At 55.2% G+C, this 57,248-nt stretch carries 50 protein-coding genes, 1 tRNA gene and 1 pseudogene; 29 read left to right on the top strand and 23 right to left on the bottom strand.

All coding sequences use genetic code 11. The features are described 5' to 3' along the window. The first annotated feature begins 158 nt into the window (after positions 1-158). Positions 159-3,302 carry a glycosyltransferase gene (locus tag HMPREF1144_RS04440; protein WP_009651928.1) on the top strand — a complete coding sequence of 1,048 codons (3,144 nt, stop codon included), beginning with the start codon at positions 159-161 and terminating at the stop codon, positions 3,300-3,302. 42 nt (positions 3,303-3,344) lie between these two features. Continuing rightward, positions 3,345-4,283 (top strand): peptidase, encoded by a 939-nt coding sequence (locus HMPREF1144_RS04435; protein ID WP_009651919.1) that lies wholly within the window; start codon positions 3,345-3,347, stop codon positions 4,281-4,283. Between the two features lie 13 nt (positions 4,284-4,296). Here the strand turns inward: HMPREF1144_RS04435 and HMPREF1144_RS04430 are convergent, their stop codons facing one another. The 3 genes from HMPREF1144_RS04430 to rlmI all read right to left on the bottom strand — a co-directional run bounded on the left by HMPREF1144_RS04430 (position 4,297) and on the right by rlmI (position 7,034). Beyond that, positions 4,297-4,998 carry a helix-turn-helix domain-containing protein gene (locus HMPREF1144_RS04430; protein ID WP_009651930.1) on the bottom strand — a complete coding sequence of 234 codons (702 nt, stop codon included), beginning with the start codon at positions 4,996-4,998 and terminating at the stop codon, positions 4,297-4,299. Between the two features lie 455 nt (positions 4,999-5,453). Next, positions 5,454-5,771, bottom strand: a complete 318-nt coding sequence (hspQ, locus tag HMPREF1144_RS04425; RefSeq protein ID WP_009651933.1) for a heat shock protein HspQ — start codon at positions 5,769-5,771, stop codon at positions 5,454-5,456. Between the two features lie 60 nt (positions 5,772-5,831). Next, positions 5,832-7,034 carry a 23S rRNA (cytosine(1962)-C(5))-methyltransferase RlmI gene (rlmI, locus tag HMPREF1144_RS04420; RefSeq protein ID WP_009651924.1) on the bottom strand — a complete coding sequence of 401 codons (1,203 nt, stop codon included), beginning with the start codon at positions 7,032-7,034 and terminating at the stop codon, positions 5,832-5,834. Between the two features lie 191 nt (positions 7,035-7,225). Here rlmI and HMPREF1144_RS04415 point away from each other — a divergent pair, with 191 nt between their 5' ends. The 3 genes from HMPREF1144_RS04415 to yccX are packed head-to-tail and all read left to right on the top strand — an operon-like array spanning position 7,226 to position 8,916. Continuing rightward, positions 7,226-7,780 (top strand): YbhB/YbcL family Raf kinase inhibitor-like protein, encoded by a 555-nt coding sequence (locus HMPREF1144_RS04415; RefSeq protein WP_009651934.1) that lies wholly within the window; start codon positions 7,226-7,228, stop codon positions 7,778-7,780. 16 nt (positions 7,781-7,796) lie between these two features. Then, a complete protein-coding gene (locus tag HMPREF1144_RS04410) occupies positions 7,797-8,585 on the top strand; it encodes a helix-turn-helix transcriptional regulator (RefSeq protein ID WP_009651931.1) in 789 nt (262 codons plus the stop codon). A 49-nt stretch (positions 8,586-8,634) separates the two neighbouring features. After that, on the top strand, positions 8,635-8,916 hold the full coding sequence (gene yccX / locus HMPREF1144_RS04405) for an acylphosphatase (protein ID WP_004849561.1): 282 nt from the start codon (positions 8,635-8,637) through the stop codon (positions 8,914-8,916). Here yccX and tusE read toward each other — a convergent pair. Continuing rightward, positions 8,913-9,242 (bottom strand): sulfurtransferase TusE, encoded by a 330-nt coding sequence (tusE, locus tag HMPREF1144_RS04400; RefSeq protein ID WP_004849563.1) that lies wholly within the window; start codon positions 9,240-9,242, stop codon positions 8,913-8,915. The genes yccX and tusE overlap by 4 nt on opposite strands. 88 nt (positions 9,243-9,330) lie before the next feature. Then, positions 9,331-9,990: an FtsH protease modulator YccA gene (gene yccA / locus HMPREF1144_RS04395; RefSeq protein WP_004100829.1), complete on the bottom strand. Its 660-nt coding sequence runs from the start codon at positions 9,988-9,990 to the stop codon at positions 9,331-9,333. 267 nt (positions 9,991-10,257) lie between these two features. On the opposite strand from yccA, the gene HMPREF1144_RS04390 reads away from it, so the two are divergent. Together HMPREF1144_RS04390 and HMPREF1144_RS04385 are read left to right on the top strand one after the other, a co-directional pair. Beyond that, positions 10,258-11,886: an ABC transporter substrate-binding protein gene (locus HMPREF1144_RS04390; protein WP_004849566.1), complete on the top strand. Its 1,629-nt coding sequence runs from the start codon at positions 10,258-10,260 to the stop codon at positions 11,884-11,886. 141 nt (positions 11,887-12,027) lie between these two features. After that, positions 12,028-12,115: transfer RNA gene (locus HMPREF1144_RS04385), tRNA-Ser, on the top strand. Between the two features lie 123 nt (positions 12,116-12,238). Here the strand turns inward: HMPREF1144_RS04385 and HMPREF1144_RS04380 are convergent. After that, positions 12,239-13,447, bottom strand: a complete 1,209-nt coding sequence (locus tag HMPREF1144_RS04380; RefSeq protein ID WP_009651949.1) for a pyridoxal phosphate-dependent aminotransferase — start codon at positions 13,445-13,447, stop codon at positions 12,239-12,241. 68 nt (positions 13,448-13,515) lie between these two features. Between HMPREF1144_RS04380 and HMPREF1144_RS04375 the strand changes: the two genes are divergently transcribed. After that, positions 13,516-14,613, top strand: a complete 1,098-nt coding sequence (locus tag HMPREF1144_RS04375; RefSeq protein WP_009651926.1) for a glutamine amidotransferase-related protein — start codon at positions 13,516-13,518, stop codon at positions 14,611-14,613. Here the strand turns inward: HMPREF1144_RS04375 and HMPREF1144_RS04370 are convergent. The 7 genes from HMPREF1144_RS04370 to HMPREF1144_RS04340 are packed head-to-tail and all read right to left on the bottom strand — an operon-like array spanning position 14,597 to position 21,276. After that, positions 14,597-15,520 (bottom strand): dihydrodipicolinate synthase family protein, encoded by a 924-nt coding sequence (locus HMPREF1144_RS04370; RefSeq protein ID WP_004849574.1) that lies wholly within the window; start codon positions 15,518-15,520, stop codon positions 14,597-14,599. The genes HMPREF1144_RS04375 and HMPREF1144_RS04370 overlap by 17 nt on opposite strands. Positions 15,521-15,530: 10 nt before the next feature. Beyond that, the gene (locus HMPREF1144_RS04365) at positions 15,531-16,700 is read right to left on the bottom strand and encodes a M24 family metallopeptidase (RefSeq protein WP_009651953.1); all 1,170 of its coding nucleotides are present in this window, start codon (positions 16,698-16,700) and stop codon (positions 15,531-15,533) included. Continuing rightward, entirely contained in the window at positions 16,687-17,787 is a 1,101-nt protein-coding gene (locus HMPREF1144_RS04360; RefSeq protein WP_009651929.1) for a mandelate racemase/muconate lactonizing enzyme family protein, read from the bottom strand. Before HMPREF1144_RS04360 ends, HMPREF1144_RS04365 begins: the two co-directional genes overlap by 14 nt. Further along, the gene (locus HMPREF1144_RS04355) at positions 17,784-18,959 is read right to left on the bottom strand and encodes a M20 family metallopeptidase (RefSeq protein WP_004849579.1); all 1,176 of its coding nucleotides are present in this window, start codon (positions 18,957-18,959) and stop codon (positions 17,784-17,786) included. Before HMPREF1144_RS04355 ends, HMPREF1144_RS04360 begins: the two co-directional genes overlap by 4 nt. Before the next feature lie 13 nt (positions 18,960-18,972). Continuing rightward, a complete protein-coding gene (locus HMPREF1144_RS04350) occupies positions 18,973-19,713 on the bottom strand; it encodes an amino acid ABC transporter ATP-binding protein (RefSeq protein ID WP_004849580.1) in 741 nt (246 codons plus the stop codon). Next, positions 19,710-20,435 (bottom strand): amino acid ABC transporter permease, encoded by a 726-nt coding sequence (locus tag HMPREF1144_RS04345; protein WP_004849582.1) that lies wholly within the window; start codon positions 20,433-20,435, stop codon positions 19,710-19,712. The genes HMPREF1144_RS04350 and HMPREF1144_RS04345 overlap by 4 nt, the downstream gene beginning before the upstream one ends. 28 nt (positions 20,436-20,463) lie before the next feature. Then, positions 20,464-21,276, bottom strand: coding sequence for an ABC transporter substrate-binding protein (locus tag HMPREF1144_RS04340; RefSeq protein ID WP_009651954.1), 813 nt, complete (start codon positions 21,274-21,276; stop codon positions 20,464-20,466). A gap of 190 nt (positions 21,277-21,466) precedes the next feature. Between HMPREF1144_RS04340 and HMPREF1144_RS04335 the strand changes: the two genes are divergently transcribed. Together HMPREF1144_RS04335 and HMPREF1144_RS04330 are read left to right on the top strand one after the other, a co-directional pair. Beyond that, positions 21,467-22,363, top strand: a complete 897-nt coding sequence (locus HMPREF1144_RS04335; RefSeq protein ID WP_004849586.1) for a GntR family transcriptional regulator — start codon at positions 21,467-21,469, stop codon at positions 22,361-22,363. A gap of 51 nt (positions 22,364-22,414) precedes the next feature. Next, positions 22,415-23,200 carry an SDR family oxidoreductase gene (locus HMPREF1144_RS04330; RefSeq protein ID WP_004849587.1) on the top strand — a complete coding sequence of 262 codons (786 nt, stop codon included), beginning with the start codon at positions 22,415-22,417 and terminating at the stop codon, positions 23,198-23,200. 69 nt (positions 23,201-23,269) lie between these two features. Here the strand turns inward: HMPREF1144_RS04330 and HMPREF1144_RS04325 are convergent, their stop codons facing one another. Further along, complete coding sequence (locus tag HMPREF1144_RS04325) at positions 23,270-24,394, bottom strand: FAD-dependent oxidoreductase (RefSeq protein ID WP_009651918.1); 1,125 nt, start codon at positions 24,392-24,394, stop codon at positions 23,270-23,272. Positions 24,395-24,687: 293 nt separating this feature from the next. Continuing rightward, positions 24,688-26,124: a DHA2 family efflux MFS transporter permease subunit gene (locus HMPREF1144_RS04320; protein ID WP_032743281.1), complete on the bottom strand. Its 1,437-nt coding sequence runs from the start codon at positions 26,122-26,124 to the stop codon at positions 24,688-24,690. 164 nt (positions 26,125-26,288) lie between these two features. On the opposite strand from HMPREF1144_RS04320, the gene HMPREF1144_RS04315 reads away from it, so the two are divergent. Together HMPREF1144_RS04315 and HMPREF1144_RS04310 are read left to right on the top strand one after the other, a co-directional pair. Next, entirely contained in the window at positions 26,289-26,879 is a 591-nt protein-coding gene (locus HMPREF1144_RS04315; protein WP_004849593.1) for a TetR/AcrR family transcriptional regulator C-terminal domain-containing protein, read from the top strand. Positions 26,880-26,965: 86 nt separating this feature from the next. Further along, complete coding sequence (locus tag HMPREF1144_RS04310; protein WP_004849595.1) at positions 26,966-27,328, top strand: RamA family antibiotic efflux transcriptional regulator; 363 nt, start codon at positions 26,966-26,968, stop codon at positions 27,326-27,328. Between the two features lie 183 nt (positions 27,329-27,511). Here HMPREF1144_RS04310 and HMPREF1144_RS04305 read toward each other — a convergent pair whose 3' ends face one another. Beyond that, positions 27,512-28,819, bottom strand: a complete 1,308-nt coding sequence (locus tag HMPREF1144_RS04305; RefSeq protein ID WP_004849597.1) for an alpha-glucosidase/alpha-galactosidase — start codon at positions 28,817-28,819, stop codon at positions 27,512-27,514. Positions 28,820-29,019: 200 nt separating this feature from the next. Here HMPREF1144_RS04305 and HMPREF1144_RS04300 point away from each other — a divergent pair, with 200 nt between their 5' ends. From HMPREF1144_RS04300 to HMPREF1144_RS04285, 4 genes are all read left to right on the top strand, one after another. Continuing rightward, on the top strand, positions 29,020-29,859 hold the full coding sequence (locus tag HMPREF1144_RS04300) for an AraC family transcriptional regulator (protein WP_042927013.1): 840 nt from the start codon (positions 29,020-29,022) through the stop codon (positions 29,857-29,859). A 275-nt stretch (positions 29,860-30,134) separates the two neighbouring features. Then, positions 30,135-30,749 (top strand): TetR/AcrR family transcriptional regulator, encoded by a 615-nt coding sequence (locus tag HMPREF1144_RS04295; RefSeq protein ID WP_004849600.1) that lies wholly within the window; start codon positions 30,135-30,137, stop codon positions 30,747-30,749. A 75-nt stretch (positions 30,750-30,824) separates the two neighbouring features. Then, on the top strand, positions 30,825-31,934 hold the full coding sequence (locus HMPREF1144_RS04290) for an efflux RND transporter periplasmic adaptor subunit (protein ID WP_009651935.1): 1,110 nt from the start codon (positions 30,825-30,827) through the stop codon (positions 31,932-31,934). After that, the gene (locus HMPREF1144_RS04285; protein WP_009651920.1) at positions 31,931-35,011 is read left to right on the top strand and encodes an efflux RND transporter permease subunit; all 3,081 of its coding nucleotides are present in this window, start codon (positions 31,931-31,933) and stop codon (positions 35,009-35,011) included. Before HMPREF1144_RS04290 ends, HMPREF1144_RS04285 begins: the two co-directional genes overlap by 4 nt. Positions 35,012-35,202: 191 nt before the next feature. On the opposite strand, the gene HMPREF1144_RS04280 is transcribed toward HMPREF1144_RS04285, so the two are convergent. Genes HMPREF1144_RS04280 through HMPREF1144_RS04265 form a run of 4 tightly spaced genes read right to left on the bottom strand, consistent with a single transcriptional unit; the run spans position 35,203 to position 39,741 of the window. Then, positions 35,203-36,402: an aromatic amino acid transport family protein gene (locus HMPREF1144_RS04280; protein ID WP_071532236.1), complete on the bottom strand. Its 1,200-nt coding sequence runs from the start codon at positions 36,400-36,402 to the stop codon at positions 35,203-35,205. 50 nt (positions 36,403-36,452) lie between these two features. Next, complete coding sequence (locus HMPREF1144_RS04275) at positions 36,453-37,682, bottom strand: aminotransferase class I/II-fold pyridoxal phosphate-dependent enzyme (RefSeq protein ID WP_009651927.1); 1,230 nt, start codon at positions 37,680-37,682, stop codon at positions 36,453-36,455. Next, complete coding sequence (locus tag HMPREF1144_RS04270; protein ID WP_009651925.1) at positions 37,655-38,794, bottom strand: MFS transporter; 1,140 nt, start codon at positions 38,792-38,794, stop codon at positions 37,655-37,657. The genes HMPREF1144_RS04275 and HMPREF1144_RS04270 overlap by 28 nt, the downstream gene beginning before the upstream one ends. 44 nt (positions 38,795-38,838) lie before the next feature. Further along, entirely contained in the window at positions 38,839-39,741 is a 903-nt protein-coding gene (locus HMPREF1144_RS04265) for a DMT family transporter (protein WP_004849613.1), read from the bottom strand. 211 nt (positions 39,742-39,952) lie between these two features. Here HMPREF1144_RS04265 and HMPREF1144_RS04260 point away from each other — a divergent pair, with 211 nt between their 5' ends. Next, entirely contained in the window at positions 39,953-41,044 is a 1,092-nt protein-coding gene (locus tag HMPREF1144_RS04260) for an iron-containing redox enzyme family protein (protein WP_042927004.1), read from the top strand. On the opposite strand, the gene HMPREF1144_RS04255 is transcribed toward HMPREF1144_RS04260, so the two are convergent. Next, entirely contained in the window at positions 41,024-41,602 is a 579-nt protein-coding gene (locus HMPREF1144_RS04255; RefSeq protein ID WP_004849617.1) for a TetR/AcrR family transcriptional regulator, read from the bottom strand. The two genes, HMPREF1144_RS04260 and HMPREF1144_RS04255, sit on opposite strands and share 21 nt — an antisense overlap. Before the next feature lie 638 nt (positions 41,603-42,240). Then, on the bottom strand, positions 42,241-43,167 hold the full coding sequence (locus tag HMPREF1144_RS04250) for a LysR family transcriptional regulator (protein WP_004131117.1): 927 nt from the start codon (positions 43,165-43,167) through the stop codon (positions 42,241-42,243). A gap of 158 nt (positions 43,168-43,325) precedes the next feature. On the opposite strand from HMPREF1144_RS04250, the gene HMPREF1144_RS04245 reads away from it, so the two are divergent. The 12 genes from HMPREF1144_RS04245 (at position 43,326) to HMPREF1144_RS04190 (ending at position 56,836) form a co-directional block, all read left to right on the top strand. After that, entirely contained in the window at positions 43,326-44,414 is a 1,089-nt protein-coding gene (locus HMPREF1144_RS04245) for a 4-oxalomesaconate tautomerase (RefSeq protein WP_004849620.1), read from the top strand. 94 nt (positions 44,415-44,508) lie between these two features. Continuing rightward, complete coding sequence (locus HMPREF1144_RS04240) at positions 44,509-45,747, top strand: MFS transporter (protein WP_004849622.1); 1,239 nt, start codon at positions 44,509-44,511, stop codon at positions 45,745-45,747. A gap of 79 nt (positions 45,748-45,826) precedes the next feature. Next, the gene (locus HMPREF1144_RS04235) at positions 45,827-46,729 is read left to right on the top strand and encodes a fumarylacetoacetate hydrolase family protein (RefSeq protein WP_004849623.1); all 903 of its coding nucleotides are present in this window, start codon (positions 45,827-45,829) and stop codon (positions 46,727-46,729) included. 21 nt (positions 46,730-46,750) lie between these two features. Then, a complete protein-coding gene (gene citC / locus HMPREF1144_RS04230) occupies positions 46,751-47,824 on the top strand; it encodes a [citrate (pro-3S)-lyase] ligase (protein WP_009651932.1) in 1,074 nt (357 codons plus the stop codon). Positions 47,825-47,848: 24 nt separating this feature from the next. Next, the gene (gene citD, locus HMPREF1144_RS04225; RefSeq protein WP_004849626.1) at positions 47,849-48,139 is read left to right on the top strand and encodes a citrate lyase acyl carrier protein; all 291 of its coding nucleotides are present in this window, start codon (positions 47,849-47,851) and stop codon (positions 48,137-48,139) included. Then, positions 48,139-49,014: a citrate (pro-3S)-lyase subunit beta gene (gene citE, locus HMPREF1144_RS04220; protein WP_014228729.1), complete on the top strand. Its 876-nt coding sequence runs from the start codon at positions 48,139-48,141 to the stop codon at positions 49,012-49,014. Before citD ends, citE begins: the two co-directional genes overlap by 1 nt. Positions 49,015-49,047: 33 nt before the next feature. Then, complete coding sequence (gene citF, locus HMPREF1144_RS04215; protein ID WP_009651936.1) at positions 49,048-50,568, top strand: citrate lyase subunit alpha; 1,521 nt, start codon at positions 49,048-49,050, stop codon at positions 50,566-50,568. Next, positions 50,565-51,113, top strand: a complete 549-nt coding sequence (gene citX, locus HMPREF1144_RS04210) for a citrate lyase holo-[acyl-carrier protein] synthase (RefSeq protein ID WP_004849632.1) — start codon at positions 50,565-50,567, stop codon at positions 51,111-51,113. The genes citF and citX overlap by 4 nt, the downstream gene beginning before the upstream one ends. Next, positions 51,088-51,960 carry a triphosphoribosyl-dephospho-CoA synthase CitG gene (citG, locus tag HMPREF1144_RS04205; protein WP_009651923.1) on the top strand — a complete coding sequence of 291 codons (873 nt, stop codon included), beginning with the start codon at positions 51,088-51,090 and terminating at the stop codon, positions 51,958-51,960. The genes citX and citG overlap by 26 nt, the downstream gene beginning before the upstream one ends. Positions 51,961-51,992: 32 nt before the next feature. Further along, a complete protein-coding gene (locus HMPREF1144_RS04200) occupies positions 51,993-52,559 on the top strand; it encodes an RBBP9/YdeN family alpha/beta hydrolase (RefSeq protein ID WP_009651946.1) in 567 nt (188 codons plus the stop codon). A gap of 68 nt (positions 52,560-52,627) precedes the next feature. Further along, on the top strand, positions 52,628-55,228 hold the full coding sequence (acnB, locus tag HMPREF1144_RS04195) for a bifunctional aconitate hydratase 2/2-methylisocitrate dehydratase (RefSeq protein ID WP_009651938.1): 2,601 nt from the start codon (positions 52,628-52,630) through the stop codon (positions 55,226-55,228). A gap of 108 nt (positions 55,229-55,336) precedes the next feature. After that, positions 55,337-56,836, top strand: a complete 1,500-nt coding sequence (locus tag HMPREF1144_RS04190) for an anion permease (protein ID WP_009651951.1) — start codon at positions 55,337-55,339, stop codon at positions 56,834-56,836. Here the strand turns inward: HMPREF1144_RS04190 and HMPREF1144_RS30995 are convergent. Then, a pseudogene (locus tag HMPREF1144_RS30995) lies at positions 56,771-57,248 on the bottom strand (IS1 family transposase); the annotation flags it as partial. The gene HMPREF1144_RS04190 and the pseudogene HMPREF1144_RS30995 overlap by 66 nt on opposite strands.

Below are 57,248 nucleotides of genomic sequence, written 5' to 3'. Positions count from 1 at the left end.
TTTACGGTCCGCCAGCCCGGACAAGGCGCGTTGAGCGCCGCCGCCGGGGAGTGTGCCGGGACGAGACATCGGCGCAATATCTAAAATGGGTTTGTTTGCAGTCTCTGATAATAATTTTTAAACATTCAACGCATTCTTGAATAAACGGAGAGGGGAAGATGGCGCTAAGTGATTTACTGCAACAAGCCTGCTTTCAGGCGAAAAAATTAAAATCCACCGTATTGCCTTCTGACTATCCGGCATGGGTAATCTTCTTTAGCGTCAGCGATGGCCAATCACGCGCGCATATGCATATTTCTCGCGGTACCAGCTTCGATCTCGCGTGGCTGGCGGGGGCCAGAGCGCTGCAGGAGTGGCGTAAAAAACAGGACCGCGAACCGCAGTGGCTGCGGGTTGACGTCGTGGACAGCGTGGAAAAGCTCAGCTGGCAATCCCTCAATGAAAAATTCATGGTCACCAAGCGTAACTATTTTCGCTTTGGCCTCGCATTTGACCCGCAGTTTAATTGCGCAATGCTCGAGCAGGAAATTGCCGGCAACGCGCTGCTCTACGATGGCGATAACGGCGTTGTGGCGCCGAATAGCGTCAATCTGGAAAACTATGCCCAGCGGCGGTTTAAGCAGACGCTGAGCTGGCCGCAGGATCCGCAGCTGCCGCTCTGGCGCTTTAAAACGCAGGGGATCTTCTGCGATCGTTTTGGGTCAAAAGTGATGGAACAGAGCGGTCGAGGTTCCGGCTATCGCGTTATCGGGGAAAACTGGCAGGACGAGTGCCTCGCCGAGGTGATTAAAAAAGGCACCGATTATCTGGCCCGTCAGGTAAAGCAAGACGGCCTCTATCATTACGGCTGGTTTCCCTGTTTCGACCGCCCGGTCCGATCCTATAACGCGCTGCGCCACGCCAGCTCCACCTATTCGCTGATTGAGGGCTGGGAAGCGACCCGTCAGCCGTCGGTTCGTCAGGCGATAGACCGCGCGATTGCGTACCTGGTTAATACGCTGATCGAAGTACGGACGCTGGACGATGGCCGCGAGGCGGCGTTTCTCTGCGACGTGGGCGATGAGATCAAGCTCGGCGGTAACGCGGTAAGTATCCTGGCGCTGGTGAAATATACCGAGACGACCGGAGACCGGCAATATCTGCCGCTGATGGCGCAGCTGGCGACCGGCATCGCCTTTATGCAGGATCCGCTCAGCGGCCAGTTTGTTCACGTATTGAATAGCCACGATCTGTCGCTGAAAGGCAAATTCCGCATCATTTATTACGATGGCGAAGCGGCTTTTGCCCTTATGCGCCTGTACGGCCTGACCAAAGCGCCGCAGTGGCTGGAGATGGTGGAAAAAGCCTTCGCCTATTTCATTAAAAATAAGCACTGGCAGCACCATGACCACTGGCTGAGCTACTGCGTTAATGAGTTAACCCGCTTTCGCCCGGAAGAGAAGTACTTTCGCTTTGGCCTGAACAACGTGCGCGATCATCTTGATTTTGTGCTGCATCGCGTCACCACCTATCCCACGCTGCTGGAATTAATGATGGCGGCATCTGAGATGGTGACCCGTCTGGACGCCTCGCCCGAGCATCGCCATCTGCTGGCGGATTTTGACCAGCAGAAGTTCTGGCAGGCGCTGGAAGTTCGGGCGCGCTATTTGCTGAACGGCTTCTTCTGGCCTGAGCTGGCGATGTTTTTTAAAAATCCCGCACGGATCGTCAACAGCTTCTTTATTCGCCACCACAGCTACCGCGTGCGTATCGATGACGTCGAGCACTACCTTTCCGGCTTTATCGCCTATCAGAAATACCATTTAGCGGCAAAAAAGCCGCTGCTCCCGCAGGACGACGCGCCGCCGTCGAATAACGCGATCCCCGTTTTTCTGCTGGAGACGCTGCGCGACGTCTGCAACGGTATTGAGGTGGCGGCCATGCGGCGGGCGAAGCTCTTTACCGAACATTTGCGCACCGTGCCCTGGATAGTTACCGCGACGTGGAATCCCGAATTGTCCAGAGCGGTGCGGGCGCTGAAAGCACGCGGCGCGCTGCCCGAAGAGGTGCCGGTTTATAACCTCTATGAGTGGCTCAGCGATTGCTTTGAGATGAACGCGATCGCTGCGCTGGCGCCGCTGGTGGGCAATATCGAGCTCAGGCATGCCGTCAATCCCGGCGCGGATGTCGCGGTGGGTAAACACAACTTCCTGCTGCGTCCGCAGGGGAGAATCATCGAAGACTATATTGATAGCGCCGGCAATATTCTGCTGCGCAAAAGCTTTGACGAGAAAAAGGGCAACGTGCAGCTAAGCCAGCTTGAAATTGCCCTGGCGGGTGGTGAAGTCAAACGCTTTGCTCAGGAAGAGGCGTTTTATGCGTGGATGCTGGAAACCCGGCTGGCGGAAAAAGGGCGCTGGCATTTTATCGTCGATAAAAATAAAACGTGGAAAAGCTTCGTCTGCTCGCAGCCCGCACAGCGCATGGCGTGTACGCTGAGCGCGATTATTCACTCCCATCATCAGCTGTCTAACGGCGCGCTGAAAAGCTCCTACCGGCATATCCTCGAACAGCCGGAGCTTGTCGATCGGCTGATTGTCCTCACCGATGAGCAGTGGCAGGACCTGCAGCTGGAGAGCTTCCCGGCCGCGCGGATGGCGGTGATCCCCAATCATCTCGATAACGGCAATATTCCGGCGAACCCGCAGAAAGCGCCGTCGCAGACGGTCATTTATCTGGCGCGCTATTCGGAAGAGAAGCAGCATGCCTTGCTGCTGAACGCCTTTCGTAAAGTGTTGACGGCGATCCCCGATGCGCAGCTGCACACCTACGGGGTCGGGCCGCTGCGGCGCAGCTTAAGCGCGCGGGTGGCGGAGTGGGGGCTGGAGAAGGCGATCCATATCAACGGCTTCACCTCCGACATCGCGCTGGTGCATAAAACGGCCTGCTGCACGGTGCTTTGTTCGACCCAGGAGGGGCAGTCTCTCTCCGCCGTGGAGGCGATGGCCTACGGTACGCCGCTGATTAGCTTTGCCATTAAGTACGGTCCGCGCGACATCCTGCAGGACAGGGAGGCGGGGATTCTGGTGCCCTGCGGCGATGAGGAGGCACTGGCGGCGGCGCTGATCGCCGTTATCTCCGACAAGTCGCTGCAGCAAAGTATGCAGCAGGCCGCGCTGCGCAACGCCCAGCGCTACTACGGCAGCGCTATCGCCGGACGCTGGGCGGCATGGCTGCAGACAAGCGAGCGACAGCTGGATGCCGGTGCGGAGCGCGGAAACGGGCTGGAAAAAAAGCGCCCTCGGGCAGTTAACGTTGGCTAACCGTCAGCGCCTTTTTTATTCCCGCGGCTCTCAGGCGTGGCGATGAGGCGAGTCATCGCGCTCCTGCTGGCATCCTGCTGCTGTTGGCCGCTGCTGGCGCGCGATGTTGTGCAGGTTTCCCGCTGCGTTCCCGGCTCTTTGCTTCATGCGCATCGCCTGGAAAAAGCGCACGTCGTGGATGACGTTCATATTTACTACAGCCTGCAGGGTAAGGACGCCCTGCAATATCCGCAGGATAGTACCGGCGACGGCGTGCCGGATGTCGTGAAGGACATTGCGAGCCAGCTCCAGGCGGCGCAATATCTTTATACGTCGCTGCTGGGCCTGCGCTCGCCGCTGCAGCAGAAAATTTATCGCCAGGCCCGACAGATCAACATCTACCTGCTGACGCTCCCCAAAGGTCACGGCCTGGCCTTCGATCGGGTGGCGGCAGAAACCATGGGTGACGGAACGGCGCTGCCCTGCGGCTTAAAAATTGTCCTTAACGCCGCGCTGCGGCCGGCGCGCAACATTACGCCAGCGCATGAATTATTTCATTTGTATCAATACGGCTACGGGGTTTTTAAACAGAAATGGTACCTGGAAGGTATGGCGCGCTGGATGGAAAATGCCTTCAGACCCGCGCAGGAAAGAGTCGTGCCTTCACCCGGGGAGATTGCCTGCGAGAGCAACGTTTCTCGCGGCTATAGCGCGGCCACCTTTTGGGCCAGCTATGCGCAGCAGGCGTTTGCCGCCACGCTAGTGCCGGATAACGCGCTGGCGTATCGCTATGCCGACGGCAGCCCGGTGTTTCAAACCCGGACGGTGCCCGGCGGCGCGATGCTGGCGCCTTTTTTTCAGCAGCTTGCGCTCAGCAGCCGGCGCATTTCTCGTGAAATGAAGCTGCCCAATATCCGCTGGAGTGAACAGCAGCAGCGTGACGGGCGGTACAGTCGCCTGATTTGCCAGGCGTTAGCCGCGACGGCGCAGAATAAAAAGTAAGCGGTATGCACACTCATTCTGCTGGCTGCGCGGGCCCGGATTTTGAATAAAGCCTGTTCATCTTTTCCGGCAGGTCAATAATATCCGTCAGGATGCCGCGCGATAAATGGATATAGCCGTCACTCTTCAGCTTCGATAATACCCGCATGATGCCGCTGCGGGACAAAAAAGAGTGGTCCATAATATAATTCACAGCAGTGATGTTGTTTTTAATTGCATTTGGTTCATCAATAAGTTCGAGTAGATGGCTACGTATAATTTCGTATGCGGAGAGTTGTGATATCGTCATGCAATGGGCATAGACTTTGGCTGAACTATAATCCTGCAGCATCGCCAGCGATTGCCAGAGATGATATTTGACGACCTGCTCATGAAAAAAACGTTGTGGAATCAAAAGTAAGCGCGATGTTTCTTTCGTTTTAACATACAGATGGCGGGTATATGCCAGCTGGCAGCTGGCACCAAAAATAAACGGTGCGCTTTCAGCATTAAGGATCATCCCATCGCTTATGCGGTTTAACGCCACGCTCCCGTCGAATAAAATGAGGCACTGTTTTTCACCATTCCGCGTCAGGCTGATGTTGCGTTTTTTGCTAATGGTGCAGGGCGTATGCTCTTTAGCGATTATCTCAATCAATTTTTCAATATGATCGGTGGGTTTCACGACTTTGCTTAAAATTTCATCGCGGAGCAGCGAGTGATTATTTCTCTTCATTGTTACCCTTTTAAAACAATGAGTTAAAAATATTATTGAGTGGATATTGTACGCATCAAATAATCAATAATATTCTTTCAGTTGGCAACTTATCGAACATTGCCAGGATTATTTTCCTGCTATAAATTACGATTTGTAATCTAAAGCCTGTAATTCATATTAGTCAATATAAATTGATTTTTTATTGTTTTTTAAGCCAGGTAGGTCTTTTTTTGTGGCTGGTCTTTTTGCGCAAGAAGGCATGTTGTTGCGCGTGAGGAATTTCTCGCTTCGCTTTTTATTTTTTAACGCGCGATAAGCGGAGTGAGTCAGGTAGGTATATGTGTTTATTAAATAAAAAAAGCGCGGCGTTTATTATTTATCCTATTTGCCGCGTACGCGGCGGCAAGGAGGAGATGAAAATAGCCAACGGGGTTTTAAACCTGGCGGTATCCAGGCGTAAAACCCACAAATGACTAGTTGCGCAATCGAGGCGCCTGCAGCTGCTGGCGAATGGTTCGGGCCAGTTCGTCCAGCGACGGCTGTTCAGGATGTTCATCGCTGGGCTCGCTGCTCAGCTGCGCTTCTGCGAGATAAGTGTGAATCGGCTGGCCATCATCGTCTTCCATCACCACATGATACCAGGGCGCAAGGCGCAGTTCGTCGTTAGCGGCGATTTCATCCTCTTCCGGCTCCGTGAGCGAGTACTCGGGATCGACATCGACGATCACGCCCAGGTAGCCCAAAAGCGTGTGGCGAACTTGTTGGCCGATACCGAATTTGCTGGCTATCATAAGCACCTCCTGGGAGACATGATTACCTGCTATATGCGGGCCGATTCTCCACTTTTCAAGTTACATGATGCGGCAAGCAAACCCTTTCAGATACAGCCCTTCGGGGTAGGTTGCTATCACCGGGTGGTCGGCAGCCTGGCGGAACTGTTCTATAAATTGTACATCACGTCCGGCATCCAGGGCGGCATCGGCAATGATTTTCTGAAATAAATCGGTGGTCATCAGGCCGGAGCAGGAGAAGGTCAGCAGGACGCCGCCGGGATTCAGGAGCTGAATCGCCAGCATGTTGATGTCCTTATAGCCGCGGCAGGCGCCCATCAGCTGGCTTTTGTTTTCAACAAACTTCGGTGGATCCATCACAATCACGTCAAACTTTTCGCCGGCGTCGCGATATTTCCGCAGCAGCTTGAAGACGTCGTCGCGGATGAACTCCGCTTTAGACAGATCCAGCTTGTTCAGCTCAACGTTCTGCTTTGCGACGTCCAGCGCCTCCTGCGAGGTGTCAACGCTGACAACCTGACGGCAGCCGCCCATCAGCGCGGAGATGGCAAAACCGCCGGTATAGGAGAAGCAGTTCAGCACGCGCTTATCAGCGACGTAGCGACGGGTCGCCAGGCGGCTGTCGCGCTGGTCAAGGTAATAGCCGGTTTTGTGGCCGCCCTGAATGTCTACCAGCAGCTGCATACCGTGCTCGGTAATCGGCAGCAGGGCAGGCGGCAGTTCGCCGACAACCGGCCCCTGCGCCAGCTCCAGCCCCTCTTTTTTACGCACCGCGACGTCGCTACGATCGTAGATAGCGCAGTTCGGAAACAGGGTTTGCAGCGCGCTGACAATCGACGCCCGCTGGTATTCGGCACCGGCGCTCAGCAGCTGCAGTACAAAAAAGTCGCCAAAACGATCGATGGTCACGCCCGGCAGGCCGTCGGACTCACCGGCTATCAGGCGATAGCTATCGAGCCCGTCGCGGGCCGCCAGCCACTCGCGCCAGGTTTGCGCCTGCTGCAGGCGACGTTCGAAAAAGGCGTTATCAATGGCTTCATTGCGATCGAAGCTCCAGACGCGGGCGCGGATCTGTGAAGACGGCGAATAGGCGCCGCGGGCCAGCCATTTTCCCTGCGAATCAACGATATCGATGGTCTCACCTGAACGGGCTTTACCTTCCATCCGGGCGACGGCGCCGGAGAAGATCCACGGATGGCGACGCAGCAGGGATTTCTCGCGTCCTTTGGTTAACACTAAGCGGGGGAAAATGGAGTCTGTCATGGGGCTACCTTTAAGCAACGGGAATGTCGGCACCGAAAAAATGGCGCGTAGGTTAGCACAAGTGGCTGAGGCAAGCACCATTCCACCGGTATCGACAAGTGAGCGTTTCGGCACAAAACGCAGGCGCTTTGGCACAATAAAAAACTTGCCGGGATCTTACAGTATTTCCTCACCTGACGGAGGAAAATACGATGAAAACAGGATTGAAGGTCGCAGCCGCGATGATGGTCATTATGAGCGGGACGGTGATTGCCGCGCCGTTTAGCGTCAGCAGCGCGGATATGCGCGACGGCAAGACGCTGGCGCAGACGCACTGGTTTGGCGGTTTTGGCTGCACCGGCGGCAATATCTCACCGGAGATCGCCTGGAAAAATGCTCCGGCGGGTACCCGCAGTTTCGCGGTGACCGCTTACGATCCGGATGCGCCGACCGGGAGCGGCTGGTGGCACTGGACGGTGGTGAATATAGCCCAACAGGTGACTGGCTTAGCCGCTGGCGCCGGAGACAAAAATAACGCTAAACTGCCCGCCGGGGCGATACAGGGGCGCAATGACTTTGGCTATGCGGGCTTTGGCGGCGCGTGTCCGCCCGCCGGAGATAAACCGCATCGCTACCGCTTTACGGTATGGGCGCTTGATACCCCGACGCTGCCCATTGATGGCGAGGCCAGCGGGGCGTTAGTCGGATTTATGTTACACAGCCACGCTATCGCCAGCGCGCAGTTAACGGCGCTGGCCGGAAGATAATAAAAAGGGCGGCATGATGCGGAACATCCATTTTCACCATAACGCGTTAACGGCGGCGGAAATCACTACCCGTCGTTTATGCAAACTGCACCGCGTCACGCTGTTCTCGCCCGCGATCTGCCGGGTAAACCGCGGCAGTAAGGTCATTGTGCAGGGTGCCAGCGAGATGCTGGCAACGCCGCAGCAGCTGATTATTTTGCCCGCCGAGGTTGAGCTCGAGGTGATTAATCAGCCGGAAAACGGGCTGTTTTGCTCCGACCTGCTCTCGCTTACGCCGGAACTGCTGGCGGATTTTAAGCACCGCTATATGAGCGAGGCGCAGACCGGTCGTCTGACGTCGCTTTGCGCGCCGCTGGCGCCGGAAATGTCGTTTATGTGGCAAAGCGTCCTGCGGGCGGTACGGGAGGGGCTAAGCGCCGAACTGCAGCACCATCAGGCGATGGGATTGCTGCTGGCGCTGTATCAGGCTGGCTACGCAGGGCCGCTGCTCAACGAGCGGCGCGAGGACATAACCGGTCAGGTCAGGCAAATTATTATGCTGTCGCCTGCCGAAGCGTGGAGCGTGGCGAAAGTGGCTAAAATGCTCTTTCTTGGCGAATCGACGCTGCGCCGTCGTTTGCAGCAGGAGTCCCGGAGCTTCCGCCAGATCGTGGAAGAGGTCCGTATGGCCTACGCGCTGGGGCAATTACAGTCTACGTCGCGACCCATTGGCGACATTGCGCAAAGCAGCGGCTACCTGTCAGGCTCGCGCTTTAGCGCCCGTTTTCGTCAGCACTATGGATTATTACCTAAGCATGTACGCTGACGGAATTTGCTATCCTCTGTATTGAGTCATTGGCCGAAAAGGGGGGAACATGGCAACGGTTTGCACGATGGCGTGGGTATACGGCTCTGTTCAGGGCGTCGGGTTTCGCTATTCGACCCAGCGCGAGGCGCTGCAGCTGGGATTAACGGGATACGCGCGCAATCTCGACGACGGCGGCGTGGAGGTTCTGGCCTGCGGAGAACCAGACCAGGTGGAGAAACTTATTGCCTGGCTGAAGGCCGGTGGGCCGCGCAGCGCGCGGGTGGACAGGGTTCTGACCGAGCCCCATCAGCCCACCAGAGAGTGGCAGAAATTCGCCATTTTGTATTAGATGCATTTAACCGGTTTAGGCAGTCCGGCGATTTTTGTCGCCTGCTTAGCCGGGCCTTTCGGGAACAGGCGGTAGAGATAGCGGCTGTTGCCTTTCTCTTCGCCAAACTTGTTCGCCATGGCCTTCACCAGCATACGAATCGCCGGTGAGGTGTTAAATTCCAGATAAAAGTCGCGCACAAAGCGCACCACTTCCCAGTGCTCAACGGACAGGCTGATGCCCTCCTGCTCGGCGATAACGGCCGCCATCGCTTCGTTCCACAGGGTTGTGTCCTTCAGATAGCCTTCGCTATCGGTCTCTATTTCATTGCCTTCAAAGATAAACATGATTCTTCACATACCGCTGAAAATGGCGGCAGTGTAGCAAAAAATAAGGCCCCGCATAAGCGGGGCCTGAGTACAGACGGGGAGAGGATTAGTCTCTGCTGGCGAAGCCAAGGATGCTCAGCAGGCTGACGAAGATGTTGTACAGCGAGACGTACAGGCTAACGGTCGCGCGGATGTAGTTGGTTTCACCGCCGCGGATGATGTTGCTGGTCTCAAACAGAATGGCGCCTGAAGAGATCAGGATAAACACCGCGCTAATCGCCAGATGCAGAGCCGGCAGCTGCAGGAAAATGTTGGCAACCATACCGATGAGCACGACCACCACGCCCGCCATCAGCATTCCGCCGAGGAAGGACATATCTTTACGGGTGGTCAGCACGTAGGCCGAGCAGCAGAAGAACACCAGTGCGGTACCGCCCAGCGCCAGGCCAATCAGATCGCCCATACCCGCAGACAGGTAGGCGTTAAGCATTGGCCCCAGGATGTAGCCCAGAAAACCGGTAAAGGCGAACGCGGAAATGATACCCGTTGGCTTATTCGCGGTTTTATAGGTCAGGAACATCAGGCCGTACATACCGACCAGCGTCAGAATCAGGCCCGGAGAAGGCAGCATCAGCACCGTGCTGGCCGTCGCCGTAATAGCGGAAAATGCCAGCGTCAGGCTAAGCAGGAAATAGGTGTTCCGCAGAACTTTGTGCGTGCTAAGTAGCGATGAACGGTCTCGCGACGATGTAATTATACGATCCATGAGTCACTCTCTTATGACAGATGTAATTAATAACGAAGCATAAAAAAAACAGGGCCTAAGCCCTAATGCTTTTACCCATCTTTACTCAAAGCCAGCGGGCTGAATGCAGCATATTATTCCAGGATAAACAGAATAAGTGGCATTTTTATTTGTTCGCCTTCCGGAGTCAGATCGAAATCTGATAACTCACTGAAAAATATTGCGTTATAGCCATTCTGCGACTAACTCTGGAGAGGGTACTCACGAAGCGTAACTAAGGCAAGGGATATGAAAACACAAAAATATAATCACATCACACGCGTACTGGTGGCCGTCGGTCTGTTCTCCATGGTCATCCCGGCGCTGGCCGCTCAGGTACCGCCGGGAACGGCGTTGGCCGAAAAGCAAGAACTGGTCAGAAATAACGGTAGCGAACCGTCGTCGCTGGATCCGCATAAAGTGGAAAGCGACGTTGAAAACAACATTATCAGCGATCTTTTTGAAGGTCTGGTCAGCGTATCGCCAACAGGAGAGATTGAGCCCCGGCTGGCGGATAAGTGGGAGAATAAGGACAACACCGTCTGGACGTTCCACCTGCGTCCCGGTGTGACCTGGTCCGACGGTACGGCGATCGCGGCGCAGGATATTGTCTGGAGCTGGCAGCGTCTGGTGTCGCCGCTCACGGCGTCGCCTTACGCGAGCTATCCCGGCAATATGCATATCGTCAACGGTGCGGAAATCGCGCAGGGGAAAAAAGCGCCCGAGACGCTGGGCGTCAAAGCGGTAGATGATGCCACCCTTGAGGTCACCTTAACTCAGCCGAATGCGGCGTTTTTGGCGATGCTGGCGCACCCATCTTTAGTTCCGCTCGATAAAGTGCTGATATCGCGCTACGGCGACAAATGGACCAAACCGGAGCATATCGTAACCAGCGGGCCCTATAAGCTGTCGCAGTGGGTGGTGAATGAGCGCATTGTGGCCGAGCGCAATCCGCGCTACTGGGATAACGCGCATACGGTCATCAATAAGGTGACGTACCTGCCGATAAGCTCTGAAACCGCCGACGTCAACCGCTATAAGGCGGGAGAGATCGATATTGTGTATACGGTACCGATTAATCAGTTTGCCCAGCTCAAAAAAACCATGGGCGATCAGCTGGATGTTTCGCCCCAGCTGGCCACCTATTATTACGAATTCAACACCACCCGGCCGCCGTTTAACGACCCGCGCGTACGGCGGGCGCTGAATATGGCCCTCGATAAAGACATTATCGCGGAGAAGGTGCTGGGGCAGGGGCAGCGTCCGGCCTGGCTTATCAGCCAGCCTGACATCGGCGGGGTGAATCTGCACAATCCCGAGTACGCCAGCTGGCCGCGCGAGAAGCGCATCGCCGAGGCGAAAAAGCTATTGAGCGAGGCCGGGTATAATGAGACCCATCCGCTGGTCTTTAATCTGCTCTATAACACGTCCGAATCTCACCAGCGAATTGCCATCGCCGCCAGCTCAATGTGGAAAAAGAATCTTGGCGTTGAGGCGAAGCTGCAAAACCAGGAGTGGAAGACCATGCTCGACGCCATGCATACGCACAATTTTGACGCCGTCCGCTACGCGTGGATAGCCGACTATGACGACGCCGCGACGTTTCTCAATAACTTCCGCACCGGCGACAGTGAAAATACCAGCCAGTACAGCAACCCGGCCTACGATGAGGCGCTGCGCAATGCGGCAAAAGCCTCTGACACGACGGCACGGGGCAAGTTCTACCAGCAGGCGGAGGATCTGTTAGGTCAGGATGTCCCGGCCATTCCGGTCTATCACTACGTGCGCACCCATCTGGTCAAGCCATGGGTAGGGGGATTTACGCCGGATAAGCTGGGGTATTACTACACCAAAGATATGTACATCAAAAAACATTAACGCGAAGAGGGTGGTTTGCGCTGAAAATCTGCGCAAACTGCCTGAATTTCAGACGAATAACGCGTTTTTGTTTAATTTTAAGGCAGTTGAATAAATTGGTGCTTTACAGCCTGAACAGAGGTGTTTATAGTGCGCCTCATTGGAAGCGTGGCCGAGCGGTTGAAGGCACCGGTCTTGAAAACCGGCGACCCGAAAGGGTTCTAGAGTTCGAATCTCTACGCTTCCGCCAAATATAAACCCCGAGCTATTTAATAGCTCGGGGTTTTTCGTTTTATATGCTTTCTGTTGCACCATTATCCAGATTAAGCGTTGATGCAGCTTCCGCGTAGGTAAACGCTGCCTCAACCTGTACCTAACGCAGCTGCGCGCAGGCTTCGGCAATCCGCTGACAGGCCTGCGTCAGCAGCCCATCTTCTACCGCGTAGGCAATACGTAAATACCCCGGCATGCCGAACGCGGACCCGTGTAACACGGCCACCTGAGTATGTTCTAACAGCCAGTTCGCCAGCCCGCTGTCGTCGCGGAGGGGTTCGCCGGTGGGCGTCACTCGCCCAATGAGCTGCTGGCAGTTGGCAAACACATAGAATGCGCCCTGGGGGATGCCAGCGCTCAGGCCTTCGGTAGCGGCAATCATCCCCAGCACCTGCAGACGGCGCTTATCCAGCGTGTGCAGCCAGTCCTCTAAGAAGTCCGCCGAATGGTTAAGGGCAGCGACCGCCGCAGCCTGCGAAATCGCGCTGGGGTTGGAGGTGCTTTGTGATTGCAGGATCTGCATGGCGGCAATGAGCCACTGCGGCCCGCCCGCATAGCCCAGACGCCAGCCGGTCATGGCGTGGCTTTTGGACACGCCGTTCACCGTCAGCGTACGCGAAACCAGCTGCGGCGCGGCCTGAGCAAACGTGGTGAACGGGGTATTGTCGTAACGCAGCGGTTCGTAAATGTCGTCGGCCATCACCAGCACCTGCGGGTAGTCCGCCAGCACGTCTGCCAGCGCGCGCAGCTCCTGTTCGCTGTAAATCGCCCCGGTCGGGTTGCCCGGCGAATTGAGGATCAACCAGCGCGTTGACGGGGTGAGGGCGGCGGCCAGTTGTTCCGGCGTCAGCTTCCAGCCGTGTTGTTCATCGCAGGGCACAATCACCGGTTCGCCGTCGGCCAGAGAGACCATATCCGGGTATGAGACCCAGTAGGGCGCGGGAATAATCACCTGCTGCCCGGCGTCCAGGGTTGCCAGAAAGGCGTTGAAAATAAGCTGCTTGGCGCCGCTCCCGGCGATGATCTCTTCCGGACGGTAGCGCAGCTGATTGTCGCGAGCGAACTTGGCGGCAATGGCCGCCTTGAGCGCTGCGGTGCCGGAAACGGCGGTATACTTAGTCTGGTGATGCACGATAGCTTCAATGCCCGCATAGCTAATATGGGGCGGGGTTGCAAAATCCAGTTCCCCTTCGCCCAGGTTGATAACCTGCTTGCCTGCGGCTTCCAGTACCCGTACCTGGTCAGAAATGGCCGCGGTCGGTGAAGGCCGTACGGATTGCATACGACGGGCGATTTGACTGTTATTCATAAATCCTCTTTTGTATCTAATGATTCAATTAATACAATTAGGTACCCAACATCAGCAGGAAACTCGCCGTGTCACCGATCTTTATTCTCGATAACAGCTCCGCGCCCGCCCGCTACGGTATCACCGCCAGCCTGTGGGCCAATCGTCTTGGGTTGCCCCTCTGGAGCCTTCGCCCCGACTTCGCCGGGGATGTACCCGATAGCCACCAGCACGTCATTCGTGCAGGGTACTGCGTGACCAGCGGCCTCTGGCGCAGCGATACGCTGCGTGAAGAGGTGCGCGATATCGCCCGCCTGCCGTCATCAGACGCCGTCATTGTGCTGGCGTCCTCGCAGGCGCCGCTTATCGCCGACCTGCCGGGCCAGCGGCTTTGCAGCGACGACCGCCGCCACAGCCTGACGCTCAGCGATGGGCAACACACGCTGTTAGATCTCACCGCCGACCGCTATGGCCGCTGGGATAGCGGCGTGTCGTCGTCTGCCGGCGGGTCCTTGCGCATCGCGCTGATTGGCCGCGAGGCGGACCACCGTCTGGTCTATCCCGCCACGCTCGGCTCGCTGGGCGATGCCGCGGCGTCGCTAGGGCTGAACCTGGAGGTCCATTTCTTTGCGCCGGTCAGCCTGTCCACGGGATTACACGAGCTTCAGGCCTTCCAGGGCGTGGTGCTGCCAGGCGGTTCCTCGATGGCGGCGGTCAACGGACAAATCCGCGTGGCGGAAGAGACCCTGGCCCGCGGGCAGCCAACGCTGGGGCTGTGCCTGGGAATGCAGAGCATGATGACCGCAGCCGTGCGCCGTAGCCCGGGTTTCGAATCGGCCATTCCCGCGGAAGTCGCCCCCGATGAAGCCCTGCACAGCTTTGTTCCCTTTGCCGATGGTCGTCATCGCTGCGGCGTATTCCCTTTTTCCTCCGGGCTTATCCCCGGCGATATCCGCGAAATGCACTACAACCATCGCTACTGTTTTAACCCCGAGTTATTGCCGGCGCTGTCTCCCGGCGGGGTCAGCGTGAGCGTGCAAAGCGACGGTATCGTGGAAGCCGTTTCCCAGCCTGAGCTGCCGTTCTGGCACGGGGTTCAGGGGCATCCGGAACTGATGTCCCGCCCGGATGCGCCCCATCCGCTGTTCGTCGCGTTCCTACAGGCGGCGCTTAACGCGCCAGCGTAACCCCGCTGCGATGGTCGCTGGCAAGCTCCTGCATTACGCGGGTCAGCTCTGCCAGCGCCGCGTCGCCGATCGGTTTTAACGGTGCGCGTACGGTGCCGCCGTTAAAGCCGCGCAGCGCCATCGCCGCTTTCACCAGCTGCGGCTGACCGTGTTTGCGCGCCAGCGCCCGATACGCGTACCACAGCTGATGCAAATCGCGGGCGGTGGCGGCGTCGCCCCGTTCTACGGCGCGGAAGGTATTGACGATCAGCTCCGGCAGCGCGCCGCTGTTGGTCGTGCTGATGCCGTCAAATCCGGCCATCATCGGCCCGAGGAAAGCCAGATCGGAGGCACAGAACAAACGCAGCCGCCCGCGCAGGCGGTTGGCGATCTGGTCGATGGCGGTAGGGTTGAGATCGCCCTGTTTGATGCCGACCACGTTCGGGATCTCTGCCAGCCGTTCCAGCAGCGCCGGGGAGAGGGTGATGCCGATGCCCGGCGCGTTGTACACCAGAATGCCGGTTTTGGATAACGGCGCCATCTCATTGAAGTAGCTGACGATCTGTTCGTCAGTGATTTCGCTAACAAAGGGGGCTGTGACCATCGGCAGCCCGCCCAGCTCGCTTGCCAGCAGGGTCAGCTCGCGGGCGTCGCGCGGGTCGGAACTGGCGCTGCACAGCATCACCGCCACGCGGTCGTCCACGCAGCCCATCACCTCATGAAACAGCTCGCGGCGTTCTTCGACGGTCATTACCGGAAACTCACCGTAGGTGCCGCCAATCAGCAGGCCGTCATAGCCCAGATCAATCACGCGTTCGATATTTTCACGCAGCGCCGGGAAGTCGATCGCGCCGCTGGCGGTGAACGGGGTGACGGTGATGTTGAAAATGCCGCGCAGGCGTTCACGGCACTCGTTGATATCTTTCATCTTTCTTTCCTTACAGCAGCGTTAATGGGCGAGCCAGGGAACCCAGCTGGCGATATCCGGTTTCAGTCACCACCACGGTTTCGCTGACGCCGACGGTGAATTGACCGTAGATACGCAGGGCCGGCGGGATGTGGAAGGTCATGCCAGGCTGCAGCTCGGTGGTGACGCCGCTGTACAGGCTGAGAATGCCGCCTTCGCCCCAGTCCGGCGCGAAGGCGATACCGATGGAGTAACCGGTGCGTTTTTTGAAGTTTTCGGTGAATCCGGCGCGGTCGATCACCTTCTGGCAGGCCAGGTGCGGCGCTTCGCAGGTGGCGCCCGGACGAATGGCGTCGAGGGCGGCCTGCAGGGCTTCCTGACAAACTTTTTCCATTTCGATGGCGATAGCGGGCGGGCGGCCCAGCCAGGCGGAGCGCATCATCGCGGCGTGGTAGCGATCGTGGGCGGCGGACATCTCCAGAAAGACCGGGTCGTTATCCTGCATTACCCGACGTCGCCACGTGCCGTGCGGCACGCCGCTGCGTGGGCCGGTAGAAACCAGCGGTTCCATGCCGACATACTCGGAACCGGCGGCAATAGCGGCCCCCATCATCGCGGAGACCAGCGCGTTTTCGTCCGCGCCGCTGCCAATCGCCGCTATCCCGGCGCGCATGCCCGCATCCACATAGCGCGCCGCGAGGGCGATTTTTTCCACCTCCGCCGCCGATTTCACCGCGCGCAGCGGTTCGATGACGCCCGCGGTATCGGCGATGGTGCCGAGCTTCGCCTGCAGGGCTTCATAGACGGCAATCGGCAGGAACCAGCCGCGTTTGTCCAGCCCAATGCGTTTGTTGAGCCATCCGCGCTGTTGCAGCATGCCCACCAGGAAATCCACCGGGTTATCGCCATCCTGGTAGATGGCGGCGTCTGAAATAAAGGTGTTGGCGATAAAGTTAAAGTATTCGAGCTGGCGAATCACAAAGACCGGATCCCCTTCTACCGGCAGCAGCAGCGCCTGAAAGGTGTAATAGCCCGGCGTTTGCTGACCGGTAAGCCAGAAAATGTTTTCCGGGCCGGTCACGATCATCACGTCCACGCCCGCGCGGCTTAAGCGTTCGCGGGTACGCTGAATGCGCTGCGCATATTCGTCGGCGCGAAAGGCGGACTCGCTGCCCTGAATCACATTGTTAACATCTTGCATCATTAAACTCCTGGAGTAAGTTGGCCCGCGCGGCATCGAACTGCACGCCCAGACCGGGAGAGTCGTTAACGGCGACCATGCCATTGCGGTATTCCAGCCCGCTGACGGGATCGTCGGTTAATCCATCGGCGCCATACAGTTCGGCGAATGCCGGTTGCACCACGCGGCACAGCTGGAGCGCGGCGGCGGTGGCGGCATGGCCTTCATTCATCTGGCCAATCATGAACGGCACGTCGGCGAGTCGCAGACGGCCGGCGGCGGCAAGCGTCGGAGCAACCCCCCCCAGTTTCACCAGCTTGAGATGCCCCCACAGCGCACCTTTTGCGGCGATAAGCCGGGTGATAGCCGCCTCGCTGGTGAGGCTTTCGTCGAGCATGATCGGGATGCCGTAGCCGTACAGTTCAGCAAGCTGGCTATCGTTTGCCGGGCTTAACGGCTGTTCGATATAGCTGAGATTCAGCTCGCGCAGATAAGGGAACGCCGCGTGGGCCTGCGCCAGCGACCACTGGCCGTTCACGTCAATCGCCAGCGAAATCTGCTGACCAAACCGCAGCCTCAGCTTTTGCAGGCGGGCCAGGTCGGTGGCGAAATCCGCTACCCCCGTGCGTAACTTCAGCTGGGTAAAACCGCGATCGACATAGCGCTGCGCCTGCGCCAGCATCGCTGCTTCGCTGCCCCAGAACAGCGTCTGATTGGTGTGCCAGGCGGGCAGGCCAGCTGGCGCTCCCAGCCAGGCGGCGACGCTGACCCCGTTCTGACGCGCCATCAAATCGTGCAACGCCATATCCAGCGCCATGCGCGACGGCGGCAGCAGCGTGCGGTCCTCCTCGTGCAGCGCGGCAAGTTGCGCCGCGGGCGCCTGCCACCAGTCCCAACCGTTGAGGTGCTGAAGCAGGTTGTTCAGCACCTGCTCTTCGCGGTAGCCGTGCAGGTAGCGAATGTTGAGACGCACTTCGCCAATCCCCGTCACGCCACGGTCCTCCAGGCGCAACCAGAGGGTGTCGAGCGCCGTCACCGGGCCGGAGGCGGCGGTATGCAGCGTCACGCCGGCGTAATGCAGGTCTCCCCGAAAGAGCTGCGCTTTCATAAATCGGATGCCGGCGGCAGCATGGCGAGCGCAATATCGAGATAGATATCTGCCGCGGCGATAAATTCATCGACGGGGACGAATTCATCGGGCTTGTGGGCCACGGCCAGCGAGCCGGGGCCAATCACCACGCCCTTTGCGCCCAGCGAACGGAAATGCACCAGGTCGCAGCCGCCCTGAAAACCAAACGGGCCGGGTTCGCGCTGTCCGTGACGGCGGCAGGCGGCAAGGCTTTGCTCGACAATGGCTTCGCTGCTGTCGGTTTGCGTCGCGCCGCCGGTGGTGGGCTGCCAGGCGATAATTTCCGCTTCCACGTTTGCCTGCGCGTACGCGTGGTCGAGAAGCTGTTGCAGTTCGGCTTTGACAACCTCTTCGTCTTCCCCCGGTACCATGCGGCGATCGAGCAGCAGCTCGCAGCTGTCTGGCACCACGTTGTCCGCATGGCCGCCGTGGATGCGGGTCACCGTCAGGCTGGCATTGCCGACCAGATCGTGGCAGCGGCAACGCACCTGCTGGTGGTGGGCCTCTTCGATCAGCCCTAAAAGGCGCGCGGACTGGTAAATGGCGTTAACCCCCAGCTCCGGCGTTCCGGAGTGCGCGGTGACGCCTTTTACCCGCACGCGAGGACGCAAGCTGCCTTTGTGAGCCGAGAAGGTCGCATTCGATGTCGGCTCGCCAATCACCGCGAAATCAATCGCCGGCGGGGTGTCGCGTACGTAGAATTTCGCCCCTTCGCTGGCGACCTCTTCATCGGCGGTGAACACGCCCATCAATGTGCCGGACCAGCGCTGACGGTTGGCGGCCAGCAGACGCAGGGCTTCAATCATCGCCACCAGCGGGCCTTTGGCATCGCAGGCGCCGCGCCCGTACAGGCGGCCATCGCGTTCGCAGAGCGTGAAGGGATCGCTGGCCCAGCCGCTGCCCGCCGGAACGGTGTCGATATGGGTGTTGAAGGCGAAGCACGGCCCCGGTCCATTGTGCAGGACGGCGATAACGTTGGTCCGCCCCGGCGCGTATTCGCTAAAGGAGAGATCGAACCCGGCGGTCAGCAGCCAGCCTTCCAGACATTCGGCGGCTTCACGCTCATGGCCCGGTGGATTTTCCGTATTGATGGCAACCAGCGTCGCTAAATCCTTTTTCATTCGTGCGCTGTCAACCTGGTAACTGGACATAGGAACTCCGTGATTAATGTAATATTTGCGTCAGGAAGCGTTGGGCGCGCTCGCTGACGTGGCCGGCGAAGAAATCACCGGTGCTGGCGCGATCGATAATTTCGCCGTCTTCCATAAAAAGAATGTTGTTGGCGGCCCGCCGGGCGAAGCCCATCTCGTGGGTCACCACCATACTGGTCATCCCTTCCGCGCTGAGCTCTGCCATCACTTCCAGCACTTCGCGGATCATCTCCGGGTCGAGAGCCGAGGTGGGTTCGTCGTAGAGCATCAGCTCGGGCTTCATCGCCAGGGCACGGGCAATCGCCACGCGCTGCTGCTGGCCGCCGGAGAGCTCGTCCGGAAAGTGGTCCGCGCGTTCGTTGATGCGCACCTTGGCCAGCAGGTTGTCCGCCAGCGTGCGGGCATCAATGCGGTTCATCCCCAGCACCGTCATTGGGGCCAGCATGATGTTTTCCGCCGCCGTCAGGTGCGAGAACAGTTCGTAGTTCTGGAACACCATGCCAATACGCTGGCGCAGTTTGTGCACCGGCACTTCGCCCCGGCTGATGTGCTGGCTGGCGAAAAAGACGTCGCCGCTGTCGGCAGGTGAGAGCATGTTGACGCAGCGTAGCAGGGTGGATTTCCCCGAGCCCGATGGCCCAATCAGCACCACGGTTTCCCCGCGCTGCACCTCAAGTGAGCAGTTCTTGAGCACGGTCTGGCGACCAAAAGTCTTATCAATGCCGATCATCTCCAGCAGCGGTTTCTCGCTCATGGTTCCTCCCGGGCGATTTTCGGTAATTTAAACAGGCGGGTCAGCCGCTTCTGGCTCTTGCTGCGCCGCTGTTTGGGATCCAGTACGCTTTCAAGCCACGACTGGAAGATCATGAACAGGCTGGTGAGCAGCAGGTAATAGAGACCGGCGGCGCACAGCGCTTCGAAGTAGCGGAAGCTGGCGCTGGCGGTCTGGTTGGCGACCAGCAGCAGCTCCTGAACGGCGATAACCGACACCAGCGCGCTCGATTTCAGCATGCTGATCATCTGGTTACCCATCGGCGGCAGAACGATGCGTGCGGCCTGAGGCAGCACAATTTTTCGCATGATCTGCCCGTGGGTCATCCCGAGCGCCATGCCGGCGGTGCGCTGGCCGCTTTTTACGGCCTGCAGGCCAGAGCGCAGAATTTCCGCCATGTAGGCGCCTTCATTAAGCGAAAGCGCCAGCACTGCACAGGTAAACGCGGAGAAGCGTAAGCCGAAGCCTGGCAGCACGTTGTAGACAAAGATTATCTGGAACAGCACTGGCGTCCCGCGAAACAGCCACAGGTAGAAAAAGGCCAGCCCTTTCCCGGCGCGAAACGGCGCTTCCTGCAACAGCGCCAACACCAGGCCCAGCACCACGCCACACAACAGTGAGCAGAGGGTAATCAGTAGCGTCATCCACGCACCCTGAACAAACTCGGGTGAGAGGAAGTACTGCCACATTAGTTCGATCGACATAGCTTTCTCCGGTTAATGGCAAAACGGCTTAGAAAAGGGCAACGGAGTCAGGGAAGTTCCATTTCTCAATCAATTGCTTATAGGTGCCATTTTTGACGAGACCCTGGAGACCTTTCTCCAGCAGGGCCCGGGTTTCGGTGTCGCCTTTACGCACGGCAAACGCGATATGGGTATCCGCTTCGAATTCGTCGCCAACCGCGGCAAACATGCCCGCTTTTTCGGTTAACAGGGCGACGGTCCCCGGCGTGGAGAGGAACTCGGCATCGGCGCGGCCCTGGGCGACGGCGACGGCGGAGTCGGTGGCGGCGGGGAAGGTCATGACGTTAATGGCCGGTTTTTTGGCGTCCAGGCAGCGCTGGTTGTCTGCCCGGGCCTGGCTCTCTTCAATCCCGCCGAGCGTCACGGCGATGTTTTTGCCGCAGAGGCTGAGGTCGCGTCCGGTGATTTTTGCCGGGTTACCTTTGCTCACCACCACGCGGCTGCCGATTTTCAGATATGGCACGAAGTCTACCTGCGCGGCACGGGTAGGATTGACGTACATGGCGGAGTTGATGATATCGAGACGTTTCCCCTGCAGCGCTGGGATAAGCCCTTTGAATTCCATCGGCATCGGCGCAGGCGTCAGCTGGATCTCTTTGCTTAGCGCGTTAATCAGGTCGATATCGAAGCCGGTGAGCTTGCCCTCTTTCACGAACTCAAAAGGCATAAACGTCGCCGCCGTGCCGTAGGTCAGCTTGCCCGGGGCGATGGTTTCCACCGCAGCATGGCTTACCAGCGGAAGTGCGGTCAGCGCGAACATCAAGGTACGCACGCGGCGAAACAGTAAAGAATTGCTGGACATAGTCGTCTCCTGGTTAAGATTTAAATTGAATTTATTGAGTCAATAAATACAATCAAACGTGTGAAAAAATGTCTCATCCTGGTGCGTATTGCACGCTAATCGTGCAGTCCTTGCTTTGTTTTGCTGCGTTTTGTTGCCCGTGATATTGTATATATCGATCACAACAATGCATTTCAGGGAACCGTTCTCCATGCAGCCTGACTCCACTGCGAGCAGTCGCCGGATCGCCCGGCAAATACTCGACCTGATATCCGAAGCAAAATTCGATCCAGGTCATCATTTACGGGAGCAACATCTTGCCGATGCGCTTGGCGTGTCGCGTACGCCGGTGCGCGCCGGGCTAAAAGAGTTGACCCGAATGGGGGCGGTTGAAGCGCGTCCGAATCAGGGCTTTTTCCTGCTTAAACGCAGCAATGAGCTGGAGCTGCTGGAGATTGAGCAGTCCAAGAGCAATGACCAGAAACTGTACGAGCAGCTGGTACACGATCGTATTGCGGGTGCGCTGCCGGAATCGTTTACCCAGACCGAAATCAGCCAGCGCTATGATGTCGATCGCGGCGTGCTGACCCGTACGCTGGTGAAGCTATCGGAGGACGGCCTGATTGCCCGTAACGCGGGGCACGGCTGGCGCTTCCTGCAAACCCTCAACTCCGATGTCGCCCTGCGCAACAGCTACGGTTTTCGCCTGATGATTGAACCGACGGCGCTGCTGACGCCCGGCCTGCATGTGGACAGGCAGATGCTTAAACGCCTGCGCGCCCGGCATCTGCGGCTCATCACCCACCCGGATATTACGCAGGTGCCGGCAAAAGAGATTTTCGAAACCGACGCTGAGTTTCACGAGTTGCTGGCAGAAGCCAGCGGCAACCTGTTCGTGTTACAGGCCATTCAGCAACAAAACCGGCTGCGCCGTCTGCTGGAGTTTGGCAGCTATCACAATAAGCGCCGCGTAAAAGCGTGGTGTGAAGAGCATGTTGCCATCATCGATGCTCTGCGAGAGAACAAGCAGGAACAGGCGGCAGAGTTGATGAGAACGCATCTGCAATACGCCTTTGACCAGGTCAATGTTAAAAACGCCCGCGCATAACTGGCATCGCTCTTGCACATATTGCTTCTGAAAATACAATCAGGAGCACTTATGGATTTTCAGATACAACAACGTGTGGCGCTGGTCTGCGGTGCCGGAAGTGGTCTGGGACAGGCTATTGCCCTGTCGCTGGCGCAGGAAGGGGTGAAGGTGGCGGTCACCGGCCGCAGCGCGGACAAACTGGCGCAAACGGTGGAACGTATCACCTTATTGGGCGGTACTGCCCGCGCCTGGCGGTTGGATCTCGCCGCCCCGGAGCAGTTTGATCGGGTGATTGCCGATATCCGCGAGCGGTGGGGCGATATCGATATTCTGGTTAACAACTCCGGTGGTCCGCCGCCCGCACCGGCGCAGGGGACGGATGGCGCAGTCTGGCAACAGCAGTTTTCAGTCATGGTCGCCTCGTTGATTCAGCTCACCGATAAACTCCTGCCCGCCATGCGCAGCCGCGGCTGGGGACGCATTATTACCACCACTTCATCCGGCGTGATAACCCCCATTCCCGGCCTCGCCTTGTCGAACGCGCTGCGCATGAGCCTGCTCGGCTGGTCGAAAACCCTCGCCAGCGAAGTGGCTGGCGACGGCGTGACGGTGAATGTGATGGTGCCAGGGCGCATCGCGACCGACCGCGTTAGTCAGCTGGATGCTCTCAAGGCGCAACGGGAAAACAGCAGTGCGGAAGCGGTCGCCGAAAAGAGTCGTCAGAGCATTCCGGCCGGGCGCTATGGCGAACCGCAGGAGTACGGCGCCGTCGCTGCGTTTCTGGCAGGCCAGCCTGCCAGCTACATTACCGGCGCGGTGATTCGGGTTGATGGGGGATTGATCGGCGCGATTTAGCCAGCGAGAGTACGCCATGCCAGCCGGTTCGCATCGGGCTGGCATGGCGGCTTATCACCCGCGCATTTTTCATTCGCCGTCGACGGCCTGAAAAAACGCAATAAGCGCATGCGGCGCGTTTTCACCCAGAATGTAATCGATCGCAACGTGCGTTTCCGCCGCCTCAGCTTTGCTGCGCAAGAACATCTCCTTCTCATGCATACCCAGTGCGGCATCGAGGTTGTCTACGTTTGCCGCAATGAATTTTCCCAGCTGAACGGCATCAAGCATACCCAGATTGGCACCTGAACCATTTGGGGCCATAAGGTGTGCCGCATCGCCAATTAACGTCACGCCGGGGACACGAGGCCAGCGATGCTCATCAGGCAGGGAATAAATGGGGCGAGGGATTAAAGGCATGTCTCCCGCCGTGATGAGTGCGGTAAGGTCAGCTTCCCAGCCGGGAAATTCTTGCAGAATCCGACACCTGGCGATTCCAACATCGGTAAAATCGATGTCCTCAACCCAACGTTGCGGTCGCTTAAGCTGGGCATAAGTATGAATGATGCTACCGGCCTCACGGTGCGCAATCAGGCAGGTACCGGGCGCCATACAATACATACTGCCTGGCCCCACTGCGCTTGCCGCTTCAGGATACCGAGTGTCAACGTCATGCAGGAAGGTCTCTATTAACGTTATACCGGTATACGCTGGCCGGGCATCCGATACCAGGCGGCGTACTTTTGACCATGCGCCATCGGCTCCGACGAGTAGCTGGCTTATGGCTGTCGAACCATCAGCAAAAGTTAAAGCGTGGCGCCCGTCACCATATGGCCTAATCTCGGTAAGTTTCTTCCCCCACTGGAGGGTGCCCGCTGGAAGGGAGTCGATCAGGATCTGTCGCAGATCGCCGCGAAGTACTTCAGGCCGCATGCCATTATCTGGCCGATCGAATAAAACGACGCCTTGCGGTGAGAGTATGCGCGTTGCGCCGCCCCCCCGATGAATGATTGCGCGAAACTCATCGCTAAGGCCGGCTTCCTGAAGCGCGTACTGGCCGCTGCTTTCATGTATATCGAGTTGACCACCCTGGCGCCGCGCTTCTAGTGAGGGTTCGGCTTCATAAATTATTGCGGGTATGCCATAAACATGCAGTATGCGGGCGAGCATCAGCCCGCTAAGGCCGCCCCCCGCAATCGTCACCGTGAGATTCATTAACGCTTCCTGTTTAAGAGAATGATATTTTATTGTAGCCCTACCGGTACAGCGTTCCGCGATATTAAAAAAGTATGGCTTTATGGAATAAACAATATTGGAGGGGCTCACTCTGATTCAGAATGAGCCTCATCTTTTTCCTCAATATTTAAACCCAAAGTCATGGCGTTATTGTTGCAGTATGAGTTTCCAGACCGAATTAATTATTTTCCCGCCACGACGTCCATGTCTGCAAATTTAACCCGCGACATCGGGATCGCGTCTGACAGCGATTCATTTTCTGTTTAACGGGTTTATTCATCCGGCGTTGTTAAAGTGGAATGGTTCACCATAAATAATGCGCAAAGCGCGAGCAGTACGGCCCCGCCGGTAAGTAGCCACCCGGCGTGGTGAAACGCGGCTAAGCTCCCCCGGGTATGCGCAAATCTGACGTAGCAGGCGGTCACCAGCGCCGCCCCCGCCATCGCCCCAACGCGCTGGAGGATATTCAGAACAGGTGCGGCATCAGCGACGTGACGGCTGCCAGCCATAGCCAGGCCCGCAGCCATCGCGGGCACAGTTGCCAGGGCTAAACCGAACCCTCTGACCGCTATTGCGCCCCCCACCAGCGTATAGCGACTTCCCGCATCAATCATTGCCAGTGGCAATGTGGCAAATGCCGCGAGCAAACCGCCAATGATAAGCACCGTTCGTGGCCCCAGCTTATCGGAGAAGTAGCCGGCCACCGGAAATCCTATCGCCGAGCCGATTAACTGAGGCGTGAGAAGCAGGCCCACTTCAGCAAGCGTTACATGGCAAACGTCGCGGAAATATAAAGGAAGCAGGAACTGACCGCCAAAATTCACCGCGCCGCCGATAGCCATCAATACGGCAGATAAAGTGAAACCCCGATGCTTGAAAAGCTCGAGATGCAGTAAGGGGGACTCAATGCGCAAAGAGCGATAAATAAACAAGCAGGTGAATAAGGCGCCCACGCTGAGCATGATGACGTTCCAGCCATATTTACCACTATTCAGGCTGAGCTCTTTCATGCCTTCCATCAGCATCGGCAGGCTGCAAAAGACCAGCGCTAGTCCCAGCCAGTCCAGAGAGAGGGGCCTGTCCGTTTTTATTGTCGGACGGGGAAGCAGATTCCATCCGGCAAGACAGGCGCACAGACAGAACGGCACCGTGATCCAAAATAATCCTCGCCATCCGCAGATTTCAAGCAGGACCGCGCCCAGCGATGTTCCCAGCAAGGGAGCAATGACAATCGCCACGCCAATCGTGCCAATCACCCGCCCCAGACGTTCGCGTCCGACGACCAGACCAAGGATCGTTTGCCCTGCCGGTACGAGTAATCCCCCTGCCAGGCCTTGTAAAACTCTTGCGGCAAGCAGCACCTCAAAACGCGGGGAAAGGGCGCAAACTGCCGAAAAAATCGCAAATAAAATAAGGCCATATAGCCAAAGCTGCGTAGCGCCAAACCGCCTGGCCGCCCATGCGCTCAGCGGAACGCCTGCCGCAAGGGCCATAAGATACGCCGTTGCTATCCATTGTATTGCCGTGTCCGTCACGCCAAGGCCGGCGGCCATCGCGGGCAGCGCCGCGCTCAGCATCGTTGATGAGAGCATCGTTGCAAACGCCCCCAGGGTGATGATGGCCGCCTGCATCCACAGCATCGGAGGTATGGCGTTTATCGGTCGCGGATGGGCCGTTTCCTTGACCCGCTTGTCTTGATTGATATTCATAAAAAGCCCCCTAAGGACGATGAGCGAAGAAATCTATCATTGATCAATAAATCTATCAATGATAGATTTATTTGCATTAAAGATTCCGTCAGGCGCTGAGTTCAGACAAAATGGCGCTTCACAGACCACTGGCCGGTTTGATGCAACAATAAAGGGGGAATATCATGGCGAAAATCCAGCGAGATCAGGTGATTGAGGCAGCATTAGCATTATTAGATGAGGTCGGCCTGGAAGCGATTACGACCCGTAAGCTGGCACAAAAACTGGGGGTGGAATCAGCGACGTTGTACTGGCATTTCAAGAACAAGGCCAGTTTACTTGAAGAAATGGCTTCCGCGGTTTTAGCCAAACACCATTCCCTGCCTGTCCCCGAAGACATTGCTGAATGGACAAACTGGCTGGCGGAAAACGCCCGTAGCTTCCGGCGCGCTTTGCTCGCCCATCGGGATGGCGCCCTGTTACATGCCGGGACATCACCGGCCCGGGTGGGAGGGGATACGTTTCGTCCCAAGGTGGCGTATCTTGCCCGCGTCGGTTTCACTGAGGCCGACGCCGCAATGATATTACTCACTCTGAGTGAATACACCCTGGGATGCGTATTAGAAGAGCAGTCCCGCTCGGGCGGTGATGGTAAGCAAATTTTATCAAAGCCATCGCCAGGAAGTGCCTCTATCGAATCGCTGGTTTATCCCCATCCGGATACTGCGTTCGAATTCGGTCTGTCGTTGATAATGAAAGGGTTATTAGTGCCCTGAGCTTAACGCTGTGCCGGTGACAACATGATATGCATACCTTAAAAACTATCTTGATAAAACCGGCAGAATTCAGAAGGGGAGGCGACATGTTTATTTCCGAAACAGTGATAGCCGTCATCATTGACTGGATCGACAATAACTTACATAAACCACTGCGTATAGAACAGATAGCCCGTTATTCAGGGTATTCCAAATGGTACCTGCAGCGTTTATTCTTGCAATATAGAGGCGAGAGCCTCGGGCGCTATATCCGTAATAAAAAACTGGACTCAGCGGCCCGCGATTTACGCGAGACCGATGAGAATATTTACAGTATTGGTTTGCGCTACGGCTATGACTCGCAGCAAACATTCACCCGATTATTTACGCGTCATTTTCATTTGCCGCCCGGTGAATATCGCAAGAAAAACAAAACAGCCTGTTACGTACCGGGTAAGGCTGAATCTTAATCTCCTTTCCGATAGTCCTGGCAAAGCTGCCGCAGAAAAATCGATGCGAAGAGATTTATCAAAAATAGAAAAACAGACAGCACCGAAAAGACAAAACCTCCTGTTCTTTGAGTAAACATGAGGAACGGCGCGGAAAACGCCGCGCCTGGTGAGCTATCAGGAGGTAGCTGGTCAGCAGAGTGATTAATGATAGGCGGGAAGCCAGCTGCCGTGTGCTTCAATAAGTTCGTCGCACAGTTTGCGGATGTCATCGATCGACAGCTCTGCGGAAGTATGCGGGTCGAGCAGGGCGGCATGGTAGATGGCTTCGCGTTTGCGCGTCACCGCCGCTTCGATGGTCAATAGCTGAGTATTGATGTTGGTCCGGTTCAGCGCTGCCAGCTGCTCCGGCAAATTGCCGACGTAGCATGGCGTGACGCCCTGGCCATCGACCAGGCAAGGGACTTCAACGCAGGCCTCGGAAGGTAAGTTGGTAATCAAGCCGGTGTTGAGCACGTTACCGCCAATTTTGTAAGGCCGATCGGTTTCCATCGCTTCAATGATGTAAGACGCGTATTCATGGGTACGGCTGTGGGTCAGGCTGGTGTCATGGGTCAGCGCCAGTTTCTGCTGCTGCCATTGGTCTATTTGTTCAATACACCGGCGCGGATATTCATCCAGCGGGATATTGAAGCGTTCAATCAGCTCCGGGTAGCTGCGTTTGATCCAGTAAGGCATATATTCGGCGTTGTGCTCTGACGATTCGGTGACGTAATAGCCGAAAGTTTTCATGATTTCATGGCGCACCATATCATCATGTTTGCCCTGCAGGGCGCTGGCCCGGCGCTTGATTTCCGGGTACAAATCCTCGCCGTGACGGCGAATGTCCAGCAGCCAGGCCATGTGATTAATACCCGCGATATGAAATTGCACGTCGTCGGTTGGCATATCCACGCTTTTCAACAGCGTTTCAGCACATACCTGAACGCTGTGGCAAAGTCCTACCGTTTTCACTTCCGTATGGCGCAGCATGGCGCCGGTTATCGTGGCCATCGGGTTGGTGTAGTTCAGCAGCCAGGCGTTCGGGCACACGGCTTCAATATCCCGTGCGAAATCAAACAGCACGGGTAGGGTGCGCAGCGCGCGGAAGATACCGCCAATGCCCAGGGTATCGGCAATAGTCTGCTGAAGACCATATTTTTTCGCGATCGTGAAATCGGTGATGGTGCACGGATCGTAGCCGCCAACCTGAATAGCATTCACCACGTAATTGGCGTTTTTCAACGCCGCGCGGCGATTCTCAACGCCAAGGTAGGCGGCGATCTTCGCTCTGCCCGCGTTGGTATTGCGGTTGATATTATTCAACATGGCGAGGGATTCATTGAGACGGGCGCTGTCGATGTCATACAGCGCAATCTCCACCTCTTTCAACGCCGGCGTCGTCATAATGTCGCCGAGTACGTTCCTGGCGAAAATGGTGCTGCCTGCGCCCATAAATGTCACTTTAATCATGGTATTTCTCCGTTCCTGCTGTTTTGACCAGGCAGAATGTACGCTGCGGCATGAACAGGAAATATGGCTAAATGTGATATTGGTATGGCGAAAAATGATGTCGCTATGAAAGTGTGAGCCAACTCCGAATCTGGCTGAAACGCGGTGACTTTACTGCAGGCATCTCTGATAACGTGGGTGAAAAAGAGAGAGCGCGACTGATGCACAAGACTTTTACCCTTAATCATACCGACAATATCGAATTGAATTTGTACCAGTACGGCGAGGAGAATTGTCATAAGGGACACCGCTTTGGCCCCGCAGTCCGCCAGCATTACCTATTTCATTATGTGATAAGTGGAACCGGCACATTTTACAGTGAGTTTGGCGCTTTTCCTGTCGGCGCCGGGGAGGGGTTTCTGATCCATTCCCATGAGGTGACAACCTACTGCGCTGATAATAGGGATCCGTGGCATTATATGTGGCTTGAGGTCGATGGGCTGATTGCCGCCAGAATTTTCGAGGAGTGTCATCTTAGCCGGCAATCTCCGGTTTATCGACCCAATCTGAATAAAGACGACGCCAGCGCCTCTGGCTACCTGCGGCAAATTGTCGAACATGGCGATGAGCATCCGCTGAAGGTGCAGGGATTGTGCTATCTCTTCTTTTCTTCGCTAATCAGCAATACGCCCGGCGAAAAGGCTTCCCTCCCTGGTGACAAAACCCGGCATCTGCAAAGGGCGATCAAAAAAATTGAAAATCGCTACCACGAACCTCTGACCGTTGAGAGCCTGGCCGCATACTGCAATATCAACCGCAGCTACCTTTGCCGGTTGTTCAAAAGCGCCTACGGTATAGGTCCCAAGGAGTATTTGCTCAATTTTCGTATGAGCATCGCCGTCAGCCTTCTCAAAAACAGCAATACGGCGATTAAAGTCGTGGGTATTTCCGTAGGCTATGAAAATCAGCTGCATTTTTCTAAGGCTTTTAAGAAAATGCACGGCGTATCTCCGGCTAAATGGCGGCAAAAATACCTTTCTGAACAGCAGGCGCCGACATGACGTCTGCCTCATATTCAACTCTGCGTTAAGGTTGAGTTAAGCAGTCATCCAGGGAGCCGATGCTTTTGTTGGCAAAGGATCTTGTCTGGTACAATTTTGCTCGGGGAGCATCCGAATCTGGTCCAACAGCGCATATCGCCTGGCGCGGACGCTCCGGGCAGGTGCCGTCACCTGTGAGGATGATATTGCGCGATCCTGAAACAAGTCGAAATCGTGACTTAATTCTAAAATGGTCACTAGTTGTCAATCAAGGCGCATCACGCTAAGCTGAAAAAATGACTAAGAATATGAACGTCCCATCATCACGCGGCCCGCTCGATCACAGCGTCCGGGAGCAAATCGTCGACGCTGCCTTTGAGCATTTCGGGCATTACGGCTATGAAAAAACCACCGTGGCGGAGCTGGCTAAATCTATCGGTTTTTCAAAATCTTATATTTATAAGTTTTTCGAATCCAAACAGGCTATCGGCGAAGTGATCTGCGCTAACCGCCTGGAAATGATCATGGCCGCAGTACTCTCAGCGGTGGCTGACGCGCCGTCAGCCAGCGAAAAATTACGCCGCCTCTTCCGGGCGCTCACCGAAGCGGGGAGCGAACTCTTTTTTCACGATCGTAAACTCTACGATATTGCCGCGGTCGCCTCGCGGGAGAAGTGGCCTTCAACAGAAAGGTATGCGGAACGGCTGTTAAAGCTGATTGAGAGCATTCTTGTCGAAGGTAGGCAGGCCGGGGAGTTCGAAAGGAAAACCCCTCTCGATGAAGCCACATGGGCGATATACATGGTGATGTGCCCCTTCATCAATCCTGTTCAACTGCAGTTTAATCTCGAAACGGCCCCAACGGCGGCGGTTCTTCTCTCGTCGCTGATTTTAAGAAGCCTGGCCCCCTGATTTGTGACCATTGACTTTATTGGTCACTAGTCTGAGAATGCGGAAACCATCCTGTTATTTGATTAAGGGTTTCCCATGCTCAGGCTTCATTCAGCCCGCTTTGCCGCTTGTCTTCTGCCGTTGGCCCTCGTGGCCTGCGGTGATAACGCCTCGAGTGACGATCCGCGCACCCAGCCGCCGCTCGTCAGATCCGCATCCGTAGAACTCGCGCACGATACCTCTCGCGCCTATACCGGCGTGGTGGTGGCAAGAACGCAAAGCGATCTTGGTTTTAGAGTGCAGGGTAAGATCCTTGAACGCTTTGTTGATACTGGCCAGACCGTTAGGCGGGGTCAGCCGCTGATGCGGCTGGATCCCGCCGACCTGAAGCTGCAGGCCGTGGCTCAGCAACAGGCCGTTGACGCCGCCAGGGCGCGCGCGCGCGAAGCCATCAGCGATGAGGCGCGCTACCGTGGCCTCGTTGGCGCTGGTGCAGTCTCCGCCTCGGAGTATGACCAGATTAAAGCGGCGGCAGATTCCGCGAAAGCGGATCTCAGCGCAGCGCAGGCGCAGGCAAACGTGGCGCAAAATGCTACGGGATATGCCGTGCTGCTGGCCGACTCTGACGGCGTGGTGATGGAGACGCTTGCCGAACCCGGTCAGGTTGTCAGTGCCGGGCAGGCGGTGATCCGGCTGGCCAGAGCGGGGCAGCGTGAGGCGCTGGTACAGCTGCCGGAGACGCTGCGCCCTGCCATCGGCAGCGAAGCGCTGGCGACGCGCTATGGCGACGAAACGCAGCCCGTCGCCGCAAAACTGCGCCTGCTTTCCGATGCCGCCGATGCCACCACCCGTACCTTTGAGGCGCGGTACGTGCTGGAAGGCCCGTTAGCCAACGCGCCGCTGGGGGCGACCGTAACGCTGCACATCAAAAAAAAGAGTGGGGAAAGCCAGGTCATGCAGGTGCCGCTGGCCGCGCTTTATGATGCGGGCAAAGGACCGGGCGTCTGGCGAATCTCCGCGCAGCCAGCCAGGGTCGCATGGCAGCCCGTCAAGGTGCTGGGCGTGGGCGAGGAGGCGGCGCAGGTAACGGGCGAGGTGAAGCCCGGTGAGAAGATCGTTGCGTTAGGGGCGCATCTTCTGCACGAGGGCGAGGCTGTCCGCCTGGCCGGGCAACCGGATACGGCCCGGACGGGGGATAAACCATGAGCCAGGGCCGCTTTAACCTGTCAGCGCTTGCGGTGCGCGAGCGCTCAGTCACGCTGTTTTTAATTATTCTGGTGACCATCGCCGGTATTTACGCCTTTTTTGGCCTCGGACGAGCGGAAGATCCCCCCTTTACGGTTAAGCAAATGACGGTTATCACCGTCTGGCCCGGCGCGACCGCGCAGGAGATGCAGGATCAGGTGGCTGAGCCGCTGGAAAAACGCCTGCAGGAGCTCAAATGGTATGACCGCACGGAAACCTATACCCGGCCCGGCATGGCCTTTATCACGCTCTCACTCCAGGACAATACGCCGCCATCACAGGTGCAGGAAGAGTTCTACCAGGCGCGGAAGAAGCTTGGTGATGAAAGCGGAAACCTCCCCGCCGGCGTGACGGGGCCGATGATAAATGATGAATTTGCCGACGTCACTTTCGCCCTGTTTGCGCTGAAAGCGAAAGGAGAACCGCAGCGCCTGCTGGTCCGCGATGCCGAAACGTTACGCCAGCAGCTCCTGCACGTCCCGGGGGTCAAGAAAGTCAATATTATCGGCGAACAGGCCGAACGGATTTATATATCCTTCTCCCATGAGCGTCTGGCTACCATGGGGCTCTCGCCGCAGGATATTTTCAATGCGCTGAATAACCAGAACGCATTAACCGCGGCAGGTTCAATTGAAACGCGCGGCGCGCAGATCTTTATCCGCCTCGATGGCGCTTTCGATGAATTGCAGAAGATCCGCGATACGCCGTTTATTGCTCAGGGTAAAACGCTCAAGCTGTCCGACGTGGCAACGGTAGAACGCGGTTATGAAGATCCGCCCACTTTGCAGATTCGTAACCAACATGAACCGGCGCTGCTGCTGGGGATCGTGATGCGTGAAGGCTGGAATGGGCTGGCGTTGGGTAAAGCGCTGGATGCCGAAACGGCAAAAATCAATGCCAGTATGCCGCTGGGGATGACCCTGACGAAAGTCACCGATCAGTCCGTGAATATCAGCGCCGCAGTCGATGAGTTTATGATCAAATTCTTCGTCGCCCTGCTCGTGGTGATGGTGGTCTGTTTTGTCAGCATGGGGTGGCGCGTGGGGGTCGTGGTCGCGGCGGCGGTTCCCCTGACGCTGGCGGTTGTTTTTGTGGTGATGGAGGCCTCCGGTATCAACTTTGACCGCGTGACGCTGGGCTCCCTGATTCTTGCGCTGGGCTTACTGGTTGACGACGCGATAATCGCCATCGAAATGATGGTGGTGAAAATGGAGGAGGGCTACGACAGAATCAAAGCCTCCGCCTACGCCTGGAGCCATACCGCCGCGCCCATGCTGGCCGGTACCCTGGTCACGGCCATCGGCTTTATGCCGAATGGTTTCGCCCAGTCCACCGCCGGGGAATACACCAGCAATATGTTCTGGATTGTCGGCCTCGCCCTGATTGCCTCATGGCTGGTCGCCGTTGTTTTCACCCCTTATCTGGGGGTGAAAATGCTGCCGGATATCGCAAAGGTAGAAGGGGGGCATACCGCCATCTATGACACGCCGCGCTATAACCGCTTTCGCCGCCTGCTGACCCGCGTTATCGCCAGGAAATGGCTGGTGGCCGGTTCCGTCATCGCGCTTTTCGCGCTGGCGGTCATGGGGATGGGGCTGGTGAAAAAACAGTTTTTCCCCACCTCTGACCGCCCGGAAGTGCTCGTTGAAGTGCAGATGCCCTATGGTACCTCGATTGAGCAGACCAGCGCGGCAACGGCCAAAATAGAGGACTGGTTGGAAAAACAGCCGGAAGCCAGGATCGTTACCGCCTACATTGGCCAGGGTTCACCGCGTTTTTACCTGGCGATGGCCCCCGAACTCCCCGACCCGTCGTTTGCCAAAATAGTGATATTGACGGACAGCCAGGCATCACGCGATGCGCTCAAATTGCGGCTGCGGCAAGCCGTGGCCAGCGGACTGGCGCCTGAAGCACGCGTTCGCGTGACGCAGCTGGTGTTTGGCCCGTATTCCCCTTTCCCGGTCGCCTGGCGAGTGATGGGGCCGGATACCGATACACTGCGCGACATCGCGGACCGGGTTAAGGGCGTGCTGCAGGCAAGCCCGATGATGAGGACCGTCAACACCGACTGGGGATCGCGCGTGCCGACACTGCATTTCACCCTCGATCAGGACCGTCTACAGGCAACCGGCTTAACGTCCAATGCCGTTGCTCAGCAGCTCCAGTTCCTGCTATCGGGCATTCCCATCACCGCCGTGCGGGAAGATATTCGCTCGGTGCAGGTGACGGGGCGCGCCGCGGGGGATATACGTCTGGATCCGGCCAAAATTGAGGGGTTTAGCCTGGTCGGCAATGCGGGCCAGCGCATCCCGCTCTCGCAAATCGGGAAGGTGGAGGTCAGAATGGAAGATCCTTTACTGCGTCGCCGCGACAGAACGCCCACAATTACCGTGCGGGGGGATATTGCCGACAATCTTCAGCCGCCGGACGTTTCCGCCTCCATCATGAAGCAGCTGCAGCCGATTGTGGACTCGCTTCCGCCAGGGTACCGCATCGAAATGGCGGGTTCAATTGAGGAGTCGGCTAAAGCCACCCGGGCGATGGCGCCGCTGTTCCCCATCATGATCGCCCTGACGCTGCTGATCATCATTGTGCAGGTGCGCTCAATGTCGGCCATGGTTATGGTATTTCTTACCGCTCCGCTCGGGCTTGTTGGCGTGGTTCCCGCGCTGCTGCTTTTCAATCAGCCATTTGGTATCAACGCCCTCGTCGGGTTGATCGCGCTTTCGGGCATTCTGATGCGTAATACGCTGATTCTTATCGGGCAGATTCACCATAATGAGAAAGAAGGCCTCGATCCGTACCATGCGGTCATCGAAGCGACGGTGCAGAGAGCCAGGCCCGTCTTACTGACGGCCATGGCCGCCGTTCTGGCGTTCATTCCTCTGACCCATTCGGTGTTCTGGGGGACGCTCGCCTATACCCTGATTGGCGGGACGTTGGGGGGAACCATCATGACGCTGGTGTTCTTGCCCGCCATGTATGCGATCTGGTTCAGGATCCGTCCTGAAGCCGGGCGCCATGCTGAACAACATTAAGGCGCTCGTCTGCCTGCTCAACGAGCGCCTGGCGTGACCGTCCGAAAGCAGAGAAAAGCGCCGCAGTCCGCGACGCTTTTCATCACGCCTGAATATAGCGATGAATATTGGCTCCCATGGTGTATTGTCCGGCTGTCAGATTGGTAAAACCGGGAGTTTTTGAATATTCGGGTTATCCCGGTTCTTTTTTATTAAAGAAAAGCGTAAATCATCAGTAGCCAGAGTATGGCTCCAACGGCAATAATTATTTTCAGGATGAAGTTACTTGCCGGGAAAAAATATATCGCCGGCAGTGCGGAACGCCTGGCCTTAATGAGTAAATAAGGCGGTAGTAATATACTCCAAAGCACCAGCGAGATGCCGGCAAAGGCCAGGGCAGACAAAAATCCTTGCGGGGCAAAAATACAGGCCAGCGCGGCAGGAAAATAGGTCAAAAATATGGCCAGCGGGCGTGAGCCACGGCGGTTAATTTTGTTCAGCATATCCTCGAGATAATCACTCAAACCGATTGAGGCTGACATCAGTGAGGCTAAAACGGCAATACATCCAAAAGAGACCAGCATCAGGCGGGTAGCCGAGGTGGGCTGGTGGATATTGAGGGCCGCAATAAAGGCGCCGATGTTTCCGCCTTCGTCGCTGACGTGCTGGATAGCCTGAGGCGTGAGCGCGCCCATGGTGAGCGTCAACCAGAAGGCGTAGACGATCAGCGAAACCGCAAAACCGTAATAGAGGGAGCGGGTAACCGCGCGATGATTATCCCGGCGGTACATTCTTGTCAGAGAGGGAACGCTGCCATGGAAGCCAAAAGCGATAATACAGACCGGCACGATCGGCAGGTAATAGTGTAGCGGTGTGCTGCCGGCGAGATCGAATAATCTGAGCGCTTTTACGCCCTCTGCGGCCCCGGCGAACAGCAGGAGAAAGAGGGTAAACTTGGCGGCGATAAGGCCAGAGAGGAGGTAGCCTGGCAATCTGCCGCCCGCCCACAGAATCAGCGAGGTCGTTAGCGACAGCAAAATAATCGGCAGCCAGCTGCGGCCCGCGGTATCGGGAGGAAGGAGATCGCACAATATTGACGCTGCGCCTGATATGTACGCGTAGGTCAGTAAATAGAGCACGAAGCAGAAGGCCACGCCGATGATAACGCTGGCGGCGGGGCCGAGCAGGGCGCGGGTGAAGGTATGAAAACTGGCGCCAGGAGGAAATCGCATCGTGATATCAACGAGGATCAACCCGGTGATCAGCATCAATATACCTGTTGCCGAAAGGACCAGCAGGCCCTTTAAAAACCACACGTGGACGAACGCAACCGGCAGCGCGAACATGCCCCCGCCGATAATGGTCGCCACCATAAGAGACGTTCCCCGTAGCGGGAACTCTGTTCCTTTCATATTAGCGAGTGTCCGTAGGCGGCCTGCCGAAACAGGCCGGCAGCAGCTATTTATTTCGTGGCTTCAGCCAATGATTCTCTGAAGTTTTTATGGAAGTCGTCGATTTGCCCGCTCTCGTGGAGCGCCGACAATGCGCAGCGCAGAATGGCGTGCCCTTCTTCAACGGTCGGATACATCGCCACGGTCGTCGCGAAGCCGCGATCGTGCAGTTTTTTGCACATCGTGATGGCGAGATCTTCGTTACCAATCAGGATCCCCCGAATCGGCATCGTCGTACCCCGGTTAACGATGTCGATCTTGCCGAACACTTCGTCAAAATAGCGAATGACGTTCTGAAGCTTCTCCTGGCGGGCTGCGACGGTGCCGTCCAGGTGGAGATCGGCGGCGGCTACGCAGGCGGCAATTCCAGGCAATGAAGGCGGTCCGCCAAAGGCGTAGGTTGTGCCGTAGGTCTTAATAAAGTTGATGGTCTCAGCGTCGCGACAGGCGATAAATCCGCCGTGTGAGCCAAAGGCTTTAGACAGCGAGCCAGCGATAATAATACGCTCGTCAAGCCGATGGCCGAGGCAAGACATAACGTATCCGGAACCGTACTCTCCGTAGATAGAGGTGCCGTGCGCATCGTCTATATACGCGTAGCCATCATACTGATGCGCCAGGCGGACAATATGCGCGACGGGGGCGACGCCGCCCATTGAGCCTACGCTGTCAGATACCGAGATCGGCGTTAATCCCTGGCTGGCCGCATAGCGAAAAGCCTCTTCAATCCGCGCCTTATCCTGAAAATCAATTCTGACGACTTCCCCAAACTGCTGTAAAAGCCCGCGGTTGATCTGCAACGTCGCGTGCGCGGTCTTCTCCATAATAAAATAGGGTTTTTTGCTGAACGTAAAATGCGGCAGCGTCCCGGATGCCAGCAGCGGCAGCACCGCGATATGGCAAGGGGTCACGGCGTTAAACGTCAAAGTATGAGCCCCATGCATGATGTCGTTCAGTCGTGCTTCCAGCTGCGGGAACAGATCAACTTTTACCCGCGTTCTGGCGACAGAAACCTGCACGCCAAAACGCTCAATGGCGTCGACAACCGCTTTTTTCAGCGCCGGGTGAGTCTCTAGCCCAAGGTAAGAGCATGAGACAAATTCCACCATTTTTCTGCCATCGTCGAGGGTAATGACCTTGCCGTCCCTTTTTACCGCGACCAGTTCATTAATATGTTCGGAGAATACCCGGGTCTGATATTTTAGCGACCTGTCTATTTTCCTTTTTTGCCAGTTTTCCATTGCGTTACCTTCATTGTCGTGACTACCAGAAGAGACAGAATTGCCAGTGTTAACGTGCTTGCACCGAGGGTTCTGTCAAACCCCATACCGGTATCCGTTAGTTTTACGGCGAAATAGCTGATGGCGCCGGCGCTCACCGTTTGAATAAATCCGGTGACGGACGCGGCAATACCTGTTTTGCTACCTTTGATTTGCAGCGCGATAAAATTCGCGATCGGGTAATAGGCGCCAAGAGTGAGGTTAAAAATCATCGAGCCGGAGATGCATAATAGTAGTGAGTGACTACCGATAATAAATGGGACAACCGCCAGCGCATTCAGGATAAACAAAATCCAGGGATTATTTATGCGCTCAAATTTTGAGAGCTGATTGCCAATAATAAAAAATAATACGGAAGCAGAAAAGAGCAGCGAGTAGTGCATTGTGCTCAGCCCAAGCTGCTGCATAAAAATGGCCGGCGACAGCGAGATATAGCAAAAAAGCGAACTCAGAATCAGCGAAACCAGCAGCGTACCCTGAATAAATGCCGGGGTGATAAATCCGGAAGAGGAGGGCGCCGCGACCGCATCATGCTGCTCAAGGCGACGCGGAGAGAGCACAAGGGTGACGATGCTAAACAGGGCCATAACCAGGAATATCGAATTCCAGCTCAGATAGCCGAGGAGTGCGGCGCCGGCCAGCGGCGCAATAAGAGGAACTACCGCGCTGGCGGAAGAAATATCGGAAAGCGCGCGCTTGAGCGTTAGCGGGGAGAACGTCTCTTTAGCGATAGCTTTAGACAGGACCGGGCCGGCGCCGGCGCCCAGGGCCTGTAATGCCCTGCCGGCCAACAGCATCATTAAACTATCGGACATAAAACAGAGGAGGCTGCCCGCGAGGAAAAGCAAAAAGCTGGCCGTCAGTACGCGTAATTTACCTAACTTTTCGCCAAGAAATCCTGATAATAACTGGCTCGCCGCGTATATCACCAGAAAACCACTAATGGTTAACTGAATAGCCGAATAATCGGTAGTAAACGCTTTTTGTAATAGGGGCAGCGCGGGCACGATCATATCTGTCGCCAGCGCGGAAACCGATGCGGCGAGAATAAGGTATAAGTATATCCTGAGCATATTAAACTCTTCGGTGAATATGGGTTAAAACGTTAGATTATTATTTATGAATACGCCGCTGATTTTTTAGCGAATGAGCAAATCGCGATTCCGGTCAAAATTAATAGCGAGCTCAGTAAATGATAGAGATGCGGCTGGGTATGTAAAAACACAATGCTTAATATGCCGCCGGAAAGCGGAATAATATGGGTATAAATCTCACCGCGAGTCGCGCCAATAGCCGCGATGCCTTTATTCCAGAACAGGTAGGCCAGCCACGAGGGGAAAATCACCAGATACGCCAGTCCAGTAAGGAAAGCGATATCGTGGTAGGCGGCGAATGAGGTGGCGGGGTGCAGCCACAGCCAGAAAATCACCACCGGAAGCAGAATAAGGGCGCCAAGAAGCGAACTGACGGCGACGAAAGCATTGGCGGGGATACGACGATCTTTGTTACGCAACAGCGAGCAGTATACTGCCCAGCTTAGCGCCGACCCCATTGCCCACAGGTCGCCCTGGCTAAACCCTTTTAGCCCCTCTGCGTTGCTCAGGTTGCCATGCAGCAGGAGCAGCAGCACGCCTGCGGTACTAAAGATCACGCCCCACCAGTTCCGCGCCGATACCCGGTCATGGAAAATCAGGCGATTAATCATCAGCACCATACAGGGGGTCGCAGACATATAAATCGCTGCGTTCAGTGCAGACGTCGACTGCAGACCAATATAGAGGGTTAAGGGAAAGCTCACCTGTCCACACAGCGTTAGAACCAGCAGCGTTGCGCCATTCTGGCGGAACAACGGCCGACTGTCGCGGATTTGCCGCTGATACAGCAATACCAATAGTAGTGCGGTCAACGCCCATCTCGCTTCGGTCATGAGAATCGGATCCGCGCCCTGAACGAGAATATGCCCTACGACATAATTCCCTCCCCAAAACAGGGCCGCCAACGTGAGTAACAGGTAAGGCATGCTCATTCCTTGCATCGCTTCGAACTGTACTAAATGGTAACTTTATTTTTTTAATATATCAATTAAATTTTATGCTTATTGAGGGTTTTATTATTTTTTCATTTTAAATCATATGGTTAAAAATTAGTTTCCTGTGTGCAAAAAATCTTATTGCAGCATATTTATCTGTACGATAACGTATATATACCATGCATTAAACAGGGATAAATCAATGCGTAAGACAGAAAATGGTTTCACCGGGAACGAACAACATTCCGCAATGGCCAGGCTCTCTCTGGATGACATGATTGACCAGCTTCTTCACAGCAACGCGCTTTCACTAAAACTGACGGCCAATCCGCTACTGGCGGACAGAGCCTGGTACCTGACCGAAAATACCTGTACTAAGGCTTTTACCGCCAACGATCCGCAAGCGAAAAAACGTGCCCACAGCGCGCTGTTTAAACTCTACCAGGCGTGGCTGGCGGAGCCGCTATCGGCGGCGGCAAAAAACCAGTTTCATCCATTACTCTGCGGGATCAGAAGCTACATCGAGTCAGAATGGCTCCGGGTGGAAAAAAAACGTTTCAGTTTCCCGATACCCGCGCTTGACGCCGGGAATATCGTTGAGGAACTCCGTCATTTATGTCAGAAACACCCGGCTTCGCACCATCCCCTCTTTGATTTCCTCTCCTCTTCCGCCTCTGCTACGCAAATAGACTATTTCTTCAAAAGCGATAGCGCGCTCAATCTGCTGTTTTTCGATCTGGTCGCGATGGGGCTGGTCGGCTCTCTGCCAGAAACGCGTGCAGAGATTGCCCAGAATCTTTGGGATGAAATAGGCCAGGGCAGCCAGGAGTTTACGCACGTTAATCTGTATAAGGATTTGCTGAAGCGCAGAGATATTGCGCTACCTGAAAACCATTTCGCCCATCTGTATGACTGGCAGGGGCTCGCCGGGTATAACGCGTTCATGCTGGGCGGCGTTAACCGTCAGCATTACTACAAATCGCTCGGCGTGATGGCGATGACGGAACTGCTGGACCCGCCGCAGTACCAGAAGCTCGTTACCGGGTGCCGTCGCATAGGCCTTACGGATCGCGACGTGCATTATTACGCGGAACATATCGAGGTTGATATCGGTCACGCCGATGGGTGGCTGAATAACGTTATCGTTCCGATCGGCAATAAAAACCCGGCTGCGCTGGAGGAGGTCTACGTGGGCGCAGCGCTGCGTCTTCAGACCTGCTGCGATTACTACGATTGTCTGCTGGAGGCGTTACGTACCGTTGTTGAACGCGAGTCAGAGGGTGCCGCCTTCTGAATAAATAAGCGCTTTTGCCGCGCTCCAGGCCGTTATTCCGGGAGGGATCTCCCGGCATTCCGAGGACTCCGCCTGCTGAGCGGCAATGGCGCCGTCAATCAGCATGAGCATCATCATCGCCACCCGTTCCGCAGGTTCCGGTTTTAACAGCAGGGTAAGAATGTCGCGGAAAAACTGGTAGAGGCGCGATTTAAACCGTGAGCATGTCGCCCGGATAGCGGAAGACGAGGTTCCATATTCAAACAGGGCGCGGGTGAACATGCAGCCGTGGAAATCCTCACAGGTGAACCAGTTATTGTAGTATTCGAAGACGGCAAACAGCTTCTCGCGGCCCGAAGGTTTATCGGCGGTAATCTCCTGCAGCGCCTGCATAAACTCACTCTCTTTCTGCTGTAAAATATCAAGAATGAGCGCCTCTTTATCCGCATAGTAGCGGTAGAAGGTCATTTTGGAGATGCCCGCATTCTCCGATATCCGGTCAATACTCGGCGACTGATACCCCTCTTTGTTAAACAGAGACATTGACTGGCGGATAATTTCCGCTTGTTTTGGCTTCATACTGTTTCCCGTGGAATGAAGTAATACAGAGGGTTTCTGGTAGCGAGCAGTCATTCATTTGATATGGCGGGCGGCACGCTGCAACGACGTATGAGCAATGTCATTCCGATGGCCGATATCCCTGCCCCTGCGGTGAGCGGCATCGGTGAACGCGTTGACTCATAAAAATTGTTGTCGATTCTTACATCCGGCTTCAAAAAAAGCAAAAATCCCTCAGGCGATCTTTGCGCTGCGCGAATCAGGACTGCGCTGGGCCGCCACGTTATGCCCTTAGCCCTCCACGCTGCGCGCGGGGAGGATAAAGAGAGGCCGGGGAGAAGTCAGTATCCCCCCCGAACAGGGGGTGATGTTTTTGTGATGCATATCATAAAATAACGCCTGGTTATTGTGATGTTATCTACAGTCAATGGATTTGCATTTGAATCAACCCGCGCTATCTCTGCGGGTTTTTTTTCGTCCGGCGATGGTCGGCGGGCGGCAACTCCGCCTGCTGTAAATAGTCCTGATACCAGCCGCTGATACATGGGGTCAACGGATTTTCGTTGCGATCGAAGCGCCTGCCGGCGAGCCTGCGCAACGGGGAGCGTTCCGGCGACAGAAGCGTCGTCCACGATAAGTTTAACGCAGAAGAAGCGGGTCTAGCGGGTAAATTTCCCTATCCACGGGCTGCTTGTATCCTGTGACCAGAGTTGTAATAGCATCTCCCTGAACTTTTCCGCTGCAGGGCTCAGCGCCGTTTCTCTGCGCAGCACGAGACCGAGCGTGCGGCGAATAACCGGCTCAACGAGCGGACGGCTGACAAGAATGTGATGCTCATCGGTCGGCATGGCCAGACTGGGAACCACCGCCACCCCAAGCCCTGCCTCTACCATACCCAGCGACGTCGACAGATGCCTGACTTCATAGAACCAGTTGGGCTTCCAGTCCATATTCTCCAGCGCTTGATCGATCAGCGAGCGGTTACCGCTTGAACGTCTAACGCCAATAAGCCTGAAGTTGGCCAGGTCTTCCCACAAGATCAGCGATTTCTGCGCCAGCTCGTGGTCCCGTCGGCAGGCTAATACGAAAGGTTCATTGACCAGCGGCGAGAAATCGATATTGGGATGTGTGATGTTTATCATGTTTATGCCGAAATCTGCGTCACCGTTTAAGACGGCTTCAAGACAATCGCTGGCGCTGTGCTCGAGGATACGGATACGGATATTGGGGTAGTGATTGTTATAGTCCCTGATGACCGAAGGGAGGAAATAGAACGCCGCGGTGGGGAGGCAGGACAGAGTGACAACGCCGCTTTGATGGGTGGCCATTTCTTTAATACTCAGGATCGAGCTTTCATAAAAATCTATTAAATTCTTTGCCTTAGGTAAAAACTCTCTGCCTACAGCCGTAAGTTTAATGTTTCTGGTTGTCCGTTCAAATAGCGTAGCTCCCAGCTGCTCTTCAAGTTTTTTGATCCGCCGCGTTAACGCCGGTTGGGATGTGTGAAGAAAATGTGACGCTCTTGTGAAACATCCAATTTCTGCAATTTTAACAAACGCTTGTATACCTTGAAGATCGTGCAGCATGAGTTTTCACTCCAGACTTTATCGCGGTGCAAACACATTAACCTAACCGCTATTTATACGCAAAACGTATTAATCGATGGTTTTATTGGCATTAGAATTATGTATTCGTCTGTGGAATCCTGACATTGCTCTTATCAATGTGTGAAACGAGAAACATAATGTTAAAGATTCCTTGTGTACTGATGCGTGGTGGTACTTCGAAAGGCCCGGTGCTTCTGGCCAGTGATTTACCGACAAAAATTGAAGAACGCGATGCTGTGCTGCTGGGCTTAATGGGCGCGGGTCACGAACTCGAAATTGATGGTATTGGCGGCGGCAGTCCCCAAACCAGTAAAGTCGCGATTGTTAGCCCCTCGGACAGTCCGGATGCTGACGTCGACTATTTATTTGTTCAGGTGATGGTCAACGAGCGCCGCGTCGATACCACGCCTAACTGCGGTAATATGCTCTGTGCCGTAGGGCCCTTCGCGATTGAAAAAGGCCTTGTTAAGGCGCAAAGTCCGGTGACGACAGTGCGAATCCGTAACCTGAATACCGGTACACTGGTTGATGCGGAAGTACAAACGCCGAATTTTTATGTCAACTATGAAGGCGATACGCACATTGATGGCGTTCCCGGCTGCGCTGCGCCGATTGGCCTGACTTTCCTTAACTCCGCCGGATGCAAGACGGGAAAGCTGCTGCCAACCGGTAACGTCGTCGATGTGATTGATGATGTGGAAGTCACCTGCATTGATATGGCGATGCCGATGGTGCTGATTAGGGCAGAGCGGATGGGAAAAACGGGAGACGAATCACCGGCCGACCTCGATGCCGATCGCGCGTTTATGAATAAGCTGGAAACGATCCGGCGCAAGGCAGGTGCGAAAATGGGGCTGGGCGATGTCGCCGATAAAGTGATCCCTAAACCGGTTCTGCTGAGCGCGCCCGGCGCAGGCGGGACCATCAGAGTTCGTTATTTTATGCCTCATACCTGCCATAAATCACTGGCTATTACGGGCTCTATCGGCATATCCACGGCCACGATAATTGAAGGATCGGTGGCCCATCATATTGTGGCCGACCAGCCGAGGACGCCGTATACCAATATTATTAATATTGAACATCCGAGCGGAAAAATTTCCGTATCTTTACTCAAAGAGGGAGATGATATTGAGAAAACGCGTGCCGCAGTGATTAGAACCTCCCGTAAATTATTTGAAGGCACGGTTTGCGTCCCGGAATATGTTTTAGCGGAGGAATTATAAATATTTTATATCATTAATGCAGTGCAATACTGATGTCCTCTCGCGTGTAGTTGCTACATAACTCTGTACCTAAAAAAATAATGTCGAGGATTTTATGGCTATAACCCATACGAAAGATAATCAGCTTAATTCTGCTCCCGTCAAGGTCAGTAATTATATTCGGATCATCCTGGCCCTGGCGCTATCCGGCCTTGCAGAATTAGCCTCACTCTTTTTTATTCAACCTCTGTTGCCCGTTCTCGCCGTCGAATATGATGTGCCGGTGAGTCAGGTGAGTATCATTCTCTCCGCAGAAACGGCGCTTCTGGCTATCGGATTATTATTCACCGGGACGCTGTCCGATCATTACGGCAGGAAAAAATTGATTATCGTTTCGCTGCTACTTGGCGGACTGCTGACGATGCTCTGTCCTCTGGTTGAATCATGGGCGATGCTGGTGGCCCTGCGTGCGGTCATTGGCCTGGCGCTCAGCGGTATCGCTGCTGCCGCAACCGCCTATATCAGCGAGGAGGTCGCGCCGGTGGTGGCGGGGGTGGTCACCGGATACTTCGTCTTTGGTAACTCGATGGGAGGGATGTCCGGGCGTATTGTGGCCAGCCAGCTGATCGACCATATCTCAATAAATACCATTTTCTATGGTTTTGCGATCAGCCTGATTTTGGTTGCTTTGCTGGTTTACTTTTTACTCCCGGCGTCTCAGAACTTTAAGCCAACGCAAAACCTCAACGTTCTTCGCGTGGTGAAAGGCGCGGCATCTCACTTTAAAAATAAAAAGCTGGCGTTAGCCTTCGTGATTAGCTTCATCATCTTTGGGGTATTCACCTCTCTCTATAACTACCTGGCTTTCTTCCTGAAAGGCGAACCCTTTCATATTTCTCCGGCGAATGCGGGCCTGCTCTCCTTTAGCTTTGCCTTAAGCTTTTTCACTGCCCCTCAGGCGGGACGTCTTTCCGCAAAATACGGCAGTATGAGAGTCCTGCGCGCGCTGTTTGTGATGATGGCGCTGGGAATGCTGCTGACTTTAACGTCTAACGTCGTCACCTTTATTATCGGCGCGGTCATTTTTACCGGTTGTTTCTTTGGTTGTCACTCCATTGGCTTAAGCTGGGTAAGTAAAAATGCAACGCATGCACGTGGCCAGGCCGTCGCGTTGTATCTGTTCTTCTACTACATGGGCGGCTCAGTGATTGGTTTCGTGAACGGCTTTGTTTTCCACTCTATGGGCTGGCAGGGGATGACGGGATTCATTATTGCGCTACTGGCCGTGGGTGCGGTGGTTGCAACGTATTTGTCTTCCAGCGAAACAAAAGCCATGGTTCCGGTTGAGTCTTAAACCCTTCGTGGCGAAGTGAATGACTCACGTCATCTCCAGTGGCGTGAGGAAAGAAATTCAATGTTAGTAAGGTGTCATCATGAAATTAGCAAGCTATGTTCATCATGGTCGTAAGAGTTATGGAATATTGACGGATACAGGCATTATTGACCTGGGTGGCAAGATTGGTCATCAATATCGTACGCTGAAGGACTTACTGCAGTGGGGCGCTATTGAGGTCGCCAGCCAATATGTTAATTATCCGGTCGATGTCGCGATGGCTGATATTACTTTTTTACCGGTCATTGAAAATCCAGGGAAAATTTTCTGCGTCGGTATGAACTATGCGGAAAAAAGAAAAGAGTTTTCTGAAACCAGCGATGCGCCGACCCTCTTTATTCGTTTTCCTGACTCGCAAACCGGTCATGCAACACCGATATTAAAACCCGCGCTATCCAATGAATTTGATTATGAAGGTGAGCTGGCCGTTATTATTGGCAAACCAGGTATGAATATCGATACTGACGCTGCCCTGAGCCATGTTGCAGGCTATAGCTGCTATATGGATGGATCGGTGCGCGACTGGCAGCATGCCTGGTTTACCGCCGGGAAAAACTGGCGGCAGACCGGCGCGTTTGGTCCCTGCCTGACAACTGTTGATGAAATACCCGATCCCCATCGTTTGTCTATTCAAACCTATTTGAACGGCATCATGGTTCAGAATGATTCGACGAGCAGTATGATCCATAAAGTTGCCGATCTGATTAGCTATATCAGTACTTTTACGGCGCTCAGCGCCGGCGATGTCATTATTACCGGCTCCCCTGGCGGCGTCGGCAAAAAAAGAACGCCCCCACTCTTTATGCACGAAGGCGATCGGGTCGAGGTGGTAATAGAAAATATTGGGCATCTCATGAATACGATTGTCGAATCAAAACCGCAGCACGAATTGCAGATGTCGTCGTCTCCGCGGGCTCAGACAAGATTATTTGACGCTCATTAAGGTATGGGCAGGAGAAACAAGATGTACACCGACCAAACGCTAGAATTCGAGAAAGTGGAAACTAGCAACGGTACCTTCAGAGACGAAATAATTCTCTTTCTGAAGAACAATGGATTAGGCATCGACGGCGACATTGAGCAATTTGTTGTCGCGCGCTGCCGGCGGCAGCTGGTTGCCTGCGCCGGGCTTGCGGGGAATACGTTAAAATGCATTGCGGTTGCCAGAGAGTGGCGCGGGACAGCGTTAGGCCTGAAAATCATTCATGAAGCGGAGTTGCAGGCTGTTCAGAACGGCGAACATCAGCTTTTTCTCCTGACGTGTCCGGATAATGTGCGGTCGTTCCAGGGATGCGGATTTTATCCTTTGGTCACCCTCGATAACAGGGCGACGCTGATGGAGAATTCGCCGGTTGGCATCCATCGCTACTGCCGCCAACTGCGGGGCCAGCATTTGGTGACGGCCGGAAATATCGGCGGGATTGTGATGAATGCAAATCCCTTTACGTTAGGGCACCAGTATCTGATTGAGCAGGCGGCGAAAGCGTGCGACTGGCTGCATGTCTTTGTCGTTGAGGAAGATCTGTCCACGTTTTCCTTCCGGCAACGGTTTGCCATGGTTCAGGAGGGGTCACGGCATCTGCCTAATATTACGGTCCATCCTGGCTCAAAATATATTATTTCTCGAGGAACATTCCCCGGTTACTTTCTCAAAGAAAAACAAATTATTAATGAGGTGTATGCCGCAATAGATTTGCTTATGTTCCGCCGTTACATTGCTCCGGCTTTAAATATTAATCAGCGTTTTGTGGGTACTGAACCTTTCTGTAAGGTGACCGCGCAATATAATGACGCAATGCATCACTGGCTGGAGGATGAGATGACAATACCTGCCGCCAGTATCAAGGTGAATGAGATTCAGCGGATGACCGATATGAATAATCTTCCCATCTCCGCCTCTGCGGTCAGAAAATTGTTAAGTCACGAAGATATGCATGCCGTTGAAAGTATGGTGCCTGCGACTACGATGCCTTATTTATATAAATGGTTATCAGCGAATCAATCTAAGCAGCCCGATTTGAATATGGTTGATGCTTAATAAATCATTGTTCAGGATATTTATATGAAAATATTACATGCGGCAATCGCCGGGACGCTGGAATCCAGTGACCTGGTTGTCAAAGTCAGCCCCTACGATGATGGGCTCGATATTACTATCAACAGCGAAGTGTACAAACAATTTGGTGAACAGATTACGGCAGTGGTCAATGAAACACTTTCCGCATTAAACGTTACGCAGGGGCAAATTATTGTGGAGGATAAGGGCGCGCTGGACTGCGTTATCCGCGCCAGAATGCAGGCGGCGATTTTACGGGGAACGGCCAGCAACGAAATTGCGTGGGAAAAATTATGATGAAAAAATTACGTCGTAGCATGCTTTTTTTACCGGGTTCAAGCGCCGCTATGCTTTCAACCGCCTTTATTTATAAACCCGATTCAATCATGTTTGACCTGGAAGATGCGGTCTCGTTGAAAGAGAAAGACAGCGCGCGGTTGCTGGTGTTCCATGCGCTACAGCATCCTATGTATAAAGATATTGAAACCGTTGTCAGGATTAATCCGCTGAATACGCCGTTTGGCTTAAAAGACCTCGAAGCGGCGGTGCGCGCCGGCGTCGATGTGATCCGTTTACCCAAAACCGATACGCCGGAAGATATTTATCAGCTTGAGCGTGAAATTGTGCGTATTGAAGAGAGCTGCGGCCGCCCGGTGGGCTCTACGCAGCTGATGGCGGCGATTGAATCGGCGGTGGGCGTCATTAATGCCGTCGCTATTGCCAGGTCCTCTCAACGCCTGATGGGGATTGCGCTGGCGGCGTTTGATTACGTCATGGATATGCAAACGGAACGCGGCGACGGTACCGAGCTGTTTTACGCGCGCTGCGCGGTATTACATGCGGCCCGCGGGGCAGGCATTGATGCGTTTGACGTGGTCTATGCCGATATTAATGACGAGGCCGGCTTTTTGAAAGAAGTGGATTTGATTAAGCGTATGGGCTTTAACGGTAAGTCGCTTATTAATCCGCGGCAGATTGAGATCTTACATAATGCCTATGCCCCCACTCAGGAAGAGGTTGATTACGCCGAGCGTGTTATTGCCGCGGCCGAAGAAGGGGAGCGTAGCGGACTTGGGGTGATTTCACTGAACGGCAAAATGATTGACGCGCCGATCATCAACCATGCCCGGGTGGTTATTGAACGTAAAAATGCCTCCGGCATCCGGCAATAATCTCCATTCAGTCACCAGCAACAGGATTTAACTATGAACCAATTAACCGAAGCTCTTCATAATATATCCGGCGCCCAGCATCAATATGAGGTATTTTCCGGCGCAAATACCCATACGCCCTATCTTGCGGATATCCGGCAAAAATATCAGCGCAAACTTTTCGATACGCTGGATGAGGTTTTATCACGCTGCGATTTACGCGATGGGATGACCGTTTCATTTCATCACGCCTTCCGCGAGGGTGATAAAGTGATTAACTACGTTATGGCCAGGCTGGCGGAAAAAGGCCTGCGAGGGCTGACGCTGGCGTCAAGTTCCCTGATGACCTGCAACACGCCGCTGATCGAGCATATTAAACACGGCGTTATTAGCAAAATCTATACCTCCGGGATGCGCGGTGAATTAGCGGATGCGATTTCACACGGCCTGATGGAGGAGCCGGTACAGATCCACTCGCACGGCGGCAGGGTCAATCTGATTGAAAAGGGTGAAATTAATATTGATGTCGCGTTCCTGGCGGTCTCCTGCTGCGACGAATATGGCAATGCCAGCGGCAGCGGCGGCAAATCCCGATGCGGCTCGCTTGGCTACGCGATGGTCGATGCAAAATATGCCCGCAAGGTGGTCTTGCTGACGGAAAGCATTGAGCCGTTTCCGTATATGCCGGCCAGCATTATTCAGGATCAGGTTGATTATATTGTCAAAATCGACAGCGTAGGCGACCCGGCGAAAATCAGCGTTGGCGCCGCGCGCGTGACCAGCAATCCGCGAGAGCTGATGATCGCGCGGTCTGCTGCGGACGTCATTGAGCATTCCGGTTATTTTCGCGATGGTTTTTCTCTGCAAACGGGATCGGGCGCGGCGTCCACCGCCTGTACGCGATTCCTGGAATCCCGCATGAGGAAACACAATATTGTCGCCAGCTTTGCCTTAGGCGGCATTACCGGCAGCATTGTCGATCTGCATGAAAAGGGGCTGATTACTAAGCTGCTGGATACACAAAGTTTTGATGGCGCAGCGGGGGAGTCGCTGGCGAAAAATCCGCACCACGTTGAAATCTCGACCAGCGTTTACGCCAATCCGGCGGCGAAAGCCGCCTGCTGCGACCGCGTGGATATCGTTATCTTAAGCGCGCTGGAAATTGATACGGATTTTAACGTCAACGTTCTGACCGGCTCCGACGGCGTGATGCGCGGGGCATCGGGCGGACATTGCGATGTCGCGGCGGCGGCAAATTTAACTATCGTGGTCGCGCCCCTGATCCGCAGCCGCATTCCCACCGTCGTCAGGCACGTCACGACCCGCGTAACGCCGGGAGAGAGCATTGACGTGCTCGTCACCGACCACGGCATTGCTGTAAATCCTGCCCGTCCGGAAGTCAAAGAGAGGCTGATTGCGGCCGGTTTGCCGGTCGTTGATATCGAAGCGCTTTATCAGACATCGCTGGTGATTTCTGGCGAGCCCAAACCTATTGAGTTTACCTCGCGCATTGTCGGCGTCGTGCGTTATCGCGATGGCAGCGTCATTGACGTGGTAAGGCAGGTGAAAGAATGATCGGCGAAACAACAAACGCTTCCTGCGCCCCTCTCACCCTTGAGGAAGTCCTCAAAGCCAGAGAAGCGCGCGCGAGTGTACAACAGGCGTGGCTGCACCGCTTCGAACAACCGATGGTATCCACCACGCTCGTCTGGCCCGGAGAGGTAAAAGATACGCCGCTTGCCCGGCAGGTTATGGCGGAGGCGACGGACGCGTTCAGCCAGCTGCTGCGGAAACATCGCTGGGGCGTTTCCAGACACGACGTTCGTTTTCAGCCCACCGGGCCCGAAGCGTTCTGGTCCGTAGCGGCGCCAGCCTGGATGATCAAGCACGTGACGGCGCATCTTGAAGATCATCATCCTCTCGGGCGTCTGTGGGATATCGATGTTTTTTGTCCCACATCCGGATTAATTAAGCGCAGCGCGATCCGACAGCCGATGCGCAAATGCTTCATTTGCAATGAGGCTGCCCACGTCTGTTCCCGTATGCGCCGCCATTCTCAGAATGAACTTGCGCAAGTGATTGAGGATTTAGCCTATGACTATTTTCGCGGTCAACGCTGAACGGGCTGAGCAACGGGAAAGCATCGCCTGGCTGGCTGCCGAGGCGATGTATCGGGAAGTGAGATTAACGCCAAAGCCCGGGCTGGTTGATGGCGCGAACAATGGTGCGCATCGTGATATGAATATCGCGCTGTTTATGGCCAGTATTCGCGCCGTCTCGCCCTGGTTTCCGCGCTTTTTTGCGCAGGGAAAGGCGACGGCTGATTTGCCTGCCCCGCAGACGCTATTGGCGATAAGGCCCACAGGACTGGCCTGCGAACAGGCGATGTTTAACGCCACGGGGGGAGTAAACACCCACAAAGGCGGCATTTTTTCCCTCGGCCTGCTGTGCGCCGCCGCTGGGCGCCTTGTTAAGCGCAATCAGATGCTTAGACAGCGCAATCTGTGCGAGGAAACCCGCGCGATGTGCGCGGGCCTGGTTAGCCAGGAACTGAAAAGAAAGGGCCTCGCCAAAACCAAAGGCGAGCATATTTTTCAGCGCTTTGGGCTTAGCGGCGCGCGGGGTGAGGCTGAGAACGGCTTTTATACCGTCAGGCAGTTCGGGCTGCCCCAGTGGCAGAAAGCGCGGCGGGAGGGGTTATCTGAGCAGGATGCGCTGCTCAGGATGCTGCTGGCCCTGATGGCCTTCAACCCCGATACCAATGTGGTGTCCCGGGGCGGGCTGAGCGGCCTGCAGTATGTGCAGCGCTATGCGCAACGCGTTCTGAAGATAGAACACCTGGCGGGTGAAAAGCTCAGAAAAGCGCTGAGACACATGGATAAGGCGTTGATTGACAGAAATATTAGCCCTGGCGGCAGCGCGGATCTCCTTGCCGTTGGCTGGGTACTTTCCCATTACCCGGCCTGACGGGCGTTACTGAACGTGGAGAGGAAGGCTTTATGACTATCCAACGTCTGGAACAGCTCAGCGAGAAGTTGACGATTATTCTGGTGCCGGGCCTGCGAGACAGCGATGAGCATCACTGGCAAAGCTGTTGGAGTCGTCGTTTTCCTTTTTGGAAGCGGATAAGCCAGCGGAACTGGCTGGAGCCGGATATCGATGCCTGGGTATCCGCTATCCGTCGGGAGCTGGCTACCTGTCAGCGGCCGGCTGTGCTGGTCGGCCACAGCTTTGGGGCACTCGCCGCATGTCGCCTGGTTCAGACGCAAAAGGTGAACATCGCGGGTATCGTCATGGTTGCGCCTGCGGAGCCATCGCTCTTCGAACTGGACGAGGCGGTACTTCCCGAGAGGCTGCGGGTGCCCAGTCTCTTGTTTGCCAGCCGAAACGATCCGTTAATGACCTTTAAGCGAGCGCAGTACTGGGCGCAATGCTGGGGAGGGCGGTTAATCGATCTGGGTGACGCCGGGCATATTAATGCTGAGTCCGGATTCGGCGACTGGAATTATGGTCTGGAGCAGTTAGCAGAATTTTGTGAAGGGCTACCGCAATTTATTAAAAGTTAATTTTACCAACCGAATATCGCGATTACATAAACAACCTTCAGATAAATAACATCTGAAACGGAGAGCATATGTTAGAAGCTTATAATAAGCATGTGGACGAACGTGCTGAAAAAAATATTCCACCGAAGCCGTTAACCGCTGAGCAAACACAAGAACTAATTACATTACTGACCAGCAAGACCTGCGAAGATAAAAATGCCCTTGTTGAGCTGTTAGCGCATCGCGTGCCGCCGGGCGTCGATCCGGCGGCGAAAATTAAGGCCGATTTTCTTTATCAGCAGATTAAAGAAGAAAGCCCGGCGAGTATTATTGCGCCTCAGCAGGCTATTGAACTGCTGGGCACCATGCAGGGCGGTTATAATGTTCAACCGCTCATTCACTTACTGGACGATCCCCGCTGGGCCAGCAGCGCTGCCGAACAATTAAGCGCCACGCTGCTTATTTTTGAAAAATTTAAGGATGTGGAAGAAAAGGCGAAACAAGGAAATGCCTGGGCGCAAAAAGTGCTTCAGTCATGGGCCGACGCCGAATGGTTTTTACGTCGCCCGGCGCTGCCGGAGAAGATCACGCTGAAAGTATTTAAAGTGACGGGGGAAACCAATACTGATGATTTGTCGCCTGCGCCCGAGGCATGGTCACGTCCGGATATTCCTTTGCATGCCTTGTCCATGCTGTGTCATCCGCGCGACGGCGTCAGCCCGGATGAGCCGGGAAGCCGCGGGCCGATACGGCAGCTAGAGCAGTTAAAGAAAGAGGGCTACCCGCTGGTCTACGTCGGCGATGTGGTCGGTACCGGCTCTTCGCGAAAATCGGCCACTAACTCTATTTTATGGCACCTCGGCAACGATATTCCATGGGTGCCGAATAAACGAAGCGGCGGCTTTGTTTTTGGCGGCAATATTGCGCCCATCTTTTTTAATACCCTGGAAGATTCCGGCGCGCTGCCCCTTGAAATGGATGTTTCCGCGCTATCCACGGGAATGCTGATTGATCTCTATCCGTATCGCGGGGAAATTTGCGAAGCCCACAGCCAGCGTCCTGTCACCTCATTTTCCCTGAAAACGGACGTTCTGCTGGATGAAGTGCGCGCCGGAGGGCGCATTCCGCTGATTATTGGCCGCAGCCTGACGGCCAGAGCGCGGCAATCGCTGAACCTTGCGCCCTCCGACGTTTTCCGCCGGCCGAAAGCGCCGGCACCCTCCGCCGCCGGCTTTACGCTGGCGCAGAAAATAGTGGGGAGAGCCTGCGGCGTTGCCGGGATCCGACCAGGACAGTACTGCGAGCCGCAAATCACCACCGTCGGTTCGCAGGATACCACCGGAGGAATGACGCGCGATGAGCTTACCGATCTGGCCTGCCTGAGTTTCTCCGCTGATTTGGTTATGCAGTCTTTCTGCCATACCTCGGCCTATCCCAAGCCGGTTGATGTGAAGCTGCATGAAACGCTGCCCGAGTTTATCAGCCGCCGGAACGGCGTGGCGCTGAAGCCAGGTGATGGCATTATCCACTCCTGGCTTAACCGTATGCTGATTCCTGATACCGTGGGGACCGGGGCGGATTCGCACACCCGTTTCCCGCTTGGCATCTCTTTCCCCGGCGGCTCCGGGCTGGTGGCCTTTGCTGCGGCAACGGGCATTATGCCGCTGGATATGCCGGAGTCCGTACTGGTCCGTTTTACGGGAGAGATGCAGCCGGGGATAACCCTGCGCGATCTGGTTCACGCCATTCCGCTCTATGCCCGCAAGCAGGGATTACTGACGGTGGAGAAAAAAAATAAGATCAATATTTTCTCCGGTCGAATCCTGGAAATCGAAGGACTCGGGATGCTGAAAGCGGAGCAGGCCTTTGAACTGGCCGACGCCTCGGCCGAACGCTCCGCAGCGGCGTGCGTGCTGCATCTGGAAGAAGAGAACGTGGCGGAATATCTGCGCTCCAATGCGACATTGCTACGCTGGATGATTAATCAGGGTTATGAAAATGCCGCCACGCTGGCGCGGCGAATTGCGGAAATTGAGGCGTGGCTGGCGAATCCGTCGCTGCTGGTGGCCGATGAGAACGCTGAATATGCCGCGGTGATTGAGATCGATCTCACGGAAATTACCGAACCTATCGTCTGTGCGCCTAACGATCCGGATGACGCCCGGCTGCTGTCGGAAGTCGCGCGTACGCCGATAGATGAGGTCTTTATTGGCTCCTGCATGACGAATATTGGCCATTTCCGCGCCGCCGGTAAAATTATTGCCGACGCCCGCGAGATACCCGCACGGCTGTGGCTGGCTCCGCCGACGAAAATGGATGCGCGTCAGCTTGCCAGTGAAGGGTACTTTAATCAGTTCATAAAAACGGGCGCCAGAATCGAACCTGCCGGATGTTCGCTGTGTATGGGGAACCAGGCGCGGGTACGTCAGGGCAGTTCCGTTGTTTCAACATCGACTCGTAACTTCCCGAATCGTCTTGGCACCGATGCGAACGTTTTTTTAGCATCGGCGGAGCTGAGCGCCGTGGCGGCGATGATAGGGAAAATGCCGACCGTTGAACAATATTTCTGGCACATGGACAAAATCAAAGCAGCAAGGGACGACATTTATCGTTACCTGAACTTCGATCGGCTGCCAGAGTATCAGTCAACGAATGATGAAAAAAATATTATTAAAACATTCTCTGGCTAATTCTTTACTGCATTAAACAATAACGGTGAATAGCTCACTTGTTCAGCGGAAGCTTCAGAAGAATGAGGCTTCTGCTTTTAACGACACGGATTGTAGCCGAGGTGAAGCATGTTGAAGTCAAAGCTAATAAAAATAGCGGTACTTATTTTTATTATTATATTAGCTATAATAATTCCACCCCCCGAGGGATTAACGAAAGAAGCCTGGATACTGGCAGGTATCTACCTGGCGTCCATTATAGGGCTGGTGAGTAAGCCTTATCCTGAGCCGGTTATCATGCTGTCGGCGGTAGGCTTGTCGTGCTTAACGGTGGCACGATTTGATGACTCCCCGGTCAGGTCAATGGATGTACTGAGCGGTTTTTCCTCGGGAACGACATGGCTGGTATTTAGCGCGTTTACTTTGAGCGCCGCTTTTGTCACCACCGGCTTGGGGAAACGTCTGGCGTACTGGTTTATTTTAAAATTTGGTGGGACAACCCTGCGGCTGGGGTACGTCACGGCGCTGTTGGATCTAATGTTGTCACCGGCGACGCCCTCTAACACTGCGCGCGCCGGCGGCGTCGTATTCCCGATTATCAATAGCATTGCCCTGGTGTTAGGTTCAACGCCAAAAGAGAGTCCGCGTCAGGCCGGACGTTACCTGATGGTGAATGTGTATATGGTGACTAAGACCACCAGCTATATGTTTTTGACCGCGTTTGCCGGAAATGCCTTAGCGTTACAGTTAATTTCCGATATTTTTCATATCCGCATCAGCTGGGTGGGATGGGCTCTGGCGGGGGTACCGCTTGGGCTATTGATGTTAGCCGTCATTCCTTATATCACCTACAAAATAGTGCGCCCGCAATTAAAAGAAATAGACAATGTAAAAATAGCCACTGCGGGCCTGAACGACCTGGGGCCCATCAGTTCGAAAGAGAAAGGGCTGATCGTGGTCTTTATCTCCGCACTCTCCGGCTGGATATTTTCTCATTATCTGGGGCTGAATGAATCCTCCGTTGCGGTGATTGCCATGGCTGGCGCTTTGCTCGCGAATGTCATTTGCTGGAATGATGTGCTGCAAAATAAGGGCGGCTGGAATACGTTAATCTGGTACGGCGGCATTATTGGACTGAGTGCGACCTTAAGCAAAGAGGGATTTTTTAAATGGCTTGCCGCCTTTATGTCCGAGCATCTGGATTTCCTCGGCGCCGGTAACACGACCATTGTGATTATTGTTTTTTTAAGCATCGTCGTGCGCTATTTATTCGCCTCCGGCGGTGCATACGTCGCGGCTATGGTTCCCGTCTTCGCCACCGTTGGACTGGTTACCGGAACGACGCCTGCGCTGCTGGCGCTCGCGATCCTGTTTTCTAACTCTTACGGGGGCTGTATCACGCACTATGGCGGTGCCGCCGGGCCGATTATCTTTGCCGCCGGTTATAACGATATTAAATCCTGGTGGTTAACCGGGACCATAATCGCTTTATTAACGTTTCTGCTGCATATGGTTGTCGGCATTCCGTGGTGGGGCTTTTTGATTCAGGGTAATGACTCCAACTTACTGATAGTGTTTTATGTTCAGATAATGCCCGATGACTTTGTCATGCAGCTCCACCGATTTTGAGAACGACAGTGACTTCCTGCCCAGCCTTGCCAGATGTTGCCTCAGATTCAGGTTATGCCGCTCAATGCGCTGCGTATATCGCTTGCTGATAACGTGCAGTTCTCCCTTCAGGCGTGATTCATAAAGCGGCCAGCCATCCGTCATCCATACCACGACCTCAAAGGCCGACAGCAGGCCCAGAAGACGCTCCAGCGTGGACAACGTGCGTTCACCGAATACGTGCGCCACAACCGTCCTCCGTATCCTGTCATACGCGTAAAACAACCAGCGCTGGCGTGATTTAGCGCCGACATAACCCCACTGTTCGTCCATTTCCGCGCAAACAATGACGTCACTGCCCGGTTGTATGCGTGAGGTTACCGACTGCGGTCTGAGTTTTTTAAGTGACGTAAAATCGTGTTGAGGCCAACGC

The sequence above is a fragment of the Klebsiella sp. OBRC7 genome, from assembly GCF_000293135.1.
Classification (GTDB): domain Bacteria; phylum Pseudomonadota; class Gammaproteobacteria; order Enterobacterales; family Enterobacteriaceae; genus Klebsiella; species Klebsiella michiganensis.
The sequence above is the reverse complement of the archived record's forward strand: the minus strand, read 5'-3'. Positions and strand labels throughout refer to the sequence as shown.

Bases quoted from the DNA above. Each gene is read 5' to 3' on its own strand.
- HMPREF1144_RS04440 (WP_009651928.1), top strand. From the start codon at position 159: ATGGCGCTAAGTGATTTACTGCAACAAGCCTGCTTTCAGGCGAAAAAA.
- HMPREF1144_RS04435 (WP_009651919.1), top strand. From the start codon at position 3,345: ATGAGGCGAGTCATCGCGCTCCTGCTGGCATCCTGCTGCTGTTGGCCG.
- HMPREF1144_RS04430 (WP_009651930.1), bottom strand. From the start codon at position 4,998: ATGAAGAGAAATAATCACTCGCTGCTCCGCGATGAAATTTTAAGCAAA.
- hspQ (WP_009651933.1), bottom strand. From the start codon at position 5,771: ATGATAGCCAGCAAATTCGGTATCGGCCAACAAGTTCGCCACACGCTT.
- rlmI (WP_009651924.1), bottom strand. From the start codon at position 7,034: ATGACAGACTCCATTTTCCCCCGCTTAGTGTTAACCAAAGGACGCGAG.
- HMPREF1144_RS04415 (WP_009651934.1), top strand. From the start codon at position 7,226: ATGAAAACAGGATTGAAGGTCGCAGCCGCGATGATGGTCATTATGAGC.
- HMPREF1144_RS04410 (WP_009651931.1), top strand. From the start codon at position 7,797: ATGCGGAACATCCATTTTCACCATAACGCGTTAACGGCGGCGGAAATC.
- yccX (WP_004849561.1), top strand. From the start codon at position 8,635: ATGGCAACGGTTTGCACGATGGCGTGGGTATACGGCTCTGTTCAGGGC.
- tusE (WP_004849563.1), bottom strand. From the start codon at position 9,242: ATGTTTATCTTTGAAGGCAATGAAATAGAGACCGATAGCGAAGGCTAT.
- yccA (WP_004100829.1), bottom strand. From the start codon at position 9,990: ATGGATCGTATAATTACATCGTCGCGAGACCGTTCATCGCTACTTAGC.
- HMPREF1144_RS04390 (WP_004849566.1), top strand. From the start codon at position 10,258: ATGAAAACACAAAAATATAATCACATCACACGCGTACTGGTGGCCGTC.
- HMPREF1144_RS04380 (WP_009651949.1), bottom strand. From the start codon at position 13,447: ATGAATAACAGTCAAATCGCCCGTCGTATGCAATCCGTACGGCCTTCA.
- HMPREF1144_RS04370 (WP_004849574.1), bottom strand. From the start codon at position 15,520: ATGAAAGATATCAACGAGTGCCGTGAACGCCTGCGCGGCATTTTCAAC.
- HMPREF1144_RS04365 (WP_009651953.1), bottom strand. From the start codon at position 16,700: ATGCAAGATGTTAACAATGTGATTCAGGGCAGCGAGTCCGCCTTTCGC.
- HMPREF1144_RS04360 (WP_009651929.1), bottom strand. From the start codon at position 17,787: ATGAAAGCGCAGCTCTTTCGGGGAGACCTGCATTACGCCGGCGTGACG.
- HMPREF1144_RS04355 (WP_004849579.1), bottom strand. From the start codon at position 18,959: ATGTCCAGTTACCAGGTTGACAGCGCACGAATGAAAAAGGATTTAGCG.
- HMPREF1144_RS04350 (WP_004849580.1), bottom strand. From the start codon at position 19,713: ATGAGCGAGAAACCGCTGCTGGAGATGATCGGCATTGATAAGACTTTT.
- HMPREF1144_RS04345 (WP_004849582.1), bottom strand. From the start codon at position 20,435: ATGTCGATCGAACTAATGTGGCAGTACTTCCTCTCACCCGAGTTTGTT.
- HMPREF1144_RS04340 (WP_009651954.1), bottom strand. From the start codon at position 21,276: ATGTCCAGCAATTCTTTACTGTTTCGCCGCGTGCGTACCTTGATGTTC.
- HMPREF1144_RS04335 (WP_004849586.1), top strand. From the start codon at position 21,467: ATGCAGCCTGACTCCACTGCGAGCAGTCGCCGGATCGCCCGGCAAATA.
- HMPREF1144_RS04330 (WP_004849587.1), top strand. From the start codon at position 22,415: ATGGATTTTCAGATACAACAACGTGTGGCGCTGGTCTGCGGTGCCGGA.
- HMPREF1144_RS04325 (WP_009651918.1), bottom strand. From the start codon at position 24,394: ATGAATCTCACGGTGACGATTGCGGGGGGCGGCCTTAGCGGGCTGATG.
- HMPREF1144_RS04320 (WP_032743281.1), bottom strand. From the start codon at position 26,124: ATGAATATCAATCAAGACAAGCGGGTCAAGGAAACGGCCCATCCGCGA.
- HMPREF1144_RS04315 (WP_004849593.1), top strand. From the start codon at position 26,289: ATGGCGAAAATCCAGCGAGATCAGGTGATTGAGGCAGCATTAGCATTA.
- HMPREF1144_RS04310 (WP_004849595.1), top strand. From the start codon at position 26,966: ATGTTTATTTCCGAAACAGTGATAGCCGTCATCATTGACTGGATCGAC.
- HMPREF1144_RS04305 (WP_004849597.1), bottom strand. From the start codon at position 28,819: ATGATTAAAGTGACATTTATGGGCGCAGGCAGCACCATTTTCGCCAGG.
- HMPREF1144_RS04300 (WP_042927013.1), top strand. From the start codon at position 29,020: ATGCACAAGACTTTTACCCTTAATCATACCGACAATATCGAATTGAAT.
- HMPREF1144_RS04295 (WP_004849600.1), top strand. From the start codon at position 30,135: ATGACTAAGAATATGAACGTCCCATCATCACGCGGCCCGCTCGATCAC.
- HMPREF1144_RS04290 (WP_009651935.1), top strand. From the start codon at position 30,825: ATGCTCAGGCTTCATTCAGCCCGCTTTGCCGCTTGTCTTCTGCCGTTG.
- HMPREF1144_RS04285 (WP_009651920.1), top strand. From the start codon at position 31,931: ATGAGCCAGGGCCGCTTTAACCTGTCAGCGCTTGCGGTGCGCGAGCGC.
- HMPREF1144_RS04280 (WP_071532236.1), bottom strand. From the start codon at position 36,402: ATGAAAGGAACAGAGTTCCCGCTACGGGGAACGTCTCTTATGGTGGCG.
- HMPREF1144_RS04275 (WP_009651927.1), bottom strand. From the start codon at position 37,682: ATGGAAAACTGGCAAAAAAGGAAAATAGACAGGTCGCTAAAATATCAG.
- HMPREF1144_RS04270 (WP_009651925.1), bottom strand. From the start codon at position 38,794: ATGCTCAGGATATACTTATACCTTATTCTCGCCGCATCGGTTTCCGCG.
- HMPREF1144_RS04265 (WP_004849613.1), bottom strand. From the start codon at position 39,741: ATGCCTTACCTGTTACTCACGTTGGCGGCCCTGTTTTGGGGAGGGAAT.
- HMPREF1144_RS04260 (WP_042927004.1), top strand. From the start codon at position 39,953: ATGCGTAAGACAGAAAATGGTTTCACCGGGAACGAACAACATTCCGCA.
- HMPREF1144_RS04255 (WP_004849617.1), bottom strand. From the start codon at position 41,602: ATGAAGCCAAAACAAGCGGAAATTATCCGCCAGTCAATGTCTCTGTTT.
- HMPREF1144_RS04250 (WP_004131117.1), bottom strand. From the start codon at position 43,167: ATGCTGCACGATCTTCAAGGTATACAAGCGTTTGTTAAAATTGCAGAA.
- HMPREF1144_RS04245 (WP_004849620.1), top strand. From the start codon at position 43,326: ATGTTAAAGATTCCTTGTGTACTGATGCGTGGTGGTACTTCGAAAGGC.
- HMPREF1144_RS04240 (WP_004849622.1), top strand. From the start codon at position 44,509: ATGGCTATAACCCATACGAAAGATAATCAGCTTAATTCTGCTCCCGTC.
- HMPREF1144_RS04235 (WP_004849623.1), top strand. From the start codon at position 45,827: ATGAAATTAGCAAGCTATGTTCATCATGGTCGTAAGAGTTATGGAATA.
- citC (WP_009651932.1), top strand. From the start codon at position 46,751: ATGTACACCGACCAAACGCTAGAATTCGAGAAAGTGGAAACTAGCAAC.
- citD (WP_004849626.1), top strand. From the start codon at position 47,849: ATGAAAATATTACATGCGGCAATCGCCGGGACGCTGGAATCCAGTGAC.
- citE (WP_014228729.1), top strand. From the start codon at position 48,139: ATGAAAAAATTACGTCGTAGCATGCTTTTTTTACCGGGTTCAAGCGCC.
- citF (WP_009651936.1), top strand. From the start codon at position 49,048: ATGAACCAATTAACCGAAGCTCTTCATAATATATCCGGCGCCCAGCAT.
- citX (WP_004849632.1), top strand. From the start codon at position 50,565: ATGATCGGCGAAACAACAAACGCTTCCTGCGCCCCTCTCACCCTTGAG.
- citG (WP_009651923.1), top strand. From the start codon at position 51,088: ATGACTATTTTCGCGGTCAACGCTGAACGGGCTGAGCAACGGGAAAGC.
- HMPREF1144_RS04200 (WP_009651946.1), top strand. From the start codon at position 51,993: ATGACTATCCAACGTCTGGAACAGCTCAGCGAGAAGTTGACGATTATT.
- acnB (WP_009651938.1), top strand. From the start codon at position 52,628: ATGTTAGAAGCTTATAATAAGCATGTGGACGAACGTGCTGAAAAAAAT.
- HMPREF1144_RS04190 (WP_009651951.1), top strand. From the start codon at position 55,337: ATGTTGAAGTCAAAGCTAATAAAAATAGCGGTACTTATTTTTATTATT.